We start from the raw sequence: 57,671 nt of genomic DNA, 5'->3' as shown, positions 1-57,671 counted from the left end.
CTACAATATTTTGAGTGGTTTTTATCTCCTTTTCAATCTTTAAAATTTCGGTATCGAGTGTTTTATCTTTTTGAGTTAACTCAACCTTAGCTTCTTCTGACAAAACATCATCGGAATTAATTCTAGACTGAATATCTTTAAGCGCATTTTCTTCTTTTGCTTTTCTTTCTTGAATGCTCTGCCCTATTTTTTTATAAATTTCTTCGCCTGTAATTTGTTCTAACAGCTTCCCTTTCTCAGGACCTTTAGCCGTTAAAAACGAAGCAAATTCCCCTTGAGCAAGCATTACAGACCGTAAAAACTGATTGTAATCTAATTGAGTTACTCGAACCACTTCTGATATTAAACTCCGTTTCTGACTCGCCAAAATAGCACCTGTTGTTAAGTTCTTTAAACTAACTTCTTCCTTTGGGTTTTTATACTTTTTACCAGATTTATCGGCAACCTTCATTCCCCAGAAGGCATCATAAACTATATTATCATTTTCAAAAGTTACTCTACTAAAAGCATCATCAGCACCATGGCTAACCACATCAATCAATGTGCCTTTAGAGCCATTAAATCTAGGTACATTATGATATAACGCAATAGTAATAGCATCTAAAATAGTAGTTTTACCTGCTCCTGTAGAACCTGTAATAGCATACAAACCAACATCTTTAAACTGTTCACTTTCAAAATCTATAACAATAGAAGTATTGGAGCGTAAAGAATTTATATTTTGTAATTCTATTTTTAAAATTTTCATAGTCCTTTACCCTTACTGATTCTTAACAGATTGTAAAATTTCATTAAAAGCATCTTCCACCTCTGGCCTGTTCTCTAAATCGAAACCAATTTCTTTACATTTCAATTTAAAAACTTCAGCTGGTAATAACTCTTTTATAGATTTTGTTTCTTCTAATAATTCCTCAATACCTTTTTGCCTACGCTGTGTTTTTAAAGCCGTTTTTAATATTTCAAACGGATAATTTTCTGCAGCTTTTTTTAAATCATCAGTATTTATGGTATGTGTCTCATTAAGCACAATTTCTACCCATGGTGTTAATTGGAATTCATTAGAAACCAAATTAGAAAATGCATCTATACATTCTGTTACGGTACCAACCAACTTATAAAACTCCCTAAAACGAGGAATAACAACATCGTCGATGGCACTTATTTTATTGTCTTCAACGGTTAAAACAATAATGTTTTTATTATAAGTTATTTCACTAAAACTCAAAATATGTGGTGAACCTGAATAGCGTACTTTATCATTTTCTCCAATTATTTGAGGTCGATGCAAATGTCCTAAAGCAATATAATCGAAGTACTCAGGGAAATCTTCAGCACCAATATGGCCCAATGTTCCTACATAAATATTTTGTTCGCTATCTGAAACAGAGCCTCCTGTTGCAAACAAATGCCCCATAGCAATAACGGGAGCATCGGTGGTATTTACTAGCTTACATTGCTCGGCAGCTGCTTGATAATGATTAATTAATGCTGTTTTATATTTATCAATAAGTTCGTCGAAAGATTCTCCGGCAACAGCTCTTCTAATATCACCATCACGCAAGTATGGAACGGCAGCAACAACTACTTTTTCACCTTCGATGTCAATTTCAAAAACTTCATCTTCTATCTCTTCCGTTGCTTTACCAACCACTTTAATCGATAAAGCATCGAGAATGTGTTTTGGTGCATTTAAAGTTCCTGCAGAATCATGATTTCCTCCGGTAATAATAATGGATTTGCAACTTGTACCTTTCAACTTCACCAAAAAGCTATAATACATTTCTAAACTTTGATTGGAAGGCGAACCCGTATCAAATACATCTCCTGAAATCAATAAAACGTCTATTTTCTCCGTACTGATATATGTTTCAATCCAACTTAAAAATAAAGTTTGTTCGGCTACTTGAGATTGCTCGTGTAATCTATGTCCTAAATGCCAATCGGCTGTATGAAGTATTTTCAAGTGATTTATGTTTTGTGCTATTTCGGAAAACTCTAAAAAAAATAAGGCAGACAGTGTAAACTATCTTATTCAACGAATTTAGACAAATAAAACCTCAAAATCAAGTTTGAACTAAACCTTCAAATACTTCTGAAGTAACTTAGAAATATCATCTGAAAATCTAAATTTGAAAACAATAAAACCGTACAGTACGGCAATTAAAATAGACTTTAATGCAATGTTTAAAATAGGATAAAATGGAAAGTCCCAAAAGTAAAAAAGAATAGCAAAACTAGCGATAAACAGCCCTATTTGTAACGTTTTTGGCGAAAATGGTGAGATTTTAAATTTTCTGTAAACAAAATATAACTTAATAGAATTGTATAAAAACACAGCTAAAAACGTAGCTAAACCGGCACCATTGATACCTAGAATAGGAATAAATAAAATATTAAAAGCTACCATAACAATAACTAAAACAACACCTAAAACCAGCACCATTCGGTAATAATCACTATTAAAAAGAATGGCATTGTTGCTACCTAAAAGTGAATCGTATAATTTCACCACACTAATCATAAACACCACGTAAAGCCCAACATTAAACTCTTCGGGAATGATTAAATAAAGCTGATTAATATTTAAAACAATTAATAAAAAGATGAAACCAGCAACAATAAATAAGTTTAGTGAGCTCTTCTTGTATAGATTTTCCAAAGCCTCATAATCATGTTCGTTTAAAAACTTAGCCGTCATAGGCATTAACAACTGATGCATAGAACGTTGTGGCACCGCAATAACAGCTGTGATGAATATAGCCACATTGTAATACGCAATTTCTTTAATTGGAATGTAATGCCCAAGCATCACTTTATCGACATCTAAAAGTGATGTTGCGATAGCTCCGGCAATAATTATTAAACCCGAATATTTTAAAATTCGACTTAAATTATTAATCTTTTTAAAGGTTAGCTTTGGGAATTTTAATGTGAATGCATATACCTTCATAATCAGCATTCTTACAAAATAAATAATAGCTAAACCAGACATAAACTGCTCTAAATCTATATATTCAAAATGAAAGGCCAACAAGAGTAACATAGTACCTACACGATGAAAAACTTCTTTCATAAAGTTCCCAAACACCGTTTGCATTTGCACTTTTGCCCAAGAAAAAAACAGCTCGAAATACGCCAAAGAAATTGCTATAACCACCGTATGCCACAAGTATTGTTTAATTATAGTATTTTTATTTGATAATAAATCGCCTATAAAACCATAACCAAAATACGTAAGCAAAACAATAGGAATAATAACCGCAATAGGCATTAATAACATAAGCGTTAAAAAGCCATTTAGTGATTCGCGCGTTTTGAAAGTAGTATAAAATTTAACTAAAGAGTTGTGTGCACCAAAGGCCATTAATGGCATTATTACATAGGCTAAAGAAAGCATATAGCCAACCATACCGTAATAATCATCACTTAAAAATTTAGTGTAAAGAAATAGCGTATTTATTGCCCCAATTAAAAACCCCAAATAAGTAGAGATTATATTTTTAAAAGATTGAGAAGCAACTATGCCCATTTTTTTTGATTCAATTTCATTATTAGTACTACGAAGTAAACGCGTAAAATGATAGATTATTAGGGCTTTTTTAAAACCGAAGCTAATTTAGAAGTCAAGCTTTTTCTACTATACTTTTGCAAACCAATAGCGTGCACTTCTAAATTTTTATTTTGATAGCTCTTATAATGCGCCAAGATAGTCGATTTTAACGATTTATAATCTGTGTAGTAAAAGTAGTTTCCGGTATTGGTTTCTTTTATGATATTTTCCACATCGGAACCTTGAGGTCCCAAAGCCAAAATAGGCCGATTTGAAACCATATATTCAAATAGTTTTCCAGGAATAATACATTTAGTTTCTTTGGAGTCTATCTCAACTAACAATAGAACCTGTGAGCTTTTTTGATAGATAATAGATTCTTTATGAGACACATACCCGGCGTTATTAACATGATTAGCAAGACCTACGGTTTCTATAGATTGTAAAACAGTTTCGCTAACGGCTCCCACAAAATTTAATTGAAAATCTTTAGAAAAACCCTCATGTTCCTGAACAAGTTCCGAGAGTACTTGCCATAAAATTATAGGATTTCTTTTTGATAATAACGAACCAATATGCGCTATTGTAAACTTAGCATCAAGTGGTTTAGATTCTACAGATTCATAATCGTAACCATTAGTAATAACCTCAATTGGTTTATTGGTAATGGCTTCAAATTCCGTTTTTGTTACAGAACTAGTAACAACAATATCGTCGGCAGTATTTAACACCAACTTTTCTAAAGCTTTGTGTTTTTGTTTAGATTTTTCCGTTAATTTCAACTGCTTATGGTAACCAATAGTAGTCCAAGGGTCTCTAAAATCTGCAATCCATTTTACACCTAATTTTTCTTTAAGCTGCAAACCAATAAGATGTAAACTATGCGGAGGTCCGGTGGTTATAATAGTTGAAATATTTTCCTTTTCTATATAATTTGAAAGATAAGCTACCGATGGTTTTACCCAGCTTTTGCGCGCATCTGGAATAAAAAAATTTCCACGAATATAAAGCATGGCTTTTTCAATAAAACTTTGCGTTTTCTGCTCGGGAATAATGCCTTTACTAATAGTGCTTGATGATTTCTTTGAAAACAGGCCTGCCAACTTATAAGGTTCACTTATAGGCTGTTTTATAATGGTAACATCTTTTGAAACTTCAGCAATTAAACTCTCGTCTACTAAAGGATAATTAGGGTTTTCGGGAATATAAACAATAGGTTCAACATTAAAATCGGGTAAATATTTTACGAATTTTAACCAACGCTGCACGCCTGGACCTCCTGCTGGTGGCCAGTAATAACTTATTATAAGTACTTTTAGTGCCTTCATTAAAAAAATTTCGATCTGCGTAGATGTAAAAAACTATTTCTTTTGAAATCCGTAGAAAAGTCCACCTAGTAGTAAAAGTCCAAATAAAACAGAACTAGCAAGTGCAATTGTACTTCCAGTTTTCACTACATCTGGATCAAACTTAAACACAATTTCATGATTTCCTGAAGGAATTTCTAAACCACGTAGCGTATAATTAACCCGTATATGATCGGTTTCTTCACCATCTATAAATGTTTTCCAACCGTTTCCGTAATACACTTCAGAAAACACTGCAAAACCTTTATTTGCATTGCTAGAAGCGTATTTTAAATAATTTGGTTTATGCTCAACAATTTTGATACTTGCTACAGAATCAACATTAAACTTTTTTGTTTCCGTTGGAATTATGGCATCTTTACCTTTAGTAAAAACAGCAACATGTTTATTATCTAAACTATCCAAAGCTTTAATTTCTTCATTAGCAGAATCTACCTTTTTAAGTTCGCTAACAAACCAAGCTGCACCATTCGCTTCTCTATTGGTGTATGGAAAGGTTTCTCCTTTTTCACCTTGAGCAATAATATATTTGGTATTAAACATATTAAGAACATTCATATTATTTTGAGAAATATAAAAATCGAAAACCTCACGGTATCGTTTTAATTCTGCCGCATTATATCCATTTAAAGAATTATGAAAGTATGATGGTTTTGATCGTCCTGAAACTAAATCGTAAACACGATAATAACTTTTATCTTGCAAAATAGCTTTATCAACCTCCGTAGCTTCAAACGGTTTATTCATTTTAATAGAAGATACAAAATCGTCACTATTTACATAGCGCTTATCTACACCAACTAAATCGAACAACAACAGCACAGCAAACCCAATAACAAGTAAGTTTTCTTTTAGCTTACCCTTTAAGTAATACCAAATTAAACCTGCCGATAGCAGTACTAAAATTAAACTTCTAAGGGTATCTGTTGTAAAAACGCTTTTTCTATCTTCTCTTAAGGCATCTACAAAATCTTGCCCATAATTCTGACGGTAAAAGCCATCGTTAACGCCAACAAAATCGAATAAAGACGATTTCATTACTAAAAATAAAAGCGATAAACCTCCAGTAATTATTGTGGCATACTTTAACGCATTTAGCTTTTCTTCTTCTTTTTCAAAATTATTGAACAAACGTACCAAACCAAAAATTCCCAACACAGGAATACATAATTCTAGTAAAACTTGTATTGATGTTACCGCCCTAAACTTATTGTACATGGGTACATAATCGATAAAAAAATTAGTTAAAAACCCTAAGTTTTTACCGTAAGATAATAATAAAGAAAACACTGTTCCGCCAACTAGCCACCATTTTAAACGGCCTTTTACTAAAAATAAAGCAAATACAAACAAGAACAAAATTACAGCACCAACATAAGCTGGAGCTTCTACAATAGGTTGGTCTCCCCAGTATAATGGAGCGCGCTTAGCTTCTTCTGCCGCCTGAGTTGTTGTGGCTCCTAATTTTCTAAAAGCCTCGTATGTAGCAGAATCTTTACCAACATTCTCTCCATTTCCTCCACCCATAAAACGAGGAATAAACAAGTTAAACGTTTCGGCAAAACCATAACTAAATTGCGTGATATAATCTTTATCTAAACCGTTTGAAACCTCTTTTGGAGATCCATCGGCATTAATGGTTAGTTCCGTTTTACCACGTGTGCTTTCCTTTACATACTCTTGCGTAGCCATTACGCTCGTTGCATTTAGAGCAATAGCAAGAACTACAGCTCCGAATAAAATTCCAACAGATTTAAAGAAATGAGGTAATACGTTTTTCTTGTAAGCATCTACTAAATAAGCTATGCCCAAAATAAGCACCAACAGCATTAAGTAGTAAGTCATTTGAAAGTGGTTCGATACAATTTCTAACCCCATAGCCAAAACAGTGAGTAAAAACCCAGCTATGTATTTTCGTCTAAAAGTGAGTATAATACCGCTCAACACCAAAGGCATGTATGCAATAGCGTGTGCTTTACTGTTATGCCCAACACCTAAAATAATAATTAAATACGTTGAAAACCCAAAGGCTAAAGCACCAAGTGCTGCGAGTTTGTAATCTACTTTTAGCACTAAAAGTAATACATAAAAACTCATTAAATATAAAAACAAATAATCGGCTGGACGAGGTAAAAAACGCAGTACAGCATCAATTTTTTTAATGTAATTATGCGGATATCTTGCTCCCAATTGGTAAGTTGGCATCCCTGCAAAAGCCCCATTAGTCCAATAGGTTTCCTCTCCAGTTTCAACTTTAAAATCCTTCTGCTGCTTGCTCATGCCAATAAACTGAACAATATCGCTTTGATAAATTTCTTTTCCTTGTAAAACTGGGCTAAAATAAGCCAATGATAATATTACAAATCCTAGGAGCACTAAGATGTGTGGCAATATACTTTTAATTGAAAATTGCATGAAAGTAGTTTAAAACAATGAATGTGAACATTAGTTATTATTTTCTTAGCATCGAAGTTTATCTTAAATTTTAAGAACTTTACGCTTTCGCGGAAATAAAAAAAGGTTGAAACCTTAATCCACTTCTTCGTAATCTACGTAATCGCCAACATCTTTATTAGACGTTCGTGTATTTGGAATTTTATCAATAGTTACTTCTCCTTCTTTATTAACAGGCTCTTGTTGTTGTTTTTGAAACTGACCTCCAAAGCGTTCTTCTGCTTTTTTTACGGCAAACTTCATTAAAAGCGGTGCAAAAATTCTAGAAAGCACTTTAAATAAATAATAGACTAAAACAATTATAAATATGGTTCTTAATAAACCCATAAGTGAAACTTTTGATTAAAACTAACAACAAAAATACAATTCTATACGTTTAAAAAACATTGAAAAATGATAAAAAATATATAAAATATCTATATTTGAAAACCCTTAATCATTAGTACTTAAAATTATAAAATCTACGCGTGTGTACAACGCGTTAAAAATTTCAACTATGAAAGCTATCAAATCGATTTTAATTCTCCTACTCACATTTTTTTCAACTCAAGCATTTTGCCAATATACCGATGTTATAAACTCTAACAGGCCAGGTGTTTCTCGTAGTGCCTTTTCTGTAGGTACCAATGTGGCGCAATTTGAAGTTGGCCCCTATATTATTGAAGAAGAACGCACGCCAGCCATAGGCTATAAAGTTTCAGGCTTTGGTGCCGATTTTGCTGTACGTTACGGATTATTATGGGAACAATTAGAATTAAACTTTGAAGGAAACTATCAAAGTGACAACAAATCGTATTTTTCAAATTTAGACAATAAAGACCGCCGTTCTAATTTTAAATATTTAACTCTTGGAGCTAAATATTTAGTTTACGATCCGTATAAAAATGCAGAAGACGATAAACCTAATCTTTACAGTTGGAAGGCCAACCACACCTTTAAATGGAAATCGTTAATTCCTGCCATAGCAGTTTATGCTGGTGCAAACTTCGATACTCCAGACAATCCATATACTGCAGACGCTATAGAAGGCTTTAGCCCTAAAGTGATGATTGCTACACAAAACAACTTTTCTGGAGGTTGGGTTTTTGTAATGAATTTAATTAAAGATCGCATAGGAACGGATCAATCGGACTTTTCATATATATTAACCTTAACGCATTCTTTCAGTCCACAATGGGTTGTTTTCGGAGAAACACAAGGCATTCAAAGTGATTATTATGCCGATAATTTGTTTAGATTTGGTGGCGCTTATTTATGGGGTAAAGATTTTCAGTTAGACACCGCTTTAACTTTTAACACAAAGGATACCCCATCTGTATTTAGCGTTAACTTCGGAATGTCTTACCGATTAGATTTCCATAAAGACAAAGAAATTGATAATGGAAATACCATTGAAGAAACTTCTAAACGCTCAGGAAAGAAAAAGAAAAAAGGCAGTAAAAAAGACGCAAAAGAAAGTACAAAAAAACCAAAACGAGACGCTATAGATTTTGAAGATTAATCTGATAAATTTATCATAACAAGTATATGATTACACTAAAAGAAGTAAAAAATAAAAAAGATTTAAAGGCATTTGTAAAATTCCCTTTCACGCTTTATAAAGACTGTGAATACTGGACACCTCCTATTATTAGTCAGGAGATGAACACTTTTAACAAAAACGAGAATCCTGTTTTTCAAGATGCCGAAGCTCAGTTATTTTTAGCCTACAAAAACAATGCTATTGTTGGCCGAATAGCTGCGATTACTAATAATTTAGAAATTCAAGACCAAAACATAAAAAAAATGCGTTTTGGTTGGTTCGATTTTATAGACGATTTAGAAGTTTCTAAAATACTACTCGATAAGGTTGCTGAAATAGGAAAAAGCAAAAACCTAGAATATACTGAAGGTCCAGTTGGATTCTCTAACTTAGATAAAGTTGGTGTCATGACGGAAGGTTTTGAGAGTACTACTCCCATGGTTACTTGGTATAACCACGCTTATTATGTAAAACATTACGAAGCAGCCGGATATGAGATTGAAAAATCGTATTCTGAAAGTCGTTTTCCTTTTGAAAATGTAAAGCCAGAATTTTTTAAAAAAGCACAAGAGCTTATAAAAAGACGCTACCAACTAAAAGCCTTAAAATTCACTAAAACAAGTGAAGTGATGCCTTATGTTGACAAAATGTTCGATTTGTTTAATGCGAGCTATGCTTCATTATCATCGTTTGTGGCCATTAACGATATTCAAAAAGCTTATTTCAAAAAGAAATTTATAAGTTTTGTAAATCCAGAATACATCAAATTTGTTGTAGATAAAAATGATGAATTGGTAGGTTTTGCTATTGTAATGCCAGCATTTACTGCTGCTTTAAAAAAAATGAATGGTAAGCTATTTCCTTTTGGTTTCAGACATATTTTGAATGCTAAAAAGAATAGTAAAGATGTTATTTTCTATTTAATAGGAATTCATCCGGACTACCAAAATAAAGGTGTGCATGCTGTGATTTTCAATGAATATTACGAGACTTTTAAAGAAAAAGGTATCCAAACATGCTTTAGAACTCCAGAGCTAGAAGATAACCACGCTATACATCAAATATGGAAACATTTTGACCCTGTAGTTTACAAAAGAAGAAAAACATACAAGAAACTTCTATAAAGTTTAGCTTCTTATTAAAACTAAAAAATCCGATTCAATTAAAATTGAATCGGATTTTTTTCATTCTATGTTATTGAACTACTCCTCGCCCATTGCCGCCATAACAGAAGCAGATAAACGTTTGTAAGTTCCGTTTTCTAAACGTTCTCTAATAGCATCAAATGCATTTAAAGTTTCAGAAACATCTTCTAATGTATGTGTTGCTGTAGGTATTAATCTTAATAAAATTAATCCTTTTGGAATTACTGGATACACAACTATTGAACAGAAAATACCGTAGTTTTCTCTTAAATCTTTTACTAAAGCCATAGCCTCAGGAATAGACCCCTTTAAGTATACTGGTGTTACACAACTTTGTGTTGTACCAATATCAAAACCACGCTCTTTTAATCCAGATTGTAATGCGTTTACGTTTTCCCAAAGTTTAGCTTTAAGTTCTGGCATAGTTCTAAGCATATCTAAACGCTTAAGAGCTCCAGCAACTAATTGCATTTGCAAAGATTTTGCAAACATTTGAGAACGTAAATTATATTTTAAATAATCAATTATTTCTTTATCACCCGCAATAAAAGCACCTGTACTAGCTAAAGATTTAGCAAAAGTTGCAAAGTATACATCAATATCATCTTGCACGCCTTGCTCTTCTCCAGCACCAGCTCCTGTTGCTCCTAAAGTTCCAAAACCATGAGCATCATCAACAAATAATCTAAAATTAAATTTTTGTTTAAGTGCTACTATTTCTTTTAAACGCCCTTGCTCTCCACGCATTCCAAAAACACCTTCAGAAATTACTAAAATTCCTCCACCTGTTTGTTCTGCCATTTTGGTAGCACGCTCTAAGTTTTTCTCTAAACTTACAACATCGTTGTGTTTGTAAGTAAAACGTTTTCCCATGTGTAAACGCACACCATCAATAATACAAGCGTGAGCATCAACATCATAAACAATAATATCGTTTTTAGAAACTAAAGCATCAATGGTAGATACCATACCTTGGTATCCAAAGTTTAACAAATAAGCTGCTTCTTTACTTACAAAAGATGCTAACTCATTTTGAAGTTGTTCGTGCAAATCAGTATGCCCAGACATCATTCTTGCTCCCATTGGGTATGCAGAACCATATTGTGCAGCTGCTTCTGCATCTACTTTACGAACTTCTGGATGATTGGCTAAACCTAAGTAGTCATTAATACTCCATGTGATTACGTCTTTTCCTTGAAACTTCATTCTATTAGAAATTTCGCCTTCCAATTTTGGGAATACAAAATAACCTTCAGCCTGAGACGCCCACTTTCCTAGTGGTCCTTTGTCTTTATAAATCTTTTCAAATAAATCCTTCATCTATTATAAATGGTATTGCTATTAAACTTTAGATATAACTGCAACCAAATTAAACAACTTTTAAGGAACACAAACAAAACGAGCTGTTTATGAAAGAATCAAGAATGTTTTGGTTTTAGTCAGTCCGTGCAAAATTAAATATTTATATGGATTGAGCATAATTTTTTACGATGCATTTGCGAAATATGGACAATAAAGTTGAAAAAAACTTCTATATCGATTTTTTGATGCATAAAAAAAGTCCATATTTCACAAATTAGTAAAATATGGACCTGTATTATGTAATATTATGCTTTCTTATTTTATGTATTGAATGCTTTGCGCAGCTGCTTCATTTTGTGAATCGAAGAAACCTTGATCGCTCATCCATTTATCACTGTAAACTTTACTCATGTAACGCGAACCATGATCTGGATAGATAACAACAATTTTATCTCCCTTTTTAAACGCTCCTTGTTCACCTAATTGCTTAATAGCTTGGGTTGCAGCTCCAGAAGTATAACCAACAAACATACCTTCTGTTCTAGCTATTTCTCTAGCGGTATGTGCACTTTCCTCATCGGTAACTTTTACAAATTGATCTATTACATCAAAATCTGTAGCACCTGGAATTAAGTTTTTACCTAAACCTTCTATACGATATGGATAAATTTCCTTTTCGTCGAACTCTCTTGTTTCATGGTATTTTTTAATCACCGAACCAAAAGCATCAACACCTATTACTTTTATATTTGGATTTTGCTCTTTTAAATATTTTGCTGTTCCAGAAATTGTTCCTCCAGTACCGCTACATGCCACTAAATGCGTTATTTCACCTTCAGTTTGTTTCCAAATTTCTGGCCCTGTAGAGTTATAATGCGCATCAATATTTAATTGATTGAAATACTGATTGATGTAAACCGAACCTTTTAATTCTTCGTGAATACGTTTTGCAACTTGATAGTACGATCTTGGATCGTCTGCACTAACATGAGCTGGGCATACATATACCTTCGCTCCCATGGTACGCAACATATCAATTTTATCCGGAGAAGATTTTGAACTTACTGCTAATACACACTCGTATCCTTTAATGATACTTACCATTGCAATACTAAAACCCGTATTACCAGAAGTGGTTTCTACAATAGTATCGCCTGGTTTTAAAATACCTTTCTTTTCGGCTTCTTCAATAATATAAAGTGCAATTCTATCTTTTGATGATTGTCCTGGGTTAAAACATTCTACTTTAGCGTAAAAATCCCCTTCGAACTTAGAGGTAATTCTGTTTAGCTTTACTAAAGGTGTATTGCCAACTAACTCTAATACATTATCAAATACTTGATTTCTGTGTTTCATAAATTCAATTTACAAGTTGCATGATTTAAACAAATCCATGCTTCTTAAAACTTGACAAAAATAAGACATTTTTTTTTATTAGCGCTTAATTCCCTCTAAATCTAGTAAAAACGCGTATTCCAACGCTACTTCCTTTAGACTTTCAAAACGTCCGGAAGCACCACCATGACCCGATTCCATATCTGTTTGCAATAATAATATATTGCTATCCGTTTTCAATTCTCTAAGCTTTGCTACCCACTTTGCAGGTTCCCAATATTGTACTTGCGAATCGTGTAAACCCGTTGTAACTAACATATTTGGATAATCTTTTGCTTCTACATTATCATATGGTGAATAAGATTTCATGTAATGGTAATACTCTTCGTTATTGGGGTTTCCCCACTCATCGTATTCTCCTGTTGTTAAAGGAATTGAATCGTCTAACATAGTCGTAACTACATCTACAAATGGTACAGCAGCTAAAACACCGTTGTACAATTCCGGATTCATATTAATAATAGCGCCCATTAATAAACCACCAGCCGAACCACCGTAAGCATATAGATGTTTATTTGAAGTATATTTTTCTTCAATTAAAAACTTAGAACAATCTATAAAATCTGTAAAAGTGTTTTTCTTGGTTAAAAGCTTTCCAGTTTCGTACCAATGGCGTCCTAAATATTCTCCACCTCGAATATGCGCAATGGCATAAACAAAGCCACGATCTAGTAAACTTAAACGAATTGTAGAAAACGAAGGATCTGTTGTTGAACCATAAGAACCATATGCATATTGTAATAATGGATTAGTTCCATCTAGCTTAATTCCTTTTTTATAAACTAAAGAAATTGGCACTTTTACGCCATCGCGAGCTGTAGCCCAAATTCGTTTAGATTCGTAATTTTCTTTATTAAACTTTCCACCTAAAACCTCTTGTTCCTTTTTAACTTCGCTTGTTTTAGTTTTAAAATTATAATCCATTACCGAACTTGGGTTGGTTAACGAATTAAATCCATAACGCATCACATCGCTATCAAAATCAGGATTATTACCTATATAAGATGTGTACGTTTCAGAATTAAAAGGTAGGTAATAATCTTCGCTACCATCCCAACTTATTATTCTAATATTGTTAAGTCCATTTTCACGTTCATTAACAACTAAATAATCTTTAAAAATCTCGATATCTTCTAATAAAACAGCTTCTCTATGAGGTAGTAAATCTTTCCAATTTTCTTTCTCAGTAGCTGTTTCGCTGGTTTTTAAAAGTTTAAAATTTGTAGCATCGTCACAATTAGAAATCACGTAAAACGCATCATCATAATGTGCAATACTATACTCCATATCGTCTGTTCTTTTTTGAAACATTTTAAAAGCAGCATCTGGAGTATCTGCACTTAAAATTTGATATTCTGAAGACAACGTGCTCGACGAACCTATAACAATATATTTTTTAGATTTTGTTTTATATACAAAGGTATTAAAGGTTTCATCTGCTTCGTGATAAACCTCTATATCATCTTTAGAATCGGTATCTAACTTATGTTTGAATATTTTATGAGAACGCAACGTTACAGCATCTTTCATGGTGTAAAACAATGTTTTATTATCGTTTGCCCATGTTGCGCTTCCGGTAGTATTCAAAATTTTATCGGCTAAAATCTCACCTGTTTCTAAGTTTTTAATTTGAACAGTATATTGCCTTCTACTTACTGTATCTGTAGAAAAAGCTGCCATTTTGTTATCTGGGCTAATAGAAATACCTCCTAAACTAAAGTATGATTGGTCTTTAGCCATTTCATTACAATCGAATAGAATTTCTTCTTCGGCATCTAAACTTCCTTTTTTACGTAAATAAATAGGATAATCTTTCCCTGTTTCATAACGTGTAATGTACCAATACCCGTTTAATTTATAAGGTAATGATGAGTCGTCTTCCTTAATTCGCCCCTTCATTTCTTCAAATAAATCTTTTTGAAAACCTTCAGTATGCGCCATTAAAGCTTTGGTGTAGTTATTCTCGGCATTTAAATAATCTATAACCTCAGGGTTTTCACGATCGTTTAACCAATAATAATTATCGATTCTAACATCATTGTGAATTTCTAATGTTTTTGATATTTTTTTTGCTGAAGGAATAGCGACTTCATTTATAGATTTACTCATATTTATATTTTTACACGAAGCGGCAAAAGTAAAACTTACGCTTAAAAGAATGGTTGCTATTTTCATTTTTCATTGTAAAATACAACAATTTGGCTTAGTATTTGATAAATTTGCAGCTACCAACCCCCTTAAAAAATTTTAAAAATATGTTTGGAGACATGATGGGCATGATGAGTAAACTCAAAGAAGCCAAGAAAAAAGTAGAAGAAACAAAAAAACGTTTAGACACCGTTTTAGTAGATGAAGCTAGTAACGACAATAAGCTTAAAATTACATTAACAGCCAATAGAACTATTAAATCTATTGACATTGATGATGCTTTGTTGGAAGATAAAGAGCAACTCGAAGATTACCTTGTTTTAACATTAAACAAAGCTATTGAAAGAGCTACTCAAATTAACGAAGCAGAGCTTGCTGCTGCCGCAAAAGACGGTATGCCAAATATACCTGGTATGGATATGTTTAAGTAAGTTTATTTATAGTTTCAATAATTCACTCAAAAGTTTGTCATGCATAGCATTAGTGTAATCTAAATGCGTTACCATACGCAGCTTATTACCACCCATGCTTATAATATGTATATTTTTATCGGCTAATTTTTGAGTGAATTCTTTTTCATTAACGTTGTTGTTCAATTCAAAAATAACAATATTAGTTTCTATAGGTTCTACCGATTTCACGATAGAACGTTCTGCTAAAACGGCACCTATTTCCTTTGCTTTTTGGTGATCTTCTGCCAACCTTTCAATATTATTATCCAAAGCGTATAAACCTGCTGCAGCCAAATATCCTGCTTGGCGCATGTTGCCACCAAATATTTTACGAATTCGTATGGCGTTTTCCATTATAACCTTATCACCAACCAAAACAGAGCCTACAGGGCAACCTAAACCTTTACTTAAACATACCGATATAGTATCAAAAGCTTTTCCGTATTGCTCAGTTGTTTCATTTTTTGCTACCAAGGCATGCCACAAACGAGCTCCATCTAAGTGAAAGCCTAGGTTATTTTCATCGCAAACGGTTCTAATTTTAAGTATTTCATTATAATCCCAACAAGAACCTCCTCTTCTATTCGCCGTGTTTTCAATTTCAACTAAACTTGTTTTACTGTAATAGTAAGCTTCTGGGTTTATGGCTTGTTTTACATCTTGTGCAGAAAAAATGCCATTATTAACATCTAATAAATTACAAGACACACCGCTGTTAAAAGACGCTCCACCAGATTCATAATTAAAAATATGCGCATATTTATCACAAATAACCTGATCTCCAGGATTGGTATGTAATTTAATTGCCGTTTGGTTTGCCATAGTCCCACTCGGAAAAAATAAAGCCGTTTCTTTTCCAAACATATTGGCTATTCTAGCTTCCAACGCGTTTACCGTTGGATCTTCTCTAAACACATCATCTCCCACAGCAGCTTGCATCATGGCATCTAACATAGGTTTAGTTGGTTTGGTAACGGTATCACTTCTTAAATCAATAATCATATTTTCAATTTGTGGATAAAGCTATAAAATTATATTCAGATTTGTTTTCTGCTAGCTTAAAGAAATCCTATTTTTGTTAGAAATAAATTGATACATGATAACTTCCGATCAAATTAAAGATCTAAATACCCGCCTCGATAAACTTAGGCACTATCTTTGACATAGACGCCAAACTGATAGAAATACAAAACGAAGAAGAACAAACCTTTGACCCTAATTTCTGGAACGACTCCAAAGCAGCAGAAATTATAATGAAATCACTACGTGTGAAGAAAAAATGGGTAGAAGATTATAAAACAGCAAAAACCAGATTTGAAGACCTTGAAGTTCTTTATGAATTTTTTAAGGAAGATGAAGCTACTGCCGAAGATGTAGAAGCTCAATACAATTTATTAGCTACACAATTAGAAGATATTGAGTTTAAAAATATGCTTTCTGAAGAAGGTGATAGCTTAAGTGCCGTACTGCAAATTACAGCTGGTGCTGGTGGAACAGAAAGTTGCGATTGGGCAAGTATGCTTATGCGTATGTACTTAATGTATGCTGAAAAAAGCGGTTTTAAGGTGAAGGAACTCAACTTTCAAGAAGGTGATGTTGCTGGTATAAAAACCGTAACGCTAGAAATCGAAGGCGACTTCGCTTTTGGTTGGTTAAAAGGTGAAAATGGCGTACATAGATTAGTGCGTATTTCTCCGTTTGATAGTAATGCCAAACGCCATACAAGTTTTGCTTCAGTTTATGTGTACCCTCTTGTTGATGATACTATTGAAGTAGAAATAAACCCTGCCGATATAGAAATAACAACCGCAAGATCTAGTGGTGCTGGTGGGCAAAATGTAAATAAAGTTGAAACCAAAGTACAACTGACACATAAACCTACAGGTATTCAAATATCGTGTTCGGAAACACGCTCTCAACATGATAACAGATCGCGTGCTATGCAAATGCTTAAATCGCAATTGTATGAAATTGAACTTCAAAAACAATTGGCACAACGTGATGATATTGAAGCTGGAAAAATGAAAATTGAATGGGGTAGCCAAATTAGAAACTACGTAATGCATCCCTATAAATTAGTGAAAGATGTACGTACCGCTCATGAAACCGGTAATGTAGATGCCGTAATGGATGGTAATATTGACAGCTTTTTAAAGGCCTATTTAATGATGATGGGACAAAAAATGGAAGACGACGGCCAATTATAACATAAAAAAAGAAAACCTCACAGGTTTTAAATCTGTGAGGTTTAATTAAAACATACTATTACAATGACAAAAATTTATCATAACCCACGTTGTTCAAAATCGAGACAAGGCCTAGAAATCCTTGAGAATTCTGGAAAACCCTTCGAAATTGTAAAATATTTGGACGATAACCTTTCCGCGAAAGCGTTAACAGAAATGGTAACACTTTTAGGTATTAAACCTATAGAATTGGTTAGAAAAAACGAAGCCATCTGGAAAAGTGATTTTAAAGGTAAAGATCTAACCGACACTGAAGTTATTGAAGCTATGGCTAATAATCCTAAGTTAATAGAACGTCCAATTGTTATAAATGGTAAAAAAGCAGTTATTGGTCGTCCACCAAGTTTAATTTTAGACATTCTATAAGCCAAAAATTTAAGGTTTATTTTAACATAGGTTTAACTCAATAAAGCTAAACCATCCCATAGTTTTGCAGTCTAATAAACTAAAAGACCAGCATGGGAAAAAGAATACATTTATTTGTTTTTTTAAGCTTATTTTCTACACTCTTATTTGCACAAAAAGAAGTAACAATAAGTGGTAAAGTAATAGACAAAGAAACCAACGAACCTTTAGAATATGCAACTATTGCATTCTTCAATAAAAAGGAAAACAAGATTGAAACCGGAGGAATTACAGATTTAAAGGGAAACTTCTCTATCCCTGTTCCTGTTGGTTTATACAACATTACAATTGAGTATATCTCGTTTAAAACTATTACTATTGCTAATAAACAAATTAGCAAATCTGAAAACATTGGGTCTTATTCTTTAGAATTAGATACAGAATCTTTAGGCGAAGTAGAAATTATTGCCGAGCGTACCACAGTTGAAATAAAGCTTGATAAAAAAATCTACAATGTTGGTAAAGATTTAACTGTAAGTGGCGGATCTGTTAGTGATGTTCTAGATAATGTACCATCTGTTTCTGTAGATGCCGAAGGTGGTGTTGCTTTACGCGGAAATGACAATGTACGTATCTTAATTAACGGAAAACCATCTGGTTTAGTTGGTTTAAATTCTGCCGAAGCACTACAACAATTACCTGCAGATGCTATTGAAAAAGTTGAAGTTATTACTTCTCCATCAGCAAGATATGAAGCTGAAGGAACGGGAGGAATTATTAATATTATTCTACGCCGTAGTAAACTGTTAGGTTTTAACGGTTCTGTTACAGCAAATGTTGGACACCCTGATGCGGCTGGATTATCAGGGAACATAAATTACAGAACTGGTAACGTAAATATATTTAACACCACATCTTACAGATACAGAGAAAGTGTTGGTAGATGGTATAATGATGTTAAGTATTTTGATGAAAACACACCAGATTTAGATGAAAAACGTAATTGGGATGATACGCGTAAAGGTATTACAACCAATACAGGTATTGAGTGGTATATTACAGACTCAGCATCATTAACCAACTCTATTGTTTATAGTGATAATAGTAGCTACAACAACTCAATTAATAACTTGGTTCAGTTAAATAAAATAACAAATGAAACTAGCCGAAGTGTGCGTCGTGATCCTGAAGAAGGTGAAAGTGGAACATTTCAATATGCTTTAAATTTCATGAAAGATTTTAAAACGGACGGACATAAATTTTCTTTCGATTTTCAATTTGAAAATTCTAATGATGACGAATACTCATTAATTAGCGTTGATGGACTTGATACCGATATCTTACAAACCTTGGAAGATGAGCAACAAATATTATTACAAACAGATTACGTATTACCTTTAGGTGAAAATAGTCAAATTGAATTGGGGTACCGTGGAGATTTCACGACTACCGAAACGGATTATCAAGTTTCTCTACTTAATGATGCTGGTGCCTTTGAATTAAACACCAACTTATCGAACCTGTTTAACTTTAAGCAATATTTAAACGCTGCTTACTTTCAGTTTGGTAGTAAAATTGATAAATTCTCATACCTATTAGGTTTACGATTAGAAAACACTAAATACACATTAGATCAACCTACTTCTGGTGATTTTAAAAGAAAAAACTTTACAGGTTTATTCCCTACAGTTAACGTAAGTTATAAATTTAATGAAGATGCAAGTATGACGGTTGGTTATAACCGAAGATTACGTAGACCACGTGGTTTTATGTTAAACCCTTTCCCTTCTCGTTCTAGTTTAACTAACGTTTTTCAAGGAAATCCAGATTTAGACCCAACTTACTCTAGTGTTTTTGATATTGGCTATTTAAATAGATTTGGGAAATTCACTTTAAGTTCTTCTGTTTACTACTCACACTCTACAGATGTAATGACATTTTTAAGTAGAGATAACGGAGAAACTGTGTTTATAAATGGAGAAGAATTTCCTGTAATAGAACGTGGTCCAGTAAATTTAGCAACCGATGATCGTTATGGTTTTGAATTCAATTTAAACTACAGCCCTACTAGAAAATGGCGTATAAATAGTGATTTTAATATTTACAAATTAGAACGTAACGGAAGTTTTGAAGATGTTAATCTAACAGCAAATAACTTAACATGGAATGCACGTTTAACAAATAAACTTACACTTCCATATTCTGTAGATTGGCAAACAAACTTTAGCTACCGTGGACCAACTGTAGATTCACAAAATGACAGAAGAGCTAGCGGAACTGTAAACACAGCGTTTAGTAAAGACATATTAAAAGAAAAAGCTTCTATAGCATTTAACGTTAGAGATGTATTTAACACGGGAGTAAGCAGAAATGATATAACTGCAGATACCTTTACATCATATCAAGAAATTCAATTTAGAGGTAGTACAACGTATAACCTAGCCTTTACATACCGTTTTAACCAACAAAAACAACAGCAACGTGGCGAACGTGGCGAAGGAGGGGAAACTATGGAAATGTAGTTTACCGCAACCTAAGTTTTAATACTTCAAATAAAAAAACTCAAAGCTTAACGCTTTGAGTTTTTTTATACCAGAAAATGAAGCATAAAAAAAAGGAAGCTCTAATAGAACTTCCTTTTTTAATATATTTTCAATTAAGTTTTAAGCATTTAATCGCTTTGCTTTTTTCTCTTCTCTAATTTCTTTTAATCTTTCGATTAAAGCACCTCCAACCCAATAAGGAATTACAAAGGTTACTAAGAAAATCATTAACCAAAATCCTAAAGTTAATATACCTAAAAATGCTAAAAAGCCTAAATATTGATCAAAATCAAACATAATTGTTGGTGTCTTTTATAAATGTGCCACAAATATAATATAAACCATTTTGTTTTCCAATAACAATGTTAAGATTTATCAACAGGTTATTCACTAATCTAAATTAGGTTGCGGCGTCATACGTAAATAAGGCTTCACTTCCTTAAATCCTTTTGGAAAAATTGCAGGAATATCGGCCGTTGCAATTGCTGGTACTACCACACAATCATCTCCATTTTGCCAGTTTGCAGGTGTTGCTACTTTATGGTAAGCTGTTAATTGTAGAGAATCTACAACACGTAATAACTCATCAAAATTTCTACCTGTAGAAGCAGGATAAGTAATCATTAATTTCACCTTCTTATTATTGTCAATTACAAAAACAGAACGCACGGTAAGTTTGCTATCTGAATTTGGGTGAATCATATCATAAAGTTCAGAAACCTTTCCATCTTCATCTGCAATAATCGGGAAGTTTACTGTGGTATTCTGTGTTTCGTTAATATCTTTTATCCAACCGTGGTGAGATTCTACCCCATCTACACTCAATGCTACAACTTTTACGTTACGTTTTTTAAACTCATCGGTATATCTAGCTACGGTTCCTAACTCTGTAGTACAAACTGGCGTATAATCTGCTGGGTGTGAAAATAGTATTCCCCAACTATCACCTAACCATTCGTGAAAGTTAATTGTTCCTTCAGATGTTTCTGCTGTAAAATTCGGAGCTTCATCTCCTAATCTAATTGTTGCCATTTTTATATTTAGTTTAAAATTAATTATTATTTAAATTCATTATAAAGATAATTCATTTTTAACAGGGCAAATAATTTTTAATCTTATGAATTTGTTAAAAAATTTACGAGAAAAACTACGACATTCCTCATAATAAAACAGACTAAAACGATTAACTTTGTAACTTATAATTAAACCATTAATGCCATGAGTTACAGAATAGAAAAAGATACTATGGGTGAGGTAAAAGTACCTGCCGATAAACTTTGGGGCGCACAAACAGAGCGTTCAAGAAATAACTTTAAAATAGGATCCGTTGCATCTATGCCGTTAGAAATTATCTACGGTTTTGCTTACTTAAAAAAAGCTGCTGCTTACACAAACTGCGAATTAGGTGTTTTAGATATTGAAAAAAGAGATTTAATTGCACAAGTTTGTGATGAAATTTTAGAAGGTAAACACGACGACCAATTTCCGTTAGTAATCTGGCAAACAGGTTCTGGTACGCAAAGTAACATGAACGTTAACGAAGTGGTTGCTAATAGAGCACACCAATTAGCAGGAAAAGTGGTTGGTGAAGGCGAAAAAACAATTCAGCCAAATGATGATGTAAACAAATCGCAATCATCAAACGACACCTTCCCTACCGGAATGCATATTGCAGCGTATAAAAAAATAGTTGAAACCACAATTCCTGGTGTAAAACAACTTAGAGAAACATTAAAGAAAAAATCTGAAGCTTTTAAAAATGTTGTAAAAATTGGACGTACACACTTAATGGATGCTACGCCTTTAACTTTAGGACAAGAAATTTCGGGTTATGTAGCACAATTAGATCATGGCTTAAAAGCTTTAGACAACACTTTGGCTCACTTAAGCGAATTAGCTTTAGGTGGTACAGCTGTTGGAACAGGTTTAAATACACCTAAAGGCTACAGCAAACGTGTTGCAGAATATATCGCAGAATTTACAGGATTACCATTTGTAACTGCTCCTAATAAGTTTGAAGCACTAGCTGCTCACGATGCTTTGGTAGAAACACATGGTGCATTAAAACAACTTGCTGTTTCATTAAATAAAATAGCTAATGATATTAGAATGATGGCCTCTGGACCACGTTCGGGTATTGGAGAAATTATAATTCCAGCAAACGAGCCTGGAAGTTCTATTATGCCAGGCAAAGTTAACCCAACACAGTGTGAGGCTTTAACTATGGTTTGCGCTCAAGTTATGGGTAATGATGTTGCTGTATCCGTTGGAGGTATGCAAGGACATTACGAACTAAACGTATTTAAACCAGTTATGGCTGCCAATGTTTTACAATCGGCTCAACTTATAGGTGATGCATGTGCTAGTTTCGAAGAAAATTGCGCTGTTGGTATTGAACCAAACCAAGAAGTAATTACAAAGCTACTTAACAACTCGTTAATGCTTGTAACAGCTTTAAATACAAAAATTGGTTACTATAAAGCTGCTGAAATTGCAAATACAGCACATGAAAACGGAACAACTTTAAAAGAAGAAGCAGTACGTTTAGGATATGTTACCGCAGAAGATTACGATGCTTGGGTAAAACCAGAAGATATGGTTGGTGCTTTAAAATAGTCAACAACCTTTTATATATTATAAAAGCCGATAACGTTTGTTATCGGCTTTTTTGTTACCGTAAATCTAAGGCTAGTTTAAATTGTACAACTAAGTTCTTTTAGACTCACTTTAAAGCGTTTAATAGCTCTTTCTTATCGCTTAAAACAAGTGTTCTTAGCATTGTAGCATAACAGCACATTAGGGACTTTACAACTGAAGTATTATAATGCTTCTACTTTAATAATAATGCATAAAAAAAGCTCCTCATTTCTGAGGAGCTTTTAATTTTATAAATAGATTTCTGTTTTTACAGAAATTGAAAACTCATAATAAATTATGCTTTTCCGTCCATTTTATCTTTAAGCGCTTGTAAAGCATCATTGGCATCACCTAAAGTAGGCTTTGATTCTGCTGCTTGTGATTCAGCTTTTCTTACTGCTTGCTTAACCATTTTAGCTTCTTCTGCTCTAAATACAGCAGTGTGAGATGCTACAACTCTTTTGAATTCTTTATTGAATTCAATGATTTTAAATTCTGCAGCTTCACCTTTCTTAAGCTTAGTTCCATCTTCTTTCTCTAAGTGACGAGATGGTACAAATGCAACGATATCTTCGTTAAACTCAATAGTAGCTCCTTTATCAACAATCTCAGTAATTGCTGCGTTATGAACTGTTTCTAAAGCAAACTCAGTTTCGTATTTATCCCAAGGGTTAACAGTTGTTTGTTTGTGTCCTAAAGATAATTTACGACCTTCAACATCTAACTCTAATACAACCACATCTAATTTATCTCCTACAGCGCAGAATTCAGATGGGTGCTTAATTTTCTTAGTCCAAGATAAATCAGAGATATAAATTAATCCGTCAATTCCTTCTTCTAATTCAACAAAAACACCAAAGTTTGTAAAGTTACGTACAATACCTGTATGCTTAGAAGCTAATGGGTATTTAGACGTAATATCTGTCCATGGATCTGCAGATAATTGCTTGATACCAAGAGACATTTTACGATCTTCTCTATCTAAAGTTAAGATTACTGCTTCAACCTCATCTCCTACAGAAACGAAATCTTGAGCAGAACGTAAATGTGTAGACCAAGACATTTCAGAAACGTGAATTAATCCTTCAACACCATCAGCAACTTCGATAAATGCACCGTAATCAGCGATTACAACAACTTTACCTTTTACTTTATCACCAACTTTCACCTCTTCTGCAAGAGCTTCCCATGGGTGTTTAGATAATTGTTTAAGACCTAATTGGATTCTAGATTTGTTTTCATCAAAGTCAAGAATTACAACATTTAATTTTTGATCTAACTCAACAATCTCATTTGGATGGTTGATACGAGACCAAGATAAATCTGTAATATGAACTAATCCGTCAACACCACCAAGATCGATGAATACACCGTAAGAAGTAATGTTTTTAACAACACCTTCTAATACTTGACCTTTTTCTAATTGACCAATAATTTCTTTCTTTTGGATTTCAATATCAGCTTCAATAAGAGCTTTATGAGATACCACTACGTTTTTAAACTCATGGTTGATTTTCACAACTTTGAATTCCATAGTTTTGTTTACATACTGATCGTAATCTCTAATTGGTTTAACATCAATTTGAGATCCTGGTAAGAATGCTTCAATTCCGAAAACATCTACAATCATACCACCTTTAGTTCTGCATTTCACAAAACCGTTAACGATTTCTCCAGTTTCGTGTGCTTTATTTACACGATCCCATGCTTGGATTACACGAGCTTTTCTGTGAGATAATACTAATTGACCTGTTGCATCTTCACGCACATCAATTAATACTTCAACTTTATCTCCTACAGATAAACCTGGATTGTAACGAAATTCGTTTAAAGAAATAACACCTTCAGATTTTGCGTTAATGTCAATAATAGCATCTCTATCAGAAATGTGTACTACTGTACCTTCAACAACCTCATCGTTTAATGTGTCAACGAAATTTTCAGCTACTAGTTTTTCAAATTCTTCTAATTGTTGGCTATCAACTTCATCAATTCCTTCTTCGTAATTGTGCCAGTTAAAATCCGCTAAGAATTTTTCAGGGTTTGCTTTTGCTTCAGATACAACTGGAGCTCCAACATTGTTTGCTTCAGTTGCTTCAACTTCAGCTGGGTTTGCGTTTTCCGCCATTTAATTAAATTTAATAATGTGTTTTAAATACATCGCTTTCGCGGAAATAAAACATCATTATGTTTTTGTATTCTATATGTTTTGGAAGATTTAAGCGAGTAACACACAGAAGTGTTATTTTTATATAAATTTTCATTCCTTTTATCTGTTCCAATAAATCGCTAAAAGGAGTGCAAAAATACATATTTTCAATCAATTAGACTAATTTTAATAAAAAATTTTAAAGCACTGATTACTAGCAAAATAATAAAATTGAGAAAAATCTTCAAAATTGGCATCGGTTTTGCTATATTGAACCTGTTAAACAAAATTAAAATCTACACTTATGACAATGAAAGCAAAGTACCAACCTGTATTAGATCTAGGCGAAGCTTTAAACATCCAAAATGGTGATGTAAAAGAAGAAAACGGACAATTAAAAGTTACAGGAACAGCTAATACACCTTACGAAAAGAACCTAATTTGGGATAAAATAAAAGAAATTGGTGGTGAAAACCCTTCTGATATTATGGCTGATATTAAAGTAGCCGATGAAACTGTTTTCCATAGACACACCGTAAAAAGCGGAGAAACTCTTGGTAAAATAGCGATTCAGTACTACGGAAAAGCTGCTAAATACCAAGATATTTTTAAAGCTAACTCTGATATTTTAAAGAATCCAGATGTAATTCACCCTGATCAAGAATTAATTATTCCTAATCTATAAGGTGTAAATCATATTTATAAAAAAACGAACGTCTATTTATTTAGGCGTTCGTTTTTTTTATGTTTTATTCTAAAGTTAAGCACTAAGTCCTGCTTACTGAATATTCATTATTTACTGGATACTATTTTACTGCCAACCGAAAACTTATTCGCAATCTTCAATTGTCATTTTGGCAAGACGTAAAATTTTATCAAATTGTTCATCTAATGTCATGTCTGAATTATCAATTTCGATAGCATCAGCAGCTTTAACTAAAGGTGAATCTTCGCGAGTAGAATCTATATGGTCGCGTTCTTGAACGTTTTTCAAAACATCTTCATACAAAACTTGATCACCACGTTCAATAAGTTCATCGAAACGACGGACAGCCCTTTTTTCCGCGGAAGCGATCATGTATAATTTAAGTTCAGCATCTTTAAAAACTACGGTCCCAATATCTCTACCGTCCATTACCACACCTTTATCTTGCCCCATTTTTTGCTGTTGCTCAACTAGTTTTTGTCTCACCTCCGAAATGGCAGCCACTTTACTTACAAAGCTAGAAACCTCTAAAGTTCTAATGGCTCTTTCTATATTCTCGTTATTTAAATATACTTCGGCAAAACCTAATTTCTCATTAAATTTAAAAGTAATATTAATATTATCGAGCTGATAAATTAAAGCTTCCACATTAAAATCATCTTTAGAAATTAATCCGTTTTGCATAGCATAATAAGTCACCGCACGATACATGGCGCCAGAATCGACATAAACGTAACCCAAATATTTTGCTAACTGCTTGGCTACAGTACTTTTTCCGGTTGAAGAAAATCCGTCGATGGCTATGGTAATTTTGTTCATGTATTTTTAAAGTTGAAACGTGACTATTATAATGTACTCTGTATGACTTCTATTTTGAATTTTCAAAAATACTTAAAGAAATATAAAGCAAAAAGTAAAACGGTTTAAATTAAATGGAAAGTGAATGGCTATTGCAAATCTATTTGTAAACCAAAAAAGTTAGCATTTGCAGCACTAGTGTATTTGGCGTGGGTATAACTGAAACGCATTTTATTCATTTTAATAGAGATACCTGCCGAAATACCAGAGAAATTACGTTGATCTACAATTCTTAACTCCTCACCTCTTCTAAAATTATATCCTAATCTAATATTGAATCCGCTTTCTGGGAAAAGCTCGGCACCTAGAATGGTATGCCTAATAACCTGACCGACAAATCCTATTTTTTCTGAAGAACTTGCCCCACTTAAATCACTTGTTTCTCTTGCCGGATTAGGTCTGCTAATAGGCCACTCTTGCAAGTTTTCAAAAGTAACATGCCAACGTATGGGCACATGTTCTAACCTTTGAGACACACCTAAACTAACCTCGAAAGGCAACGACTCTTTTAAACCTGCGTAGGTTGTAATTTGTGTTCCAAAATTACGGACTACCAAAGCAGCATTAAAATCTAAATCTTCATTAATATAAATTAATCCTAAATCTACAGCTGCACCAAAAGAACTGTATTGTTCTAATTTTGAAGTAATTAATTTTAGATTTGCCCCAAAATAAAAATCTGAATATCCAATTTGTGTAGCATAACCTACGGATAATGCGGTTTCGCTTCCGCTGAAAGTTCCTGTGGAATTTCCATCTTCATCATAACCATCAAACTGTCCGTAATTTACATAGGTAATTCCTGCATGTACGGTTTGCGTGCGCCTATCTATGGTATAAGCATAAGACGCCGTTCCGTAACCTATACCGCCTAAATAACTCACATAATTTAAGGCTAATTGATTATCCATTTCTACATTAATAGCAGCCGGATTATAAAGCCCTTGCGTAACATCGTAATCTACATTAGTTAGAACTTTACCTCCCAGTGCAGCTTGGCGAGGTGACGATATTAAATTCAAAAATTGATATGTAGACTCACCTCCTACTTGCGCAGTTGCAAGTAAGCCAAATGAAAAACAAAAAAATGTTGCTATTTTTTTAAACATAGTTCCGGCTGCAAAGAAAATAAATCTATCTTAAAACGAACACATGTATTTTTTATTTTAATTTAAAAAGTATTCCTTGTGCTTTTCATCTTGTTTTATAGATTAAATCGGAAAGCGCAAAAAAAATCCCCGAACATGTCGAGGATTTTTCTATAACTTATATATCAATTATAACACTTTCGCATTTTTAACTTTTTCGTCGGTAATGGCGTATTTAATAACATCGCTCATTTCTGTAACATAATGAAACGTTAACCCTTTTAAATATTCAGGTTTAATATCTTCAATATCACGACGATTTTCTTCACACAATAAAATTTCTTTAATTCTAGCACGTTTTGCAGCTAAAATTTTCTCTTTAATTCCTCCTACAGGTAAAACCTTTCCACGTAATGTAATTTCACCCGTCATTGCTAAACTTTTCTTTACCTTTCTCTGGGTAAATAAAGACACTAAAGAGGTTAACATCGTTACACCAGCACTTGGCCCATCTTTTGGCGTTGCTCCTTCTGGCACGTGAATATGTACATTATACTTATCGAAAACCGTAGGATCTATTCCAAACTCTTCGGCATAAGATTTTATGTATTCCATAGCAATGGTAGACGATTCTTTCATAACCTTACCAAGGTTTCCAGTAATCGTCATAGCGCCTTTTCCTTTAGAAATAATAGACTCTATAAATAGAATATCTCCACCAACACTTGTCCACGCTAAACCGGTTACTACACCAGCAACATTATTGTTTTCGTATTTATCACGTTCCATTTTAGCACCGCCTAATACTTCAATAATATCTTCGTTAGAAACTTTTACATTATACTCCTCTTCCATGGCAATGTTTTTGGCTGCATAACGAACCATTTTTGCCACTTGCTTATCTAAACCACGTACACCCGATTCGCGTGTATAACCTTCAACTATTTTTTCTAACTGAGGCTTTCCAATTTTTAAATTATCAGAAGTTAATCCGTGTTCTTTTAATTGCTTCGGAAGTAAATGTCGCTTACCAATTTCTACCTTTTCTTCAATAGTATAACCTGTAACGTTTATAATTTCCATACGGTCACGCAAGGCAGGTTGTATAGTGTTTAAACTGTTTGAAGTTGCAATAAACATAACCTTAGAAAGATCGTAACCCATTTCTAAAAAGTTATCGTGAAACTCACTATTTTGTTCAGGATCTAAAACTTCTAGCATAGCTGAAGATGGATCGCCTTGATTAGAATTTGATAACTTATCAATTTCATCTAAAACAAAAACAGGATTCGATGTTCCAGCCTTTTTTAAACTCTGAATAATACGGCCTGGCATAGCACCAATATAGGTTTTACGATGTCCACGAATTTCAGCTTCATCTCTTAAACCTCCAAGCGAAATACGCACATACTCGCGCCCTAAGGCTTCAGCAATAGATTTCCCTAAAGAGGTTTTACCAACTCCCGGAGGTCCGTATAAACATAAAATAGGCGATTTCATATCGTTACGAAGTTTCAAAACGGCTAAATATTCTATAATTCGGCGTTTTACATCTTCTAAACCAAAATGGTCACGATCTAAAATTTTCATGGCACGTTTTAGGTCGAATTTATCTTTACTAAACTCATTCCATGGTAAATCTAAAAACAACTCTAAATAGTTACGCTGTATAGAATACTCGGCTACTTGAGGATTCATACGCTGCATTTTGGCTAATTCTTTATCAAAATGCTTTCCTATTTTTTTATCCCATTTTTTAGTTTTAGCCTTCACTTTCATTTCCTCAATTTCCTCATCATGACTTACGCCACCCAATTCTTCTTGGATCGTTTTCATTTGTTGATGAAGGAAATATTCACGTTGTTGTTGGCTCATATCCATTTGAACTTTAGACTGAATATCATTCTTAAGTTCTAATTTTTGAAACTCAACATTCATGAATTTCAAAGTTGCCAATGCACGAGATTTAAGATCGTCCATTTCTAAAAGCGACTGCTTTTCGGCCACAGAAAGATTCATGTTAGACGATACAAAATTGATTAAAAACGAATTGCTTTCAATATTTTTTATAGCGAAAGACGCCTCACTTGGTATATTTGGGCTTTCTTTTATAATTTCTAGAGCTAACTCTTTTATAGATTCTATAATTGCAGAAAACTCCTTGTTTTTTACTGCAGGTTTAGCCTCTGCCATGTCGCGAATAGTAGCGTTCATGTATGGCTCCTCTGTTAAAACTTCGGCTACTTTAAAACGTTTTTTACCTTGAATAATAACCGTTACGTTACCATCAGGCATTTTTAAAACACGTAAAATACGAGCTACAGTACCTGTTTCGTGAATTTCACTTGCCGATGGATTCTCTACCGACTCGTCTTTTTGAGCCACTACACCAATAACTTTCCCGCCTTTATTAGCATCATTTATCAGTTTTATCGATTTATCTCGCCCTGCAGTAATTGGAATTACTACACCAGGAAACAAAACGGTGTTTCTCAATGACAGAATAGGCAGTGTTTCTGGCAATTCTTCATTATTTATAGCTTCTTCATCTTCAGGTGTCATTAAAGGAATTAATTCTGAGTTCTCATCAAATTCCTGTAATGACAAACTGTCAAGAGTTGTAAATTTTGATTTTTTCATATATAATTTTGAGTCAATCTGTCATAAAAACACATTGAACTTTAAGTTTAACAATTTACATAAAATATTAAGTAACTAAAAATCAAGCATTTAAAACCAAACCTTTAGACTCAACTCTTATATAAATTCAATAGCTATGCCAACAATGGTTTTAGCAATTATTAGATTTTACCCATTTTTTTCATCACAAATAATAAAACGATAGGTAATGCCAGTAAAATAACCATTAGTAAATTAGTCTGAAATATAGCAGGAACTAACATTAAAGTAATAACATACCCACCAATAGCACCACCAAAATGGGCGTCGTGACCAATGTTTCCAATTCTATTTTTCATACCATAAATGGAATATAGTAAATAGCCAATACCGAAAAGATAAGCCGGAATTGGAATAGGAATCATAAACATATAAAGGCTCATATCTGGACGAAATAAAATAGCAGAGTAAATAATACCACTTACTGCTCCACTTGCACCAACCGCACTATAATGATATTCATTTTTATGAAAATAAAGCGACAATAAATTACCAAACATAAGACTACCAATATAAACCGCTAAAAATCCTACAACACCTAAAGCACTAGCTACACTACCTGCAAAAAAGTAAAGCGATACCATATTAAATAATAAATGTTGCATATCTACATGCAAAAATCCGGCACTAAAAAATCGAATTTTCTCGCCACGCTGTATACCACCAACATTGAATTTGTACTTTTCAAAAAAAGCATAATCATTAAATCCTTTATAGGAGATAATTACATTGGCAGCAATAATAACTATAGTTATTAAATCTAATTTTCCCATACTCACTTTAATGTTTAAAATTGATTAACATATATTTGCAAATCTAAAATTATTTCATGCAATTAATAGCTTATATTATTCTTTATCCGTTTTTATGGTTAATTTCTATTTTGCCATTTAAATTGCTTTACATGGTTTCCGATGCTGTTTATGTTCTAATTTATTACATTATTGGCTACAGAAAAAAAGTTGTAACTAGTAATTTAAAGCTCGCATTCCCTGAAAAATCTGCAAATGAAATTGCTTTAATTCAAAAGAAATTCTACCATCATTTATGCGATATGATTTTAGAGGCAGTTAAGTCGATAACCATCTCTGAAGCTGAAATAAAAAGGCGCTATATTTTCATTAATGTGGAAGAAGTACATAAACTCGAAAAAGAAGACAAAAGCATTGTACTCTTAATGGGGCATTACGCTAGCTGGGAATGGATTTTTATTCTACAAGCTCATGTAAATCATAAAGGATATGCTGTTTATAAACAACTTAGCAATAAATATTTTGATGCCCTAGTAAAACGCATCCGAGCAAAATATAATAGCCATTTAATTACCACAAAAGAAACTGTACCAACCCTTTTAAGAGCTAAAGTAAATAAAGAGCTAACTCTTAATGGTTTTGTTTTTGACCAATCGCCAAAAGCACACAAAGCTTTACATTGGCAAAATTTTATGGGCGTAAAAGTACCTGTGCATGTTGGCGCAGAAGTTCTCGCCAAACGTTTAGGTATGGCTACCGTATTTTTAAAAGTAAAAAAAACAAAACGAGGTTATTATGAAGCCACGTTTATGGATATTATTAAAGATACTAGCGGTATTGAAAATTATCAAATTACAGATCAGGCTTTAAAACGTGTTGAAGAACAAATTTACGAAGCACCCGAATATTACTTATGGACCCATAAACGCTGGAAACATATGGATAAAGTTCCTGAGGCTTTTTTGTAGATAAAAATGAATTATTTCAAATTATAGTAACAAAAAAAACGAGTTAGATATCTAACTCGTTTTTTTTATAAATAGAAACAGTTTAACTCAAAGCCTATAGTTTTGCAATAGCCCCTATTTCTTCAATAAACTTATCAGCTAAAGTATCGGCCTCGTTTTGCGATTTTGCTTCAGTGTAAATTCTAATTATTGGCTCAGTATTACTTTTACGTAAATGTGCCCAACTTTCTGCAAAGTCGATTTTTACACCATCAATAGTTGTTAATTGCTCGTTTTGGTAACGTGTTTCAATTTCCTTTAAAATACCATCAACATCTAAACCTGGTGTTAATTGAATTTTCTTTTTACTCATAAAATAATCAGGATACGTTGCTCTAAGTGCACTAACAGACATTTGTCTTTCTGCTAATAAACTTAAAAATAACGCGACACCAACAAGTGCATCACGACCGTAGTGAGAATCTGGGTAGATAATACCTCCATTACCTTCACCACCGATAACCACTTTATTTTTCTTCATTAAATCTACCACATTCACCTCGCCTACTGCACTAGCTTCGTAAGTTCCTCCGTACTTTTCAGTAACATCACGTAAGGCACGAGTAGAACTCATATTGCTTACTGTGTTTCCTGGAGTTTTACTTAACACATAATCTGCACAAGCTACTAAAGTATACTCTTCACCAAACATATTACCGTTTTCGTCCATAAAGGCTAAACGATCTACATCTGGATCTACAACAATTCCAAAATCGGCATTATGCTTTTTAACCTCTTCAGATAAATCTGTTAAATGCTCTTTTAATGGTTCTGGATTATGTGGGAATTCACCATTTGGCTCACAATAAAGTTTTACAACCTCAACTCCTAAACGTTCTAAAAGCAAAGGAATAGCAATACCACCAGTAGAATTAACACCATCTACAACCACTTTAAATTTACCTTCTTCAATACTATTTACGTTTACTAAATCTAAATCTAGTACTTCAATAATATGTAAATCTATGTAAGCTTTATTTTTTGTAATTTTTCCTAAATCGTCTACTTCAGCAAAATTCATGGTACCGCTTTCAGCAATATTCAATATTTTCTCACCTTCAATAGCATCTAAAAACTCACCTTTTTCATTAAGTAATTTTAAGGCGTTCCATTGTTTTGGATTATGGCTTGCTGTTAGAATAATACCACCATCGGCATGCTCTAAGGTTACAGCAACCTCAACGGTTGGTGTTGTAGAAAGACCTAAATCAACTACATCAATACCTAAACCAATTAGTGTATTCATAACTAAGTTTTGCATCATTTTGCCCGAAATACGAGCATCACGACCAACAACCACTTTATAGTTTTCTTTTTTTCGGTTTTCTTTAAGCCAAACGCCATATGCCGATGCAAATTTAACGGCATCAATAGGTGTTAAATTATCACCTACTCGCCCGCCAATGGTCCCGCGAATTCCTGAAATTGATTTTATTAGTGTCATAGTTTTGTTTAATTTTAAAGGACAAATATAGTATTTCAAATTCGGAATTCGTAAATTTCCCCCATGAACTATTTAGCACATATTTATCTTTCAGGGGATAATGATTTAGTAACTGTCGGAAATTTTATTGCCGATGGTATTAAAGGAAAAAATTATAAAAATTACCAAAGAGACATTCAAATTGGTATTTTATTACACCGAAATATAGATACTTACACAGATGCCCATAAAACAGTTAGACTAAGTACTAAAAGGCTTCATGAAAATTACGGTCATTATTCTGGAGTGATTGTCGACATACTTTACGATCATTTTTTGGCTAAAAACTGGAGCACTTATTCTAGTGTCCCTTTAGCTAAATATGTCGATACTTTTTACGATTCTCTAGAAGATAATTACGGTGCACTCCCTTCCCGAATTCAAAAAATGATGCCTTACATGATTAGCGACAACTGGCTACTAAGCTACGCATCCATTGAAGGTATATCTAAGGTTTTAGATGGCATGAACCGACGTACAAAAAACAGATCGGGAATGGACAAAGCCGTCCACGAACTAGAACTTTTCTATAAAGAATTTGAAAGTGAATTTTCTTCATTTTTTGATGAACTCATTGCTTTTTCAAGCGAAAAATTAAAAGAACTTAACGAAACCGTTTTATGAAACATATTCTATACACTACACTTTTACTTTCATTATTTGTTTCATGCAAAAAAGAAGTTAAAGCACCTGAAACTATAAAAAAGACGGGGTTAATAACTCAAAATGCCATGGTTGTTTCGGCGCGTGTTGAAGCCTCTAAAATAGGAAATGACATTCTTAAAAAAGGAGGAAATGCATTTGATGCTATGGCAGCCACAGAACTTGCCTTGGCTATTGCATATCCATACGCTGGTAATTTAGGCGGTGGCGGATTTATGGTTTACCGCAAAGCAAATGGAGAAACTGGCGCTATAGATTACCGTGAAAAAGCACCAATGGCTGCTACAAAAAACATGTATTTAGATGAAGAAGGTAACGTAATTCCAGAAAAAAGTACAATTGGAGCTATGGCTGTTGGTGTACCTGGAACGGTTGCAGGAGTATTTGAAGTACACAAAAAACTTGGTTCTTTACCTATTGAAGATATTTTGAACCCCGTAATCGCTTTAGCTAAAAAAGGAGTTTTAGTTACCGAAAAACAAGAAAAACGTATTGCACACTACCAACCATTTTTTAAGAAAGCTAATAAAGACTCTATTCTTTTTGATAAAGCTTGGAAAGCAAACGACACCATTAAATACCCAAATTTAGCTGAAACGTTAGAACGTATTTTAGAACATGGAAAAGATGGATTTTATAAAGGTGAAACGGCTAAAACGCTAGCAAATTTCGTTCAAGAGAACGGAGGCATCATTACAGAAGAAGATTTAGCAAGCTATGAAGCCCAATGGCGCACACCTATTAGTTTTTCTTATGATGATTTAAAAATCATTTCGATGTCGCCACCTTCTAGTGGAGGCGTTTGTTTGGCACAAATAATGAAAATGATAGAACCTTTTCATATCGATGAATTTGGTCATAATTCTGAAAAAACCATTCAAGTAATTACTGAAGCTGAACGTCGCGCTTATGCCGATAGAAGTTTTTATTTAGGTGATCCTGATTTTGTAGAAATCCCTATTGAAACTTTAATAAATGAAGCTTATTTAGGCGGTAGAATGGACAATTTTTCATTTGAAAAAGCAACATCTTCCAAAGATGTTGCTCATGGAAATATTGCTATCATTGAAAGTGATGAAACTACGCACTACTCTATTGTAGATCAATTTGGAAATGCTATTTCTGCAACAACAACGCTAAATGGCGCTTACGGTTCTAAATTGTATTGCTCGGAGCTTGGCTTTTTCTTAAATAACGAAATGGACGATTTTAGCAGCAAACCAGGAGAACCTAATATGTTCGGACTTATTGGAGCCGAAGCAAATAGCATTGTACCCCAAAAACGTATGTTAAGTTCTATGACACCAACAATTGTTGAGAAAAACGGTGAGTTATTTATGTCTGTTGGCACACCAGGAGGCGCTACCATAATCACATCGGTTTTACAAACTATTCTAAATGTTCATGAATTCAACATGACCATGCAAGAAGCGGTAAACGCGCCACGTTTTCACCACCAATGGCTGCCAGATGAAATTAACATGGAACCGAATTCTTTCGATAAAACCATAATACAAAACCTTGAAAAATTAGGGTATTCCATTAACGAAAAAGATTCTCCTGTAATAGGAAAAGTAGATGGAATTCTTGTTTTAGATGATAAAACGTTGGAAGGAGGCGCAGATTATCGTGGAGATGATACCGCGGTTGGGTTTTAATGAAAGACAACATTAGAATACTAACTTTTTCACAAGTAAATCCTCTATAAAAGCACTTTATTAAAAGCCCCATAATTAGTCTTGTGCCTTTATAAAATATATAACTTATTAAAAATAACATGTAATGAAAAACAAATACCTACTACTGCTTTTTTTAGTGTTTTTAACAATATTCAATGATGATATATCTAATGTGTTCGCGTTAAACACAGATAATATACATTCACTAAATAACTCTGAAATTTCTGGTTACACCATGAATCTTACTGCTAAAGGAGAAGAGTGCGCGGGAGACGGAAACATCCAAATAGAAATCAATGCTTCTGAAATAGGCGCTACTTTTGAGTTTTTAGTTTATGACACCTCAGATTTAACAACACCAATAAATAGTGAAACCGTATTTGAAGGACCAATTAGTTCTGCTGACTTTACAACCAATATAACTACTATAAATAGTGGCACCTACATTATAAGAGCTACTGAAACCATTGGAGCTACGGATACAATAATAGAGCAAGTAATTACAGTCGCAAATAACATTGTACCTATTACTTTTGATGCCATCCAAGAAAGTGCTTGTTTAGGAACTATCAATGTATTATTAAACTCTGGTAATGTTTTGGAATATAGAGTTAAACAAGCTGGTGTATTAATTGAAACCATTACTCAGACTCAAATAGACGCTGGTACTGAAAGTACTTTTACAAATTTAGCCTTTGGAGACTACACCATAGAAGTTGAAGATGTTTGTGGGAACATAGTAGTTCAAGGAATTAATTTAATAGATCTAGCTCCTGTTTATACACTTCCAAGAACATTTAATAATAATATTGATAGCTCAGATTGCTCACAAACAGAACTTTTAATTTATATAATTCAAGAATTAAGCACAGGAAGTACTACAGGTCTTCTTGATGAAAATTTCTTTCCTTTTGATGTAACAATAACTTATGATGATGATGCCGATGGAAATGACTCAGTAATGACTGACATCTGGACTTCCAACAGTCAAAATGGATCATATTATAATCTTCCAACACAAGATACGTCATACCCAGTAACAACACAAGTAACAGATATATGTGGTAACGTTGTTTATTTAAATACTGTAGATTTTTCTGGTCCACCAACACTAGATATTGCCACGGGAACAACTCAAGAATGCGGAGGACAGCGTCTAAGATTTTCTAATTTTAAAAACTTCGCATTTCCAATGACCCTTGAAGTTTTAGCAGCACCAACAGCGTTTGATATAAATAATGACCCTAATTTATACAACCCTATTTTTCCTGTTGGATCTAATATTTCTGATCCAATTCCCAATTCTAACACTTTGTATTTTGGATACTACAACTTAAGCCTTCCAGATGGAAATTACACCTTTGTATTTAAAGACAACTGTGGTCGCGAAGTCAACAAAAATATAAATATTATAACCGATAACTCACCAAGAGAATTAAGTATTAAAACCCGAGAGGGCTGTGATGCAACAGGTAATTTAGAAATAAACATAAAAAAGCAAGGAACTTTTGATCCAACTTCCGCAGCTGGCTTTAAAAACGTAACTATCACCTCTGCACCTGCAAACTATACAGGCCCTTCAATAATAGACATAGCAGCATCTACTGTTAATAATTTTTATGGAGATTTCATATACCTTTATGATTTACCTGCTGGTGATTACACTTTTGATGTAGAAACAACATGCGGCTATTCTTTAACCGGCTCCAAAACTATCAATGGAGTTCTTTTTAAAGATGTGGACGCCACGATTACATCATTTTGTGGTAGCTTTAATCTCAATTTAACTGCAACATATAATATAACCGCTCCAATCTTTGTTCTTCAAAAATTTAACACTACAGATGGCGTTTGGGCAAATATTAATAATGCTACTGCCGAGTTAACTAATTATGTTGATAATACTCATTTTTATCGAGATGGTTCCACGTCTATTATATTCACTAATTATCAAAATAACTATGGGCAATTCATAACTGAGAGTGGTTTTGTTAATAATGTTACCGGATCTGGATTATTTAGAATTTATTATTCTTTTTCAAGAACTAGTGAGCAAGAACGTTGCTATAACACGCTTCAAGAATTTACAATTGGTGATAATAACATTACGCTTGTTGATTTTTCGGTAATCGATTGCGGAAATGGCACTAACGATTTATTAATTGATGCATTAGGTGTCAATTTAAATTATGAGTTAATAAGTAGAGACGGTGTTGCACTTAGTCCTACTATTAACAACGGTAAAGACCCTGTCTTTACAGGCTTAACACCTGGTCTTTACGAGGTACAAATAAGTGATGATTGTGGCGCTATAAGTAATTTTGTTATTAATGCTAATAAATCTCAATTATCTGTTATACAGCCCTACAACTTGTGTGTTGGAGAAAATGGTTTTATTACTACTAATGCTTTATCAATTATAGATGTTACATGGACCAAAGATGGAGACCCTAGTTTTTCTGCTACTGGAAATACTTTAAATTTCACACCGTACTCTGCTACAGATACTGGTACATACAATGCAGTTTTAAGCTATAGTGCTAATCCAAATTCTTGTGCTAACCAAACCTTAAGTTATACAGTTACTAGTGCACCGCCTATTGCTGGTAATGGACAAACTGTAGATATCGCATTTATAGATACTACTCTAGAAAATTTATTCGACTACATTAATGGTCCTTATGATAATTTTGGAATCTGGACAGAAACTACTGCAACACCTTCAGGCACTTTAAATGATAATTTATGGGATGCTACTGGATTAGAGGCCGGAACCTACGTTTTTGATTATGTTGTAGATACTGGTTGCAATGGTATAGATAGCACTACAGTAACTATAAACATATTAGAAAGCGATTTAACAGCTATTGATAATTCTGTTTTAGATATCTGCCCATCAACAATTCACGACAACCTTTTAAACGTGTTAGATAATGACACCTACGGTCAACAGCCATTAGTACAAACCGATTTTTTAGTAACTACAGAAACTGCAGATCCAGAAAACGTAATTACCATAGACTCCATGGGAAATATAAATGTGAATAACACCAGTTTACCTGGACAAACTTATACATTAGAATACAAAATTACAGAAACAACAAATACTGATAACTTTGATACAGCATTCTTAACCGTAACTATAAAATCCATTTCAGAATCGGTTGCTCCTACTTTTTCTACAGCCCCAACACAAGTTCAATGTTATGATGACATACCCTCGAGCACTATTTTAAGTCAAACTGAATTTGAAAATTTAGGAAATGCCGATGGCTTAATTAACAATAATAATTGTGGCCTAATAGAAATCACAGCAGCAAATAGTCTAGATACTGGTAATTGTAATCAAACCGTAACCCGAACCTATACTGTAATAGAATACTTAGATATCAATAATGATAACATTTATAATACTGGAGACACTTTATTCTATGAAACAGTTTCTACTGAAAATTACTTAATAAACGATACGGTGGCTCCTAGTTTAACCGGTACAATAGCAGAAACAACAATAGCAAAATGCTCTGTTAGCGATGCCGACATAGCAGTAACTACCGTACCTGAGTTAGAACTCATGGGATTAACTATTACAGATTCATGTAGCAATGATAACGATTTAATTGTAACAAGCGATGACACAGTTACCGGTACTAACCCGATTGTAATAACAAGAACTTATACCATTAAAGATCGCTGCGATAACGCTACTAGTACCATACAAATAATAAATATAGAAGATAACGAAAGTCCAACTATTAATTGCGCTATTGACATAACAATAGATACAGATACTGGATTATGCACTGCTAGCAATGTAAATTTAGGGAACATAACAGCTGTAGATAACTGTACTGTTGCTAGTTTAACAAATAACGCTCCCACAATTTTTCCTACTGGAGATACAACAATAACTTGGACAGCAACAGATGGAGTTGGAAACACCAGTACTTGCGAACAAATTGTTACTGTAGAAGATAACGAAAGTCCGACATTTACTGCTCCAGATGATATTGAAATTTTTTCAGACATTAACTCTAACTATGATATTAGTATTAATATTACTGGAGATGTATTAGATGAAATAGATAATTGCTCTACAGGAATTCAAGCTGCTTTTATAGACACTATTGTTGACGGCGAATGTCCTGGTTCTAAAATCATTACTAGAACATGGAGTTTAGAAGATACTAATGGGAATTCAGCTGTAGATCAAATACAAACTATAACAGTCTTAAACGATACTATTCTGGCAAATCAAAATTTAGAAACTTATAATGTTTGCGATGACACCCCTGAAACAGATAACAATACTACGAACAATACCACTGTTTTCGATTTAAGCATCCAAGACAACAATGTTCTGAACGGGTTAGATAATACTATATATTCTGTTAGTTATTATCCGACTTTTGAAGATGCAGAACAAAAATCAAATACTCTACCTAATCTTTACGAAAACACAATTAATCCTCAAACTATATATGCGCGAGTAGACAATAATTCACCGGGAAGCACCTGTTATGCCATTACCGAACTTGGCTTAATGGTAGAAAGTTTACCATATATTCAATTAGAAGAATCATACTTAATATGTGTTGATACCAATGGAATTGCTATTGACGATTCTACGGTAATAAATATTCCTTTAAATAAACCGGAATATAGTTTTTCTTGGTATTACAACGGTATAATTATACCAAACGAAACCGAACCATCACTAACACCAAATCAAAGTGGTGAATACAATCTTATTGTTACCGATATGGTTAGCCCTTTCATGTGCTCCAATAACTATACAATTATAGTTGAGGCAAGTGCACCACCCCAATTAAGCTACGAGTTAACACCTGCATTTGCAAACATGCATGATGTAACAGTAACTGCGACTGCTTCTGAAATTAGTACAATAACAACAAATCATACATTTAGTTTAAACGATGGCTCCCCACAATTAGGTACAATTAATAGTGACGGAACTTCAAGCTACACTTTCACAAATATTAAACCTGGTTACAATGTAGTAACAGCTAATAATATCGACGGATGTGGTGAAAACAGTATTGAGATATTGGTTATAGATTACCCTCTATACTTCACACCAAATAGTGATGGCTATAACGATACCTGGAACATTTATTCTATAGATACTCAACCCGATGCTATAATTTATATTTTCGATCGTTACGGAAGATTATTAAAACAACTAAACCCTAAAGGCAAAGGATGGGATGGCACTTATAATGGTAATTTAATGCCTACAAACGATTATTGGTTTACTGTAGAATATAGAGAGCCAAAAACAAATGAGATAAAAATTATGAAGGCACACTTCACGCTTAAAAGATAATTAAAACAAGATATTCAAAAATTAATATAAACGCATGAGCAAAAGTTCATGCGTTTTTTGATTTATTTCTGAAATATAATAAAGCTTTACAACAGAAATTCAAGAAGAACAAACAGATGCTTTGACTGAAAACATATTAAATGCACCTTTTAAAGCAGATAACATAGCCATGCAAGAAGCGGTAAACGTGCCACGCTTACTCCATCAATGGTCGCCAGATGAAATTAACATGAAACGCCATTCTTTTCGATAAAACCATAATACAAAACCTAGAAAAATTAAGGTATTCAATTATCGAAAAAGACTCTCCTATTATAGGGAAAGTAGATAAAATTCTTGTTTTAAATAATAAAACTTTGGAAGGAAGCGCAGATTATCGTGGAGATGATACCGCCGTCGGATTTTAAGTGATTAATACACCTAAAACTTCTAGCTTTGCATTATTAAGATAATAAATTCTCTCAGTTTGAAAATAAAGAAAGTAACAAAAATCGTTTTAGGGATTATTGTATTCCTCACATTACCAAGCATTTTACTATTTGGTTTTGTCTATTTTAAATATAATGAAGATTTACCAACAGGAGTTCAAGGTGAACAAGCAGATGCTTTGGCAGAGAACATGCTTAAAGCCTTAGATTTCGAAGCTTATAAAAACACAGACTATATTGAATGGACGTTTAAAAATAGACACCATTACCAATGGCACAAAAGCGAAAATACCTGTGATGTTTTTTGGAAAGACTACAGAGTTGCTCTAGACTTAAACAACCACAGTTTAAGCAAAGCTTATGTTCATGGTTTTGTTACAGAAAACGATATTGCCGAAGAACTTAAAGAAAAGGCTCTTAATTATTTTAATAACGATTCCTTTTGGCTTGTGGCACCTTATAAAGTTTTCGATGCAGGTACCGAACGTCGTCTGGTAAAACAAGCAAACAACAAACCTGCACTTTTAATTACTTATAAGTCGGGAGGCTCTACGCCTGGAGATTCTTATTTATGGATTTTAGATGATAATTATAAACCTGTATCTTTTAAAATGTGGACATCCATACTCCCAATTGATGGTTTAGAGGCCACTTGGAGCGATTGGAAAACTACCGAAACAGGGGCTTTATTACCAAACTTCCATAAACTTATGGTTTTAGGAATAGAAATTGATCATCTTAAAACATCAAACTAAAACAGCTTCTTCTAGATTAACAAACCATTAATTTTAAGATTAATACAAAAACTTTTAATTAAAATTATGTAATTTTATTCCACCCAAAACTGGAAGTTCAAGTTTTAATACATTAAGTAACTTCGATAATTATTAACCCACAAATTAATTAAATCGATTTATAATGGCGCATAAATTTGTTGGCTTATCGGAGGATCACAAAAAAATATATTTATACGAGCTTACCCCAAAAACAGGTAAGCTAAAAAAAGAACGACAAGTTTTATGGGGCGATTGGCTTTCTATTAAAGATAACTATGATTTTAGCGACATTGGACCAGGTTGGCTAGCCATAAACTGGTCGCCAAACACACCAAAAGCCAAAACACTTTTTATAAAAGAAGCTGATACTACCGACACTAGACCATTAGAAATTGTTTTTGTAGACGTAGGTCAAGGTGATGGTGCTGTACTAATTACCCCTGAGCGAAACGAAGAGGAGCGCATTATGGTTATTGATGCTGGAGAAGGCGAAAACATGAAAACCTTTCTCGAAGGCAGGTTTGCTCACCGTGGATTTCAATTTGAAGCAGCCATAATTACCCATCCCGATATGGACCATTACTACGGGTTTAAATCTATATTTGAGAATAACACCATTGGATTTAACACTATTTATCAAAACGGTTTGGTAGAGCGTCCAGTAAAAGGAACTTTTGATAAAGTTGGCGGTTATAAAGAAGATGCTAAGACCAAAAAGAAATACATTGAAAATTTAGCCATAAACAAAACTGACATTGAAGCACATTTTAGTGATAATTCAAACTTTGGTAGATATGTATTTCCAAAGGTTATGCATGCCGCTTTAAACAATCCTAAAATTAAGGATTTCAAAATGCTCTCTACAGACTCAAGCCAAAGCACTCATGAAAATGATAAAATTTACATGCCAGACTTTGCTCCTTCCGACGGAAAAAATTACAGCATAGAAGTCCTCGGACCTGTAACGGATAAAGATGAAAATGATAATGTTCGTTTAGAAAAAATAAGCGATTATGGAAAAACAAAAAACGGCCATTCTATAATTTTGAGACTGCATTATGGAAAATTTAAAGTATTATTTGGTGGAGATTTAAATAAACCTGCCGAAAAATTTCTTCTAAAACATTATACAAAACGAAAATCGTTTCCTAGATACGGTACCGAAGCATCAAAAACCATGATAGAAGAAGCAAAACATTGGTTTAATGCTGAAGTAATGAAGGTTTGTCATCACGGAGCAGCAGATGTTACTAACGAATTTATGTCGGCTGTAAATCCGGCTTGCTTTGTAATTTCTTCTGGAGATCAAGAAGGTCACGTACATCCAAGACCAGATTTATTAGGGCGCTTAGGAAAATACGGCAGAGGCGATTCTCCCGTTTTACTTTCCACAGAACTACAACGCTCTACACGAGAACACGAAGATAAAAACGTAATCTCAACCTTAAAGAAAAATATTGCTAAAATGGTAAAAAAACCTTCGGACAAGCTCAACGCTTTAATCGAAGAAGGCATTAACCATTTAGCAAAAACCAATGTAGACGTTTACGGCGCTATCTATCTTAAAACAGATGGAGATCGCTTGATAACTGCTTTTAAAATTGAAGAAAAATCTAAATTAAAAAAGTGGTTTTATTTTGAATATAAAATTGACAATTCTGGCGAGCTTACCTTAATTAGTTAAACCCATTTTATTTGCTACGTTGGCCAACAAAATTATGCGCCTTCGATTTAAATAAAATATTAAAACTAGTTAAGCTGCCATAAATTCTAGTAATATATTGTTGCAAGTCTATTTTACCTTGTTCATTCAAATCACTGGCGTTAATACGTTGTTCCATAACACGCAAGCGATCGCGAACCATAATTATTTTATGAAAAAACTTATCAATCGGTAACTCATAAGGTTTCATGCTAGCATCGGCCGGTTCTAAAATAAGTTTTCCGCCTTTATACTTATCAGCAATCGGCACAATCTCACTCACATCACTCCATTGCTTTAATATTTTAACCAAGCTACTTTCAACTTCAGAAAAACTTACAGCATTTACATCGCCATCAGCAGCTTCAATAATTTCAAAATCACTATCTAAATCAATAGTTTCTAATCCGGTTTCTATAAACGTTACCCAATAATGCTGAGATGTTACATTAGTAACCACACCTTTTCCATGAGTGGCATGATTAATTCGAGATCCTATACCTAATAATTTCATATGAAGTTGTTTTTATATTTTAAACACAATAATACTAAAACTAAATAATTTTAGATGAAATTTTCACTCATCAAACACTCAAAACATTCTTAATTTCTTGTTAAAGTCGTTCAGAAAAATAATTTGATTCAACCCATAATTTTAGAGGGTACAAATAGAAAAACCGTTTACTTCATTTACATAGATATCCATAATAACACACCACAACTATTTTAGACAATAACAGAAACATAAACCACCCTATTTTTTATAGGGATTACCGCTTTCACGTTGGTTTTGAAGTATTTGTTAATTAATCTTAAAGCCCTTGACATGAATGTTTTTAAAATATATTTTTAATGAAACCTATAACTAAATACACCTTAAAAATTATGAGAAAATTATTATTTACCGCATGTTTATCTGTTTTCAATATGGCTTTAAGTGCACAAGGCACGCCAGAAATTGGAGATCAACTTATTGTAAATGCGCCAACAGGGCAAAAATACAATCATGTTAAATTCCCTAAATTAAACTTTTTAGTAAAAAAGGGTAAAATTGCCAATTACAAAAGTGTTCAAGGCAGCGAAGTTGTAGTTAGCGATATAAAAACGTGTAACAAAGGCACAAAATATGTGATTTTGGAAAAAAAAGATGGTAGCAAGTTTTTTGGATATTTAAAAACTGTAAAAGCGAATTACGATGCTTCCATCAATTCTGGTGAACTGTCTGTAATATAATGCAGCGTAAACCAAGGCATGCAGAAGAATTACACTATTCTAAGCGTAATTCCTTTTAACAAAATAGACAATTAATCTTCACAAGATTTTAACATCAAAAATCGTAACTTCGCACTTTTGCCAATTTATGAGCCAATTTGATGATTTTATTGAAGTAAAAGGAGCGCGAGTTCACAACTTAAAAAATATAGACGTTTCCATTCCCCGAGAAAAGCTTGTGGTTATTACAGGTTTGTCGGGGAGTGGAAAATCGTCTTTAGCTTTTGATACTATTTATGCCGAAGGGCAACGCCGATATATAGAAACATTTTCGGCTTACGCTCGACAATTCTTAGGTGGGTTGGAACGTCCGGATGTTGATAAAATAGACGGCCTCTCCCCTGTTATTGCTATAGAACAAAAAACCACAAGTAAATCGCCACGATCTACGGTTGGTACTATTACAGAAATTTACGATTTTATGCGCTTGCTTTTTGCACGTGCTAGTGATGCTTACAGTTACAATACGGGCGATAAAATGGTGAGCTATAGCGACGACCAAATTAAAGCGCTTATTCTAAAAGATTTTAAAGGAAAACGTATTAATGTTCTAGCGCCTGTAGTGCGCTCTAGAAAAGGGCATTACCGCGAACTTTTTGAGCAAATTGCAAAACAAGGCTTTGTGAAAGTCCGTACAGACGGCGAAATAAAAGACCTTGTAAAAGGTATGAAACTCGACCGTTATAAAAATCACGATATTGAAATTGTAATCGACAGATTAAAAATTGACGATAGCGCAGATAATGATAAACGCCTTACTGAAACCATAAACACAGCCATGTATCATGGTGAAGATGTGCTTTTGGTAATAGACCAAGACACCCAAGAAGCACGTTACTTTAGTAGAAGTTTAATGTGCCCAACTTCGGGAATTTCTTATCCAAATCCAGAACCAAACAACTTCTCATTTAACTCACCAAAAGGTGCTTGCGATAATTGTAGTGGCATTGGCGAACTATACCAAGTAAACGAAAACAAAATTGTTCCTGACGATAGTTTATCTATTAAAAATGGCGCCTTAGCACCGCATGGTCCAGAAAAAAACTCTTGGATTTTTAAGCAGTTAGAAACTATTGCACAACGGTTTAATTTTAAATTAACCGACGCTTACAAAGATATCCCAAAGGAAGCCAAACAAATTATTATGTATGGTGGCAATGATAAATTTTCGGTTGAAAGTAAAACTTTAGGGGTAACCCGCGATTATAAAATTGATTTTGAAGGTGTTGCTAATTTTATTGATAATCAATATAAAACAGCCGAATCGACTTCTTTAAAACGTTGGGCTAAAGATTACATGGATAAAATTACATGTCCGGTTTGCGAAGGGTCTCGATTAAAAAAAGAATCGCTTTACTTTAAGATAAACGAAAAAAACATAGCCGAATTAGCCAATAGTGATATTGTAGAATTATCCGAATGGTTTAAAAACCTAAACGAACACCTCTCTGAAAAACAACTAAAAATTGCTGAAGAAGTAATAAAAGAAATTAAGTCTAGATTACAGTTTCTACTTGATGTAGGCTTAAATTACTTATCGCTTAACCGAAGCTCAAAATCACTTTCTGGAGGAGAAGCACAGCGTATTCGTTTAGCAACTCAAATTGGATCGCAATTGGTTGGTGTACTCTATATTTTAGATGAACCAAGTATTGGTTTACACCAACGTGATAACGAAAAACTAATAAACTCTTTAGTTGCTTTAAGAGATATCGGAAACTCTGTAATTGTGGTTGAACATGATAAAGACATGATTGAGCGCGCCGATTACGTTATAGATATTGGTCCAAAAGCAGGAAAACACGGCGGTAATATAATTAGCATTGGTACTCCAGCAGAATTAAAAACTCACGATACTTTAACAGCCGATTACTTAAACGGAAAGCAAGAAATTGAAATCCCTAAAAAACGTAGAGAAGGTAATGGTAAATTCTTAGAGCTTAAAGGCTGTACGGGTAATAATTTAAAAAATGTATCGGTTAAATTTCCGTTAGGAAAAATGATTGGCGTTACTGGTGTTTCTGGTAGCGGTAAATCGACTTTAATAAACGAAACCCTCTACCCTATTTTAAATGCCCATTATTTTAATGGCGTTAAAAAACCGATGCCTTATAAAAGCATAAAAGGTTTAGAACATATTGATAAAGTTATTGATATTAACCAGTCGCCTATTGGTAGAACGCCACGAAGTAATCCTGTCACTTATACAGGAACGTTTAGTGAAATTAGAGCCCTATTTGCAAAAATTCCTGAGGCCATGATTCGTGGTTACAAAGCAGGTCGTTTTAGTTTTAATGTAAAAGGCGGACGTTGTGAAACCTGTCAAGGTGGTGGTTTACGCGTTATTGAAATGAATTTCCTTCCTGATGTTTATGTGGAGTGTGAAACCTGCCAAGGGAAACGTTTTAATAGAGAAACCTTAGAAATTCGTTACAAAGGAAAATCGATTAGTGATGTATTGAATATGACGATTGATGAAGCCGTTGATTTCTTTGAACACATTCCTAAAATATACAGAAAAGTAAAAACTATACAAGATGTTGGCTTAGGATATATTACTTTAGGCCAGCAAAGCACAACCCTTTCAGGTGGTGAAGCACAGCGTATAAAACTAGCTACAGAGCTTTCCAAAAGAGACACCGGCAATACCTTTTATATTCTAGATGAACCTACTACAGGTCTGCATTTTGAAGACATTAGGGTGTTAATGATTGTTTTGAACAAATTAGCAGATAAAGGCAATACCGTTTTAATTATAGAGCATAATTTAGACGTTATAAAAACGGTCGATCATGTTATTGATATTGGCTACGAAGGTGGTAAAGGCGGTGGCAAGGTTATTGTAGAAGGTACTCCCGAAGTAGTTGCTAAACACAAAAAGAGCCATACCGCTCGCTTTTTAAAGCTAGAGCTTAAAAACGGAAAGTAAACAAATTAAAAAAACTTTTAAAACAGAATAATACATATGAAAAAAGAACAACACCCAAAAGGTTGGAATGAAAATAAAACAAACGATTCTTGGGCCATTTTTAAAATAATGGGCGAGTTTGTTAATGGTTTCGAAAAAATGAGTAAAATAGGACCTTGTGTTTCTATTTTTGGATCGGCACGTACTAAGCCAGATCACAAATACTATAAATTAGCAGAAAAAGTAGCTGGTAAAATTGTTGAACACGGTTACGGTGTTATCACTGGCGGTGGACCAGGAATAATGGAAGCAGGTAACAAAGGTGCGCATTTAGGCGGTGGAACTTCGGTTGGACTAAATATTGAATTGCCTTTTGAACAACATGACAACCCTTATATTGACAACGATAAAAGTTTAGATTTCGATTACTTTTTTGTTAGAAAAGTAATGTTTGTAAAATACTCTCAAGGTTTTGTTGTTATGCCAGGTGGTTTTGGAACTTTAGATGAATTGTTTGAAGCCATTACATTGATACAAACACATAAAATAGGTAAATTTCCAATAATACTAGTAGGTACAGATTTCTGGAAAGGCTTAATTGACTGGATTAAAACGACACTTTTAGATAGTTTTGAGAATATTAGCGCTAAGGATTTAGACTTAATTCATTTAGTTGATACTGAAGATGAAGTTATAGATATATTAGACGCTTTCTACAAAGAATCTAGATTAACACCTAACTTTTAATACATACACAGGTAAAGCTTCTAAACTAGTTACTATTACTGGTTTTAGAAGCTAGCCCTGCGTTAGGGATTGAGGCATTGTTGAAGCTCTTTTGTGTGGTTGCACCTATGCAACACAAAAAAGCGACTGCCGAAAGCCCGACCCTTTTCGGGTAACGCCCAAAAACATAGAGTTTCTCTCTAATTCTAAACAATTTTGCTTAAACTGAAAAGTAATATTTTTAAGCCACCTTATTTTATTATATTGCAGAGCCTTAAGCACTATAAACCTTATTAATGTTAAAATAATTTGAAGTTACAATTTTTATTTCTTTTCGTGTTTTCTTCTATTGGTCTTACTGGTTTTAGTCAGAATAAAATTGACTTAAAAGCCAAATTTGATATTGAAAACAAATCGATTGAAATTGTACAAACAATTACTTACCAAAACACTTCCAAAGACACGCTTAGCACAATTTATTTAAGCGATTGGAATAACAGTTACTCTACTAAAAAAACAGCTTTAGCAACCAGAATTGCAGATGAGTATAAAAATGATTTTCATTTAGCTAAAAATGAAGATCGTGGCTTTTCGGTAGTGACTTTAGCCAAACAAAACGATGCCATTTTAACGTACTCGCCAGTAAAAAACCAAATGGATATTTTACAGGTTAATTTAGTAAAACCAGTTAACCCAAACGAGAGTTATACCATTAAATTAGAATACCGTGTGCAGGTGCCAAACAGTAAATTTACGCGTTATGGCATAACGGATACAGGTGACTTAAACTTACGTTATTGGTATTTTACTCCTGCTATTTACGATGGCGAATGGCAATATTACAGCAATAAAGATTTAGACGATTTGTATATTCCGTTAGCCGATGTGAGCTTAGATCTTGAATATCCAAAGGGTTACCATATTACATCGGAATTGGATGTTATTGAAAGAAAAGAATTAGCAAACGCACAAAGCATAAAACTAGAGGGAAAAGACAGAGTTAACACTAAGCTATTCTTAAGCAAACGCGCTGATTTTAATACAATTAAAGGTGATAATTTTGCCATAGTTTCCAATATTGACGATGGCGGTTTAGAGATTATTGATAAGGTTTTAATTAACGAGAAAATATCGAAATTTTTATTAAAAACCTTTGATAAGTACCCTCACGAAAAACTTTTATTGACACAAATAGATTATGATAAAGACCCCGTTTATGGGCTTAATTTTTTACCTAATTTTATAAAACCGTATCCTGATAATTTTGAGTACGAACTTAAAATATTAAAGATTGCTTTGCACAATTACCTAGAAAACACCTTGCTGCTTAACCCAAGAAAAGAGCAATGGTTGCTAGATGGTATTCAAATTTACTACACCATTAATTATGTTGACGAATATTACCCAAACATGAAGTTTTTAGGTAGTATTAGCGATTATTGGGCCGTACGTCCTTTTCATGCTGCCGACATGAAATTTAACGACAAATACACTTTAGCGTACATGTTAATGGCGCGAACTAATAGAGATCAACCTTTAACAATGGCCAAAGATTCTCTGTTGAAGTTTAACAAAAACATTGCCAATAAATACAAAGCAGGCGTTGGCCTTAAGTATTTAGATGAATTTGTAAATGGTGATGTAGTTGAAAATACTATAGAATCTTTTTTGAAGACGAATAAGCTAAAACCAACAAGTACAAAAGCATTTGAAAAACTTATAAAATCTAAAACAAATAAAGATATTGATTGGTTTTTTTCTGAATACATAGCGACTCGAAAAAAGATAGATTTTAAAATACAAAACGTTACAAAAACCGAAGATTCTATTACTCTTACCGTTAAAAATAAAAGAAACAACAGCATGCCTGTGTCTCTCTACACTTTAAATAACGATAGCATAATTTCTAAAACTTGGTTAGAAAACATTTCGGGAAGTAAAACTTTTACCTTGCCTAGAAATGGCGCCAACAAATTAGCTTTAAACTATGAAAATAGCATTCCGGAAAACAACTTAAGAGACAACTGGAAATCGCTAAAAGGTTTCTTTTTCAACAATAAACCGTTGCAACTTAGAGTTTTTCAAGATATTGAAGATCCTCATTACAACCAGGTGTTTTTTATGCCTATTGTTGAATTTAATAATATTTATGACGGTCTTACGCTTGGTGTGAGAGCTTACAATAAAACGGTGTTAAGAAAACTTTTTAACTACAGAATAGAACCACAATACGCCATTAAATCTAAAACATTTACGGGTGGAGCAGCTGTTTTTAAAACACATTATTTTGAAAACAGGAATTTGTATTCTGTAAATTACGGTGTCACCGGAAGCTACAAATCTTACGCAGAGGACTTATTTGTGAGTAAAATTCAGCCATCAATTTCTTTTAGTTTTAGAGACGATTCAGACTTTAGATCTAACAAACGAGAATCTTTAAGTTTTAGATATTTAGATATTAACAGAGATCAGGACCAAGACCCAACTAATGTTTTAACTGATACCGAGCCTAATTATTCGGTTTTTAATGCGCGCTACACCAACTCGAATAATAACCTTATAAAATATAGCAGTTGGTATTCTGATTTTCAAGTCGCCAAAAATTTTAGTAAACTAGCCTTTAATTACGAATACAGAAGGTTATTTGAAAGTAACAGGCAATTAAATATCCGTTTTTATACGGGTGCTTTTATAAAAAATAGTCTGCCAACGAGCTCAAACTATTTTAGTTTTGCTCTAGATCGTCCATCGGATTACCTATTCGATTATTCCTATTTAGGCAGATCGGAAGCCTCAGGTATATTTAGTCAGCAATATATAGAAGCCGAAGGTGGTTTTAAATCTAAATTAGATACACCTTTTGCAAACCAATGGATGTCTACCTTTAACGCTAGTACAACGCTTTGGAACTACGTTTTACTTTATGGTGATATTGGTTTGGTTAAAAATAAGCATCGCGATCCTCATTTGGTTTACGATTCTGGTATTCGAATTAATTTAGTTACCGATTATTTTGAAATTTATCTTCCACTCTACTCTAACTTAGGATGGGAAATTGGTCAAGAAAATTACGACCAAAAAATCAGATTTAAATTCACTTTAGACCCACAAGCTCTTCTTGGCTTATTTAGGCGCAGATGGTTTTAATTTTTTATTGAATTATCAAAATTACCTAGATAATAATACGAAAAATTCAACAGAAATAAGCCTAAACATTATTTCATCAAATTAATAACAATATTTTAACGCCGCATAACATTGTAAAAATCGTTAATATTAACTACTTTTGCAAAAAGGATACTATACAATATGCAGACAATTCCAGACGTAACAAACGATCTATCTTTCGAAGATTTTAAAACAGAAGTTTTAAACGATTACAAAATTGCTGTAGTCAGTCGGGAGTGTAGTTTGTTAGGACGCCGAGAAGTTTTAACAGGAAAAGCCAAGTTTGGTATTTTTGGCGATGGAAAAGAAGTGCCACAATTAGCTATGGCTAAAGCTTTTCAAAAAGGCGATTGGAGATCGGGTTATTATCGCGATCAAACCTTTATGATGGCTATTGGCGCATTAACCACAGAACAGTTTTTTGCTGGCTTGTACGCTAATACTAATTTAGAATTAGAACCTATGTCGGCCGGACGCCAAATGGGTGGACACTTTGTAACCCATAGTTTAAACGACAATGGAACCTGGAAAAACTTAACAGAACAATATAATTCTAGTGCCGATATTTCGCCTACTGCAGGGCAAATGCCTCGTTTATTAGGGTTGGCTCAGGCTTCTAAAATTTTCCGAAATGTAAATGACATCAATACCAACAATTTTTCCGTAAAAGGGAATGAAGTAGCTTGGGGAACTATTGGAAACGCTAGTACAAGTGAAGGTCTGTTTTTTGAAACCATCAACGCTGCCGGAGTTTTACAAGTTCCTATGGTTATAAGTGTTTGGGATGATGAGTATGGTATTTCTGTTCATGCTAGACACCAAACAACAAAAGAAAATATTTCTGAAATTCTAAAAGGATTTCAACGTAATAAAAAAGAAAAAGGATTCGAAATCCTGAGAGTAAAAGGTTGGGATTATCCAAATTTAATGGAAACCTACCAAGAAGCGGCTAAAATTGCTAGAGAAGAACATGTACCTGTTTTAATACATGTTGTAGAATTAACGCAACCACAAGGCCACTCTACCTCTGGATCGCACGAACGTTACAAAAATGCAGAACGATTAGAATGGGAAACCGAACACGATTGTAATACACAAATGCGCCAATGGATTATTGAAAGCGGCATTGCAACCAATGAAGCTTTAGTAGATATTGAACGTACAGCTAAAAGAAACGTACGTGATGCTAAAAAGAATGCATGGAACACGTTTTTAAGACCTATTAAAAAAGAACAATTAGAGATTGTTAATATTTTAAAGCAAGTAGCGTCAAAAAGTGCTAACCGCGTTTTTATCTCGAAATTGGCTACCGATTTAGAAGCTATTGGAGAACCTACCAGAAAAGATATTTTATCGACCTCTAGAAAAGTACTTCGCCTTACCCTTGGTGAAACTAATGCCGAAACAACAACGCTCGGTAATTGGATAAACAATAACATAGCAAAAACACAACACAGTTTCAGTTCGCATCTATATTCTGAAACACAACGTGCAAACATAAGAATTAAAGAAATTAAACCTACTTATACAGACGATTCTGAATTAGTTGATGGACGTATTATAATACGTGATAATTTCGATATTATTTTTAGTAGTCATCCCGAAGTTTTAGTTTTTGGAGAAGACACCGGAAAGATTGGAGATGTAAATCAAGGTTTAGAAGGTTTACAAGAAAAATTTGGAGAATTACGCGTGGCAGATACCGGTATTCGCGAAGCAACTATTATTGGTCAAGGTATTGGTATGGCATTAAGAGGCTTACGCCCTATTGCTGAAATTCAGTACTTAGATTATATTTTATACGCTCTTCAAATTATAAGTGACGATTTAGCCACACTACATTACCGTACAAAAGGTAAGCAAAAAGCACCATTAATTATTAGAACTCGTGGCCATAGACTAGAAGGTATTTGGCATTCTGGTTCGCAAATGGGTGGTATTTTAAACTTAGTTAAAGGTGTACACCTTTTGGTACCAAGAAACATGACTAAAGCTGCTGGATTCTATAACACCCTACTTCAAGGAGACGATCCTGCTATTGTGGTAGAATGTTTAAATGGTTACCGTTTAAAAGAAAAAATGCCAAGCAACCTTAGCGCCATTAAAACACCCATTGGCGTGGTTGAAACCGTAAAAGAAGGAACCGATATTACCTTAGTATCCTACGGATCTACTTTACGCATTGTAGAGCAAACCGCTAAAGATTTGTTAGCCCTTGGTATTGATGCTGAAATTATTGATGTACAATCATTAATTCCTTTCGATCTTAATCATGATATTGTAAAAAGTATCGCAAAAACAAACCGTTTAATGATTATAGATGAAGATGTTCCTGGTGGGGCGTCGGCATATATTTTAGATGAAATATTAAACAAACAAAATGCTTTTCAGTATTTAGATAGTGCTCCAAAAACATTAGCAGCAAAATCACACAGACCAGCTTATGGCAATGATGGTGATTATTTCTCTAAACCATCTGCAGAAGATATTTTTGAAGCTATTTATGCTGTAATGCACGAAACTAACCCTGTACAATTTCCTAAATTGAGATAGGTAAAAGTTTTGCATATAAACATATCACACAAAAGGCTTTGCTAGGTTTTCCCGAGCAAAGCCTTTCTTTTTACAAACATATTTCCTCACGTTTTTCATAAAACATTATTCGGCTATACTTTCTATATCTAAGCACAGCCAATTCCGTATTATTTTATTAAATTTAAAATCTAATTTATTTATAAATGAAAGCAGTTTCGGCAGTCGCTATAAAAAAAGAATTACAACATCAGTCGCAAAGCGAATTGATAGCGCTTTGCCTTAGGTTATCGCGCTTTAAAAAAGAAAACAAAGAACTCCTTACCTATTTATTGTTTGAATCGGCTCATGAGGATGATTATATTCAATCGGTTAAAACATATATAGATGATGAGTTTGAAACCATAAACAGAGATAGTTTTTTTTATATCAGGAAATCGGTTCGTAAAATTCTAAGAAACGTAAAAAAGTATCTACGCTACTCTCAGAAAAAAGAAACAGAAGCCGAACTACTTATCTATTTCTGTAAAAGCTTAAAAAACTTTTCACCAAGCATTAAACGTAGCACACAATTGGTAAACTTATACGATCGCCAATTACTCATGGCTAAAAAAATAATTTCGAGCCTACATGAGGATTTACAATACGATTACAATGATATGCTTGAAGAACTATAGAATGAAATAATAATGATAAAGAACAGCTTAATATAAGGCAGATAAAGATAATTGTCTTTATATTGTTGTTGTAAGCAATTTGACAAAACATTTCGAACTATGAAATACATTCCTAATTTAATTCTCTTTTTGCTCGTAATAAACATTTACGGACAAGAAAATAACGCAGAATATTTGGAATTAAAAACTAATCTCTTGAATTCAAATTCCGAATTAGTTATAGAATTTAATACGATTTGTTTTGGCGGAGAGTTTATCGAACTTGAAGATTCTGAAAACTGTGTTTACGAACGACCTTTTTACTTATTTTGGACTAAAAATGGCAAATATTTCAAGCGTAAGTTTTCAAATTGTAAAATATTCCCAGAATTAGAAATGGAACAATCGGAATTTATTGAAAAAGTAAAAACCAATCTTTCTAAAATACAAAAATCTGAAATTTTGCCTGTTATTCACAAGACAAAAAAATCTAATGGAGAAGTGGAAACTACAGAATTAGAAATTGACCATTATTGTGAGTCAAAAATTACAATAAACACAAAAAAAGCACAGATAATTAAAAGTATAATTGATTTTCGATTGACAACTGAATTAATTGACGAAAATACACCAAATGACAATTATTTAAAAAATCAAAGTTCAATTCTTAATACAATTTATAAATTGGCTAAAAAAGAAACTGATTAAAAACTGCTTACAACACAGTATATAAAAAATTGCTAGTTTTAGCTAAACCAAAGTTAGTTGCTCGTTTGCTAGCTTCTGATTTTCCTTCGGAAAATCCTCGCACACAAACACGCAACTTTCCATATACATAAACGTTAGCACAAATATGAAAAAACGAATTCTGACAATATTATCAATTCTAATTTCAACACTTACTTTTGCTTGTGATTGCGTTGTTTATAATCCTATATTAGAATTTTATTCATCAGAATATGTTTTTGAGGGGGAAATTATTTCAAAAATTTACGCTAAAGATAGCTTGACTTATAAAGTTACCTTTGACATTTCTAAACATTATAAAAACGGAGATTTTCCCAAAACACTAGAATTTGATGTAACAGCAGAAGAAGAATATACAGGACAATGGACTTCTTGCGATTGGAGCGCTAAAAAAAATCAAAAATGGTTAGTTTATGCCTATAAATATAACGGTAATTTAACTTTTAGTGGAATGTGTTCTAACTCAAAAATTATTAACAATAGACCAATTGGTCTGAGAGAACAAAAAATGTTAGATAATGGCAATTCATTCAAAATTGAAAATTACATTTTTGAATATGAAAGTGAGTTTAACTACTGTATAAATGTAACTGACATAAAATCTATTCTCGAAAATGGAAAAATAAAGGAATACAAAAAACCCATTACTCTTTTAAATGTTTTGATTGATTCAAATGGTAATTTAATTTCAATAACAAGACAAAGAGAATTAATAAGAAAGAAAGATTCTATCTTTAATTTAACAACAGGAATTGAAGATGCTAATAGAAAACCTATTACAGAATTTGAAAAAGATGCGATTGAATTAATTAGTCAAGTTAAAAAATGGGAAGTAAAAAAATATAAGAAGACAGGTATTAATGTTCCCTATTTAAGACATATTTGGGTTTCTTATGATTTAAAGACAAATAAATGGAGTTATGAATTATAAAATACTTGTGCTAACAAAGTACTGTGCTAAAAAACAAGTAAAATCTTATTAATTTTTCACTAGCGCACTTTTATATTCCTTGTCAAATATTAAACCCGATTTTGCAATAGCAAAAGCTTGTTTTAATAGCTTATTACATACCGCTATTAATGCTAATTTTTTACTCTTTCCTTTTGCTACTAATCGTTCATAAATATCTCTGCATGCTTTATTGTATTTACAAGCTGTAAAACTGCACATAAATAATAAATTCCTGAGTTTTTGATTGCCCATTTTACTAATTCGTGGTCGTCCTTTTATACTACTTC

The 57,671-nt window shown here is 33.3% G+C and carries 42 protein-coding genes and 1 pseudogene (1 of these 43 running past the window's edge); 23 read left to right on the top strand and 20 right to left on the bottom strand.

The window, feature by feature from the left end; translation table 11 throughout:
- The 6 genes from BM246_RS18885 to BM246_RS18860 form a co-directional block, all read right to left on the bottom strand.
- Nucleotides 1–748, bottom strand: the 5' end (the start) of a protein-coding gene (locus BM246_RS18885; RefSeq protein WP_074940387.1) for an AAA family ATPase. 2,906 nt of this gene lie to the left of the window's left edge; the window shows 748 of its 3,654 coding nt (coding positions 1–748); its start codon is at nt 746–748; the stop codon falls past the left edge of the window.
- Between the two features lie 12 nt (nt 749–760).
- Nucleotides 761–1,963 carry an exonuclease SbcCD subunit D C-terminal domain-containing protein gene (gene sbcD / locus BM246_RS18880; RefSeq protein WP_074940384.1) on the bottom strand — a complete coding sequence of 401 codons (1,203 nt, stop codon included), beginning with the start codon at nt 1,961–1,963 and terminating at the stop codon, nt 761–763.
- Nucleotides 1,964–2,074: 111 nt separating this feature from the next.
- Nucleotides 2,075–3,529 carry an oligosaccharide flippase family protein gene (locus tag BM246_RS18875; protein WP_074940381.1) on the bottom strand — a complete coding sequence of 485 codons (1,455 nt, stop codon included), beginning with the start codon at nt 3,527–3,529 and terminating at the stop codon, nt 2,075–2,077.
- Between the two features lie 59 nt (nt 3,530–3,588).
- On the bottom strand, nt 3,589–4,878 hold the full coding sequence (locus BM246_RS18870; RefSeq protein ID WP_074940377.1) for a glycosyltransferase family 4 protein: 1,290 nt from the start codon (nt 4,876–4,878) through the stop codon (nt 3,589–3,591).
- A gap of 33 nt (nt 4,879–4,911) precedes the next feature.
- Complete coding sequence (locus BM246_RS18865) at nt 4,912–7,332, bottom strand: YfhO family protein (protein WP_074940374.1); 2,421 nt, start codon at nt 7,330–7,332, stop codon at nt 4,912–4,914.
- A 114-nt stretch (nt 7,333–7,446) separates the two neighbouring features.
- Complete coding sequence (locus tag BM246_RS18860; protein ID WP_042499604.1) at nt 7,447–7,698, bottom strand: DUF4834 family protein; 252 nt, start codon at nt 7,696–7,698, stop codon at nt 7,447–7,449.
- A 169-nt stretch (nt 7,699–7,867) separates the two neighbouring features.
- Between BM246_RS18860 and BM246_RS18855 the strand changes: the two genes are divergently transcribed.
- Nucleotides 7,868–8,872 carry a transporter gene (locus BM246_RS18855; RefSeq protein ID WP_074940371.1) on the top strand — a complete coding sequence of 335 codons (1,005 nt, stop codon included), beginning with the start codon at nt 7,868–7,870 and terminating at the stop codon, nt 8,870–8,872.
- Nucleotides 8,873–8,898: 26 nt separating this feature from the next.
- The gene (locus BM246_RS18850; RefSeq protein ID WP_074940368.1) at nt 8,899–10,017 is read left to right on the top strand and encodes a GNAT family N-acetyltransferase; all 1,119 of its coding nucleotides are present in this window, start codon (nt 8,899–8,901) and stop codon (nt 10,015–10,017) included.
- Nucleotides 10,018–10,095: 78 nt separating this feature from the next.
- Here the strand turns inward: BM246_RS18850 and BM246_RS18845 are convergent, their stop codons facing one another.
- The 3 genes from BM246_RS18845 to BM246_RS18835 form a co-directional block, all read right to left on the bottom strand.
- Entirely contained in the window at nt 10,096–11,358 is a 1,263-nt protein-coding gene (locus tag BM246_RS18845; RefSeq protein ID WP_042505030.1) for a cysteate-C-fatty acyltransferase, read from the bottom strand.
- 297 nt (nt 11,359–11,655) lie between these two features.
- Entirely contained in the window at nt 11,656–12,696 is a 1,041-nt protein-coding gene (locus BM246_RS18840; protein WP_042505027.1) for a cysteate synthase, read from the bottom strand.
- A 78-nt stretch (nt 12,697–12,774) separates the two neighbouring features.
- Entirely contained in the window at nt 12,775–14,910 is a 2,136-nt protein-coding gene (locus BM246_RS18835) for a S9 family peptidase (RefSeq protein WP_074940364.1), read from the bottom strand.
- A gap of 80 nt (nt 14,911–14,990) precedes the next feature.
- Between BM246_RS18835 and BM246_RS18830 the strand changes: the two genes are divergently transcribed.
- On the top strand, nt 14,991–15,314 hold the full coding sequence (locus BM246_RS18830; RefSeq protein ID WP_042499612.1) for a YbaB/EbfC family nucleoid-associated protein: 324 nt from the start codon (nt 14,991–14,993) through the stop codon (nt 15,312–15,314).
- A 6-nt stretch (nt 15,315–15,320) separates the two neighbouring features.
- On the opposite strand, the gene BM246_RS18825 is transcribed toward BM246_RS18830, so the two are convergent.
- Nucleotides 15,321–16,337 carry a threonine aldolase family protein gene (locus BM246_RS18825; protein ID WP_042505026.1) on the bottom strand — a complete coding sequence of 339 codons (1,017 nt, stop codon included), beginning with the start codon at nt 16,335–16,337 and terminating at the stop codon, nt 15,321–15,323.
- A 94-nt stretch (nt 16,338–16,431) separates the two neighbouring features.
- On the opposite strand from BM246_RS18825, the gene prfB reads away from it, so the two are divergent.
- From prfB to BM246_RS18810, 3 genes are all read left to right on the top strand, one after another.
- A protein-coding gene (prfB, locus tag BM246_RS18820) for a peptide chain release factor 2 (protein ID WP_139221933.1) occupies nt 16,432–17,542 on the top strand; the annotation gives its coding sequence in 2 pieces (ribosomal slippage) (nt 16,432–16,494 and nt 16,496–17,542; 1,110 coding nt in all).
- Between the two features lie 63 nt (nt 17,543–17,605).
- Nucleotides 17,606–17,947, top strand: a complete 342-nt coding sequence (gene arsC / locus BM246_RS18815) for an arsenate reductase (glutaredoxin) (protein ID WP_042499616.1) — start codon at nt 17,606–17,608, stop codon at nt 17,945–17,947.
- A gap of 92 nt (nt 17,948–18,039) precedes the next feature.
- Nucleotides 18,040–20,448, top strand: a complete 2,409-nt coding sequence (locus BM246_RS18810) for a TonB-dependent receptor (RefSeq protein ID WP_074940360.1) — start codon at nt 18,040–18,042, stop codon at nt 20,446–20,448.
- A 141-nt stretch (nt 20,449–20,589) separates the two neighbouring features.
- Here the strand turns inward: BM246_RS18810 and BM246_RS20045 are convergent, their stop codons facing one another.
- The gene (locus BM246_RS20045; RefSeq protein ID WP_162857676.1) at nt 20,590–20,766 is read right to left on the bottom strand and encodes an ATP synthase subunit B family protein; all 177 of its coding nucleotides are present in this window, start codon (nt 20,764–20,766) and stop codon (nt 20,590–20,592) included.
- 93 nt (nt 20,767–20,859) lie between these two features.
- Nucleotides 20,860–21,501: a peroxiredoxin gene (locus BM246_RS18805; RefSeq protein ID WP_042505021.1), complete on the bottom strand. Its 642-nt coding sequence runs from the start codon at nt 21,499–21,501 to the stop codon at nt 20,860–20,862.
- Nucleotides 21,502–21,687: 186 nt separating this feature from the next.
- Between BM246_RS18805 and fumC the strand changes: the two genes are divergently transcribed.
- A complete protein-coding gene (gene fumC / locus BM246_RS18800) occupies nt 21,688–23,085 on the top strand; it encodes a class II fumarate hydratase (RefSeq protein WP_074940356.1) in 1,398 nt (465 codons plus the stop codon).
- A gap of 316 nt (nt 23,086–23,401) precedes the next feature.
- Here the strand turns inward: fumC and rpsA are convergent, their stop codons facing one another.
- Nucleotides 23,402–25,234, bottom strand: a complete 1,833-nt coding sequence (gene rpsA, locus BM246_RS18795) for a 30S ribosomal protein S1 (protein ID WP_042499619.1) — start codon at nt 25,232–25,234, stop codon at nt 23,402–23,404.
- Nucleotides 25,235–25,559: 325 nt separating this feature from the next.
- Between rpsA and BM246_RS18790 the strand changes: the two genes are divergently transcribed.
- Complete coding sequence (locus BM246_RS18790; RefSeq protein WP_042499621.1) at nt 25,560–25,940, top strand: LysM peptidoglycan-binding domain-containing protein; 381 nt, start codon at nt 25,560–25,562, stop codon at nt 25,938–25,940.
- Between the two features lie 144 nt (nt 25,941–26,084).
- Here BM246_RS18790 and cmk read toward each other — a convergent pair whose 3' ends face one another.
- From cmk to BM246_RS18770, 4 genes are all read right to left on the bottom strand, one after another.
- The gene (cmk, locus tag BM246_RS18785) at nt 26,085–26,780 is read right to left on the bottom strand and encodes a (d)CMP kinase (protein WP_042505019.1); all 696 of its coding nucleotides are present in this window, start codon (nt 26,778–26,780) and stop codon (nt 26,085–26,087) included.
- Between the two features lie 128 nt (nt 26,781–26,908).
- Entirely contained in the window at nt 26,909–27,928 is a 1,020-nt protein-coding gene (gene porQ, locus BM246_RS18780) for a type IX secretion system protein PorQ (RefSeq protein ID WP_074940353.1), read from the bottom strand.
- A gap of 168 nt (nt 27,929–28,096) precedes the next feature.
- On the bottom strand, nt 28,097–30,547 hold the full coding sequence (lon, locus tag BM246_RS18775; RefSeq protein ID WP_042499623.1) for an endopeptidase La: 2,451 nt from the start codon (nt 30,545–30,547) through the stop codon (nt 28,097–28,099).
- 161 nt (nt 30,548–30,708) lie between these two features.
- Nucleotides 30,709–31,359: a rhomboid family intramembrane serine protease gene (locus tag BM246_RS18770; protein ID WP_074940350.1), complete on the bottom strand. Its 651-nt coding sequence runs from the start codon at nt 31,357–31,359 to the stop codon at nt 30,709–30,711.
- Between the two features lie 56 nt (nt 31,360–31,415).
- On the opposite strand from BM246_RS18770, the gene BM246_RS18765 reads away from it, so the two are divergent.
- Entirely contained in the window at nt 31,416–32,306 is an 891-nt protein-coding gene (locus BM246_RS18765) for a lysophospholipid acyltransferase family protein (RefSeq protein WP_074940345.1), read from the top strand.
- A 94-nt stretch (nt 32,307–32,400) separates the two neighbouring features.
- Here the strand turns inward: BM246_RS18765 and glmM are convergent, their stop codons facing one another.
- Nucleotides 32,401–33,789 carry a phosphoglucosamine mutase gene (glmM, locus tag BM246_RS18760; RefSeq protein ID WP_074940340.1) on the bottom strand — a complete coding sequence of 463 codons (1,389 nt, stop codon included), beginning with the start codon at nt 33,787–33,789 and terminating at the stop codon, nt 32,401–32,403.
- A gap of 63 nt (nt 33,790–33,852) precedes the next feature.
- On the opposite strand from glmM, the gene BM246_RS18755 reads away from it, so the two are divergent.
- From BM246_RS18755 to BM246_RS18735, 6 genes are all read left to right on the top strand, one after another.
- The gene (locus BM246_RS18755; protein ID WP_042499627.1) at nt 33,853–34,452 is read left to right on the top strand and encodes an acyl carrier protein phosphodiesterase; all 600 of its coding nucleotides are present in this window, start codon (nt 33,853–33,855) and stop codon (nt 34,450–34,452) included.
- Nucleotides 34,449–36,149 carry a gamma-glutamyltransferase gene (gene ggt / locus BM246_RS18750; protein WP_074940337.1) on the top strand — a complete coding sequence of 567 codons (1,701 nt, stop codon included), beginning with the start codon at nt 34,449–34,451 and terminating at the stop codon, nt 36,147–36,149. The genes BM246_RS18755 and ggt overlap by 4 nt, the downstream gene beginning before the upstream one ends.
- A 124-nt stretch (nt 36,150–36,273) precedes the next feature.
- A complete protein-coding gene (locus BM246_RS18745) occupies nt 36,274–41,517 on the top strand; it encodes a T9SS type B sorting domain-containing protein (protein ID WP_074940333.1) in 5,244 nt (1,747 codons plus the stop codon).
- 121 nt (nt 41,518–41,638) lie between these two features.
- On the top strand, nt 41,639–41,770 hold the full coding sequence (locus tag BM246_RS20195; RefSeq protein WP_262481206.1) for a hypothetical protein: 132 nt from the start codon (nt 41,639–41,641) through the stop codon (nt 41,768–41,770).
- A 213-nt stretch (nt 41,771–41,983) separates the two neighbouring features.
- Complete coding sequence (locus BM246_RS18740) at nt 41,984–42,700, top strand: hypothetical protein (RefSeq protein WP_074940330.1); 717 nt, start codon at nt 41,984–41,986, stop codon at nt 42,698–42,700.
- Nucleotides 42,701–42,863: 163 nt separating this feature from the next.
- Complete coding sequence (locus BM246_RS18735; protein ID WP_074940327.1) at nt 42,864–44,405, top strand: ComEC/Rec2 family competence protein; 1,542 nt, start codon at nt 42,864–42,866, stop codon at nt 44,403–44,405.
- A 7-nt stretch (nt 44,406–44,412) separates the two neighbouring features.
- Here BM246_RS18735 and BM246_RS18730 read toward each other — a convergent pair whose 3' ends face one another.
- Nucleotides 44,413–44,937, bottom strand: a complete 525-nt coding sequence (locus BM246_RS18730) for a hypothetical protein (RefSeq protein ID WP_074940322.1) — start codon at nt 44,935–44,937, stop codon at nt 44,413–44,415.
- Nucleotides 44,938–45,308: 371 nt separating this feature from the next.
- On the opposite strand from BM246_RS18730, the gene BM246_RS18725 reads away from it, so the two are divergent.
- The 8 genes from BM246_RS18725 to BM246_RS18690 all read left to right on the top strand — a co-directional run bounded on the left by BM246_RS18725 (nt 45,309) and on the right by BM246_RS18690 (nt 57,363).
- Nucleotides 45,309–45,656 carry a hypothetical protein gene (locus BM246_RS18725; RefSeq protein ID WP_139221932.1) on the top strand — a complete coding sequence of 116 codons (348 nt, stop codon included), beginning with the start codon at nt 45,309–45,311 and terminating at the stop codon, nt 45,654–45,656.
- Nucleotides 45,657–45,783: 127 nt separating this feature from the next.
- Nucleotides 45,784–48,624, top strand: a complete 2,841-nt coding sequence (uvrA, locus tag BM246_RS18720) for an excinuclease ABC subunit UvrA (RefSeq protein ID WP_074940314.1) — start codon at nt 45,784–45,786, stop codon at nt 48,622–48,624.
- 36 nt (nt 48,625–48,660) lie between these two features.
- On the top strand, nt 48,661–49,350 hold the full coding sequence (locus BM246_RS18715) for an LOG family protein (protein ID WP_042499644.1): 690 nt from the start codon (nt 48,661–48,663) through the stop codon (nt 49,348–49,350).
- Nucleotides 49,351–49,638: 288 nt separating this feature from the next.
- On the top strand, nt 49,639–52,476 hold the full coding sequence (locus tag BM246_RS18710; RefSeq protein WP_074940311.1) for a gluzincin family metallopeptidase: 2,838 nt from the start codon (nt 49,639–49,641) through the stop codon (nt 52,474–52,476).
- A gap of 162 nt (nt 52,477–52,638) precedes the next feature.
- Nucleotides 52,639–55,050 (top strand): alpha-ketoacid dehydrogenase subunit alpha/beta, encoded by a 2,412-nt coding sequence (locus BM246_RS18705; protein WP_074940308.1) that lies wholly within the window; start codon nt 52,639–52,641, stop codon nt 55,048–55,050.
- Between the two features lie 185 nt (nt 55,051–55,235).
- Entirely contained in the window at nt 55,236–55,706 is a 471-nt protein-coding gene (locus BM246_RS18700; protein ID WP_074940305.1) for a hypothetical protein, read from the top strand.
- Between the two features lie 99 nt (nt 55,707–55,805).
- Nucleotides 55,806–56,393: a hypothetical protein gene (locus BM246_RS18695; protein ID WP_074940302.1), complete on the top strand. Its 588-nt coding sequence runs from the start codon at nt 55,806–55,808 to the stop codon at nt 56,391–56,393.
- A gap of 145 nt (nt 56,394–56,538) precedes the next feature.
- Nucleotides 56,539–57,363 carry a hypothetical protein gene (locus tag BM246_RS18690; RefSeq protein WP_074940298.1) on the top strand — a complete coding sequence of 275 codons (825 nt, stop codon included), beginning with the start codon at nt 56,539–56,541 and terminating at the stop codon, nt 57,361–57,363.
- Nucleotides 57,364–57,411: 48 nt separating this feature from the next.
- Here the strand turns inward: BM246_RS18690 and BM246_RS18685 are convergent.
- Nucleotides 57,412–57,671: pseudogene (locus BM246_RS18685) on the bottom strand (IS110 family transposase); the annotation flags it as partial.

It is taken from the genome of Algibacter lectus, assembly GCF_900112395.1.
In the GTDB taxonomy this organism is placed as follows: Bacteria; Bacteroidota; Bacteroidia; order Flavobacteriales; family Flavobacteriaceae; genus Algibacter; species Algibacter lectus.
Note: the sequence above shows the minus strand (reverse complement) of the source record. Positions and strands in the feature narration are given on the sequence as shown.

Excerpts from the sequence above, each read along its gene's own strand:
- BM246_RS18875 (WP_074940381.1), bottom strand. The coding sequence starts at position 3,529 with ATGGGCATAGTTGCTTCTCAATCTTTTAAAAATATAATCTCTACTTAT.
- BM246_RS18870 (WP_074940377.1), bottom strand. The coding sequence starts at position 4,878 with ATGAAGGCACTAAAAGTACTTATAATAAGTTATTACTGGCCACCAGCA.
- BM246_RS18865 (WP_074940374.1), bottom strand. The coding sequence starts at position 7,332 with ATGCAATTTTCAATTAAAAGTATATTGCCACACATCTTAGTGCTCCTA.
- BM246_RS18860 (WP_042499604.1), bottom strand. The coding sequence starts at position 7,698 with ATGGGTTTATTAAGAACCATATTTATAATTGTTTTAGTCTATTATTTA.
- BM246_RS18855 (WP_074940371.1), top strand. The coding sequence starts at position 7,868 with ATGAAAGCTATCAAATCGATTTTAATTCTCCTACTCACATTTTTTTCA.
- BM246_RS18850 (WP_074940368.1), top strand. The coding sequence starts at position 8,899 with ATGATTACACTAAAAGAAGTAAAAAATAAAAAAGATTTAAAGGCATTT.
- BM246_RS18845 (WP_042505030.1), bottom strand. The coding sequence starts at position 11,358 with ATGAAGGATTTATTTGAAAAGATTTATAAAGACAAAGGACCACTAGGA.
- BM246_RS18840 (WP_042505027.1), bottom strand. The coding sequence starts at position 12,696 with ATGAAACACAGAAATCAAGTATTTGATAATGTATTAGAGTTAGTTGGC.
- BM246_RS18835 (WP_074940364.1), bottom strand. The coding sequence starts at position 14,910 with ATGAAAATAGCAACCATTCTTTTAAGCGTAAGTTTTACTTTTGCCGCT.
- BM246_RS18830 (WP_042499612.1), top strand. The coding sequence starts at position 14,991 with ATGTTTGGAGACATGATGGGCATGATGAGTAAACTCAAAGAAGCCAAG.
- BM246_RS18825 (WP_042505026.1), bottom strand. The coding sequence starts at position 16,337 with ATGATTATTGATTTAAGAAGTGATACCGTTACCAAACCAACTAAACCT.
- arsC (WP_042499616.1), top strand. The coding sequence starts at position 17,606 with ATGACAAAAATTTATCATAACCCACGTTGTTCAAAATCGAGACAAGGC.
- BM246_RS18810 (WP_074940360.1), top strand. The coding sequence starts at position 18,040 with ATGGGAAAAAGAATACATTTATTTGTTTTTTTAAGCTTATTTTCTACA.
- BM246_RS20045 (WP_162857676.1), bottom strand. The coding sequence starts at position 20,766 with ATGTTTGATTTTGATCAATATTTAGGCTTTTTAGCATTTTTAGGTATA.
- BM246_RS18805 (WP_042505021.1), bottom strand. The coding sequence starts at position 21,501 with ATGGCAACAATTAGATTAGGAGATGAAGCTCCGAATTTTACAGCAGAA.
- fumC (WP_074940356.1), top strand. The coding sequence starts at position 21,688 with ATGAGTTACAGAATAGAAAAAGATACTATGGGTGAGGTAAAAGTACCT.
- rpsA (WP_042499619.1), bottom strand. The coding sequence starts at position 25,234 with ATGGCGGAAAACGCAAACCCAGCTGAAGTTGAAGCAACTGAAGCAAAC.
- BM246_RS18790 (WP_042499621.1), top strand. The coding sequence starts at position 25,560 with ATGACAATGAAAGCAAAGTACCAACCTGTATTAGATCTAGGCGAAGCT.
- cmk (WP_042505019.1), bottom strand. The coding sequence starts at position 26,780 with ATGAACAAAATTACCATAGCCATCGACGGATTTTCTTCAACCGGAAAA.
- porQ (WP_074940353.1), bottom strand. The coding sequence starts at position 27,928 with ATGTTTAAAAAAATAGCAACATTTTTTTGTTTTTCATTTGGCTTACTT.
- lon (WP_042499623.1), bottom strand. The coding sequence starts at position 30,547 with ATGAAAAAATCAAAATTTACAACTCTTGACAGTTTGTCATTACAGGAA.
- BM246_RS18770 (WP_074940350.1), bottom strand. The coding sequence starts at position 31,359 with ATGGGAAAATTAGATTTAATAACTATAGTTATTATTGCTGCCAATGTA.
- BM246_RS18765 (WP_074940345.1), top strand. The coding sequence starts at position 31,416 with ATGCAATTAATAGCTTATATTATTCTTTATCCGTTTTTATGGTTAATT.
- glmM (WP_074940340.1), bottom strand. The coding sequence starts at position 33,789 with ATGACACTAATAAAATCAATTTCAGGAATTCGCGGGACCATTGGCGGG.
- BM246_RS18755 (WP_042499627.1), top strand. The coding sequence starts at position 33,853 with ATGAACTATTTAGCACATATTTATCTTTCAGGGGATAATGATTTAGTA.
- ggt (WP_074940337.1), top strand. The coding sequence starts at position 34,449 with ATGAAACATATTCTATACACTACACTTTTACTTTCATTATTTGTTTCA.
- BM246_RS18745 (WP_074940333.1), top strand. The coding sequence starts at position 36,274 with ATGAAAAACAAATACCTACTACTGCTTTTTTTAGTGTTTTTAACAATA.
- BM246_RS18735 (WP_074940327.1), top strand. The coding sequence starts at position 42,864 with ATGGCGCATAAATTTGTTGGCTTATCGGAGGATCACAAAAAAATATAT.
- BM246_RS18730 (WP_074940322.1), bottom strand. The coding sequence starts at position 44,937 with ATGAAATTATTAGGTATAGGATCTCGAATTAATCATGCCACTCATGGA.
- BM246_RS18725 (WP_139221932.1), top strand. The coding sequence starts at position 45,309 with ATGAGAAAATTATTATTTACCGCATGTTTATCTGTTTTCAATATGGCT.
- uvrA (WP_074940314.1), top strand. The coding sequence starts at position 45,784 with ATGAGCCAATTTGATGATTTTATTGAAGTAAAAGGAGCGCGAGTTCAC.
- BM246_RS18715 (WP_042499644.1), top strand. The coding sequence starts at position 48,661 with ATGAAAAAAGAACAACACCCAAAAGGTTGGAATGAAAATAAAACAAAC.
- BM246_RS18705 (WP_074940308.1), top strand. The coding sequence starts at position 52,639 with ATGCAGACAATTCCAGACGTAACAAACGATCTATCTTTCGAAGATTTT.
- BM246_RS18700 (WP_074940305.1), top strand. The coding sequence starts at position 55,236 with ATGAAAGCAGTTTCGGCAGTCGCTATAAAAAAAGAATTACAACATCAG.
- BM246_RS18695 (WP_074940302.1), top strand. The coding sequence starts at position 55,806 with ATGAAATACATTCCTAATTTAATTCTCTTTTTGCTCGTAATAAACATT.
- BM246_RS18690 (WP_074940298.1), top strand. The coding sequence starts at position 56,539 with ATGAAAAAACGAATTCTGACAATATTATCAATTCTAATTTCAACACTT.